This window comes from Nisaea sp., assembly GCF_017640745.1.
Taxonomy (GTDB): Bacteria; Pseudomonadota; Alphaproteobacteria; order Thalassobaculales; family Thalassobaculaceae; genus Nisaea.
In genome coordinates, this window is sequence record NZ_JAEPQA010000032.1 from 1 (window position 1) to 41,026 (window position 41,026).

Annotated in this window: 35 protein-coding genes and 1 tRNA gene; 16 read left to right on the forward strand and 20 right to left on the reverse strand. The window is 62.9% G+C overall.

The genetic code is table 11. The features are described from left to right. The 7 genes from JJ959_RS18425 to JJ959_RS18455 form a co-directional block, all read right to left on the reverse strand. Nucleotides 1-869, reverse strand: an 869-nt coding sequence (locus JJ959_RS18425; protein ID WP_292887007.1) for an MFS transporter, incomplete at its 3' end; no start/stop codon positions are given. 80 nt (nucleotides 870-949) lie between these two features. After that, nucleotides 950-1,768 (reverse strand): ABC transporter permease, encoded by an 819-nt coding sequence (locus tag JJ959_RS18430; RefSeq protein WP_292887009.1) that lies wholly within the window; start codon nucleotides 1,766-1,768, stop codon nucleotides 950-952. Continuing rightward, nucleotides 1,765-2,676: an ABC transporter permease gene (locus tag JJ959_RS18435; RefSeq protein ID WP_292887012.1), complete on the reverse strand. Its 912-nt coding sequence runs from the start codon at nucleotides 2,674-2,676 to the stop codon at nucleotides 1,765-1,767. The genes JJ959_RS18430 and JJ959_RS18435 overlap by 4 nt, the downstream gene beginning before the upstream one ends. Continuing rightward, on the reverse strand, nucleotides 2,673-3,752 hold the full coding sequence (locus tag JJ959_RS18440) for an ABC transporter ATP-binding protein (RefSeq protein ID WP_292887015.1): 1,080 nt from the start codon (nucleotides 3,750-3,752) through the stop codon (nucleotides 2,673-2,675). The genes JJ959_RS18435 and JJ959_RS18440 overlap by 4 nt, the downstream gene beginning before the upstream one ends. A gap of 111 nt (nucleotides 3,753-3,863) precedes the next feature. Next, nucleotides 3,864-4,934, reverse strand: coding sequence for an ABC transporter substrate-binding protein (locus tag JJ959_RS18445; RefSeq protein ID WP_292887018.1), 1,071 nt, complete (start codon nucleotides 4,932-4,934; stop codon nucleotides 3,864-3,866). 189 nt (nucleotides 4,935-5,123) lie between these two features. After that, nucleotides 5,124-6,422, reverse strand: coding sequence for an FAD-binding oxidoreductase (locus tag JJ959_RS18450; RefSeq protein WP_292887020.1), 1,299 nt, complete (start codon nucleotides 6,420-6,422; stop codon nucleotides 5,124-5,126). Nucleotides 6,423-6,438: 16 nt separating this feature from the next. Beyond that, the gene (locus JJ959_RS18455; RefSeq protein WP_292887023.1) at nucleotides 6,439-7,539 is read right to left on the reverse strand and encodes a mandelate racemase/muconate lactonizing enzyme family protein; all 1,101 of its coding nucleotides are present in this window, start codon (nucleotides 7,537-7,539) and stop codon (nucleotides 6,439-6,441) included. Between the two features lie 169 nt (nucleotides 7,540-7,708). On the opposite strand from JJ959_RS18455, the gene JJ959_RS18460 reads away from it, so the two are divergent. The 4 genes from JJ959_RS18460 to JJ959_RS18475 all read left to right on the forward strand — a co-directional run bounded on the left by JJ959_RS18460 (nucleotide 7,709) and on the right by JJ959_RS18475 (nucleotide 13,290). Next, a complete protein-coding gene (locus JJ959_RS18460) occupies nucleotides 7,709-9,226 on the forward strand; it encodes a PLP-dependent aminotransferase family protein (RefSeq protein WP_292887025.1) in 1,518 nt (505 codons plus the stop codon). After that, nucleotides 9,223-10,839 carry a GMC family oxidoreductase N-terminal domain-containing protein gene (locus JJ959_RS18465; RefSeq protein ID WP_292887028.1) on the forward strand — a complete coding sequence of 539 codons (1,617 nt, stop codon included), beginning with the start codon at nucleotides 9,223-9,225 and terminating at the stop codon, nucleotides 10,837-10,839. Before JJ959_RS18460 ends, JJ959_RS18465 begins: the two co-directional genes overlap by 4 nt. A 146-nt stretch (nucleotides 10,840-10,985) precedes the next feature. Continuing rightward, a tRNA-Ser gene (locus JJ959_RS18470) sits at nucleotides 10,986-11,078 on the forward strand. Between the two features lie 343 nt (nucleotides 11,079-11,421). Beyond that, nucleotides 11,422-13,290 carry a dihydroxy-acid dehydratase gene (locus tag JJ959_RS18475; protein ID WP_292887030.1) on the forward strand — a complete coding sequence of 623 codons (1,869 nt, stop codon included), beginning with the start codon at nucleotides 11,422-11,424 and terminating at the stop codon, nucleotides 13,288-13,290. 68 nt (nucleotides 13,291-13,358) lie between these two features. Here JJ959_RS18475 and JJ959_RS18480 read toward each other — a convergent pair whose 3' ends face one another. After that, entirely contained in the window at nucleotides 13,359-14,168 is an 810-nt protein-coding gene (locus tag JJ959_RS18480; protein ID WP_292887032.1) for a transporter substrate-binding domain-containing protein, read from the reverse strand. Nucleotides 14,169-14,426: 258 nt separating this feature from the next. On the opposite strand from JJ959_RS18480, the gene JJ959_RS18485 reads away from it, so the two are divergent. Further along, complete coding sequence (locus JJ959_RS18485) at nucleotides 14,427-15,842, forward strand: HAMP domain-containing sensor histidine kinase (protein WP_292887035.1); 1,416 nt, start codon at nucleotides 14,427-14,429, stop codon at nucleotides 15,840-15,842. Nucleotides 15,843-15,995: 153 nt separating this feature from the next. On the opposite strand, the gene JJ959_RS18490 is transcribed toward JJ959_RS18485, so the two are convergent. The 4 genes from JJ959_RS18490 to JJ959_RS18505 form a co-directional block, all read right to left on the reverse strand. Beyond that, nucleotides 15,996-17,681 carry a methyl-accepting chemotaxis protein gene (locus JJ959_RS18490; RefSeq protein ID WP_292887038.1) on the reverse strand — a complete coding sequence of 562 codons (1,686 nt, stop codon included), beginning with the start codon at nucleotides 17,679-17,681 and terminating at the stop codon, nucleotides 15,996-15,998. Between the two features lie 35 nt (nucleotides 17,682-17,716). Further along, on the reverse strand, nucleotides 17,717-18,325 hold the full coding sequence (locus tag JJ959_RS18495; protein ID WP_292887040.1) for a hypothetical protein: 609 nt from the start codon (nucleotides 18,323-18,325) through the stop codon (nucleotides 17,717-17,719). Between the two features lie 290 nt (nucleotides 18,326-18,615). Beyond that, nucleotides 18,616-19,257: a PAS domain-containing protein gene (locus JJ959_RS18500; RefSeq protein WP_292887042.1), complete on the reverse strand. Its 642-nt coding sequence runs from the start codon at nucleotides 19,255-19,257 to the stop codon at nucleotides 18,616-18,618. Nucleotides 19,258-19,387: 130 nt separating this feature from the next. Then, a complete protein-coding gene (locus JJ959_RS18505) occupies nucleotides 19,388-20,065 on the reverse strand; it encodes a GntR family transcriptional regulator (protein WP_292887044.1) in 678 nt (225 codons plus the stop codon). A gap of 161 nt (nucleotides 20,066-20,226) precedes the next feature. Here JJ959_RS18505 and JJ959_RS18510 point away from each other — a divergent pair, with 161 nt between their 5' ends. From JJ959_RS18510 to JJ959_RS18520, 3 genes are all read left to right on the forward strand, one after another. Beyond that, nucleotides 20,227-20,517 (forward strand): UxaA family hydrolase, encoded by a 291-nt coding sequence (locus tag JJ959_RS18510; protein ID WP_292887047.1) that lies wholly within the window; start codon nucleotides 20,227-20,229, stop codon nucleotides 20,515-20,517. A gap of 2 nt (nucleotides 20,518-20,519) precedes the next feature. Further along, nucleotides 20,520-21,698: a UxaA family hydrolase gene (locus JJ959_RS18515; RefSeq protein ID WP_292887050.1), complete on the forward strand. Its 1,179-nt coding sequence runs from the start codon at nucleotides 20,520-20,522 to the stop codon at nucleotides 21,696-21,698. Between the two features lie 150 nt (nucleotides 21,699-21,848). Then, complete coding sequence (locus tag JJ959_RS18520; protein ID WP_292887052.1) at nucleotides 21,849-23,489, forward strand: NAD(P)/FAD-dependent oxidoreductase; 1,641 nt, start codon at nucleotides 21,849-21,851, stop codon at nucleotides 23,487-23,489. Between the two features lie 6 nt (nucleotides 23,490-23,495). On the opposite strand, the gene JJ959_RS18525 is transcribed toward JJ959_RS18520, so the two are convergent. Beyond that, nucleotides 23,496-24,266, reverse strand: a complete 771-nt coding sequence (locus JJ959_RS18525; protein ID WP_292887056.1) for an SDR family oxidoreductase — start codon at nucleotides 24,264-24,266, stop codon at nucleotides 23,496-23,498. Between the two features lie 127 nt (nucleotides 24,267-24,393). Here JJ959_RS18525 and xylF point away from each other — a divergent pair, with 127 nt between their 5' ends. The 5 genes from xylF to JJ959_RS18550 all read left to right on the forward strand — a co-directional run bounded on the left by xylF (nucleotide 24,394) and on the right by JJ959_RS18550 (nucleotide 29,732). Continuing rightward, nucleotides 24,394-25,443 (forward strand): D-xylose ABC transporter substrate-binding protein, encoded by a 1,050-nt coding sequence (xylF, locus tag JJ959_RS18530; RefSeq protein WP_292887059.1) that lies wholly within the window; start codon nucleotides 24,394-24,396, stop codon nucleotides 25,441-25,443. Between the two features lie 73 nt (nucleotides 25,444-25,516). After that, nucleotides 25,517-26,839 carry a sugar ABC transporter permease gene (locus JJ959_RS18535; RefSeq protein WP_292887062.1) on the forward strand — a complete coding sequence of 441 codons (1,323 nt, stop codon included), beginning with the start codon at nucleotides 25,517-25,519 and terminating at the stop codon, nucleotides 26,837-26,839. Between the two features lie 5 nt (nucleotides 26,840-26,844). After that, a complete protein-coding gene (locus tag JJ959_RS18540) occupies nucleotides 26,845-27,624 on the forward strand; it encodes an ATP-binding cassette domain-containing protein (protein ID WP_292887065.1) in 780 nt (259 codons plus the stop codon). Next, nucleotides 27,617-28,513 carry an SMP-30/gluconolactonase/LRE family protein gene (locus JJ959_RS18545; protein ID WP_292887068.1) on the forward strand — a complete coding sequence of 299 codons (897 nt, stop codon included), beginning with the start codon at nucleotides 27,617-27,619 and terminating at the stop codon, nucleotides 28,511-28,513. Before JJ959_RS18540 ends, JJ959_RS18545 begins: the two co-directional genes overlap by 8 nt. Nucleotides 28,514-28,517: 4 nt before the next feature. Next, nucleotides 28,518-29,732 (forward strand): ROK family transcriptional regulator, encoded by a 1,215-nt coding sequence (locus JJ959_RS18550; protein WP_292887071.1) that lies wholly within the window; start codon nucleotides 28,518-28,520, stop codon nucleotides 29,730-29,732. 1 nt (nucleotide 29,733) lies between these two features. Here the strand turns inward: JJ959_RS18550 and JJ959_RS18555 are convergent, their stop codons facing one another. Further along, nucleotides 29,734-30,609 (reverse strand): lysophospholipid acyltransferase family protein, encoded by an 876-nt coding sequence (locus JJ959_RS18555; RefSeq protein ID WP_292887074.1) that lies wholly within the window; start codon nucleotides 30,607-30,609, stop codon nucleotides 29,734-29,736. A 237-nt stretch (nucleotides 30,610-30,846) separates the two neighbouring features. On the opposite strand from JJ959_RS18555, the gene JJ959_RS18560 reads away from it, so the two are divergent. Further along, the gene (locus tag JJ959_RS18560) at nucleotides 30,847-32,910 is read left to right on the forward strand and encodes a BTAD domain-containing putative transcriptional regulator (protein ID WP_292887075.1); all 2,064 of its coding nucleotides are present in this window, start codon (nucleotides 30,847-30,849) and stop codon (nucleotides 32,908-32,910) included. 14 nt (nucleotides 32,911-32,924) lie between these two features. On the opposite strand, the gene JJ959_RS18565 is transcribed toward JJ959_RS18560, so the two are convergent. From JJ959_RS18565 to JJ959_RS18580, 4 genes are all read right to left on the reverse strand, one after another. Beyond that, nucleotides 32,925-33,590, reverse strand: a complete 666-nt coding sequence (locus tag JJ959_RS18565) for an amino acid ABC transporter permease (RefSeq protein WP_292887077.1) — start codon at nucleotides 33,588-33,590, stop codon at nucleotides 32,925-32,927. Between the two features lies 1 nt (nucleotide 33,591). Then, nucleotides 33,592-34,293, reverse strand: a complete 702-nt coding sequence (locus tag JJ959_RS18570; RefSeq protein WP_292887078.1) for an amino acid ABC transporter permease — start codon at nucleotides 34,291-34,293, stop codon at nucleotides 33,592-33,594. Further along, nucleotides 34,290-35,024 (reverse strand): amino acid ABC transporter ATP-binding protein, encoded by a 735-nt coding sequence (locus JJ959_RS18575; RefSeq protein ID WP_292887081.1) that lies wholly within the window; start codon nucleotides 35,022-35,024, stop codon nucleotides 34,290-34,292. The genes JJ959_RS18570 and JJ959_RS18575 overlap by 4 nt, the downstream gene beginning before the upstream one ends. An 82-nt stretch (nucleotides 35,025-35,106) precedes the next feature. Next, entirely contained in the window at nucleotides 35,107-35,943 is an 837-nt protein-coding gene (locus JJ959_RS18580; protein WP_292887084.1) for a transporter substrate-binding domain-containing protein, read from the reverse strand. A gap of 436 nt (nucleotides 35,944-36,379) precedes the next feature. On the opposite strand from JJ959_RS18580, the gene JJ959_RS18585 reads away from it, so the two are divergent. Both JJ959_RS18585 and JJ959_RS18590 read left to right on the forward strand, forming a co-directional pair. Further along, nucleotides 36,380-37,831 carry an aldehyde dehydrogenase family protein gene (locus tag JJ959_RS18585; RefSeq protein ID WP_292887087.1) on the forward strand — a complete coding sequence of 484 codons (1,452 nt, stop codon included), beginning with the start codon at nucleotides 36,380-36,382 and terminating at the stop codon, nucleotides 37,829-37,831. Nucleotides 37,832-37,963: 132 nt separating this feature from the next. Further along, nucleotides 37,964-39,997, forward strand: a complete 2,034-nt coding sequence (locus JJ959_RS18590; RefSeq protein WP_292887090.1) for an adenylate/guanylate cyclase domain-containing protein — start codon at nucleotides 37,964-37,966, stop codon at nucleotides 39,995-39,997. Between the two features lie 12 nt (nucleotides 39,998-40,009). On the opposite strand, the gene JJ959_RS18595 is transcribed toward JJ959_RS18590, so the two are convergent. Further along, nucleotides 40,010-40,693: an alpha/beta hydrolase gene (locus JJ959_RS18595; RefSeq protein ID WP_292887092.1), complete on the reverse strand. Its 684-nt coding sequence runs from the start codon at nucleotides 40,691-40,693 to the stop codon at nucleotides 40,010-40,012. A 56-nt stretch (nucleotides 40,694-40,749) separates the two neighbouring features. Then, nucleotides 40,750-41,026, reverse strand: a 277-nt coding sequence (locus tag JJ959_RS18600) for an FCD domain-containing protein (protein WP_292887095.1), incomplete at its 5' end; no start/stop codon positions are given.

Sequence of the window (41,026 nt, forward strand, 5' to 3'; positions counted from 1 at the left end):
ACGATGCGATGGCCAAACCTGTCGGCCGCCATGCCGGTCAGGGTCATGCCGAAGAACGAGAGCATCCCGGCCGTCCCGAAGGCGAAGGCCGCCTGCCGCTCGCTCATCCCCTCGCTGACGAGATAGGCGACCGACTGCAGGCTGACGCCGTAGATCGACATGGCGGTGACGAAGAAGATGATGAAGAACATCCAGAAAGCCGGAGTCTTCAGCGCCGCGAGCAGGGTCGGCCCGGACTTTCCGAGCGATCTGTTGTAGCGCCGCGGATTGCCGTCGGCTCCCTCGGCGATCCGCCGCCATGGGAGAAACAGAACGAAAATGCACAAGGCCGCGAAAACGATCGCATACCATTCGTAGGCCATTCGCCAGCCCTGCCGCGCGATCAGATATTCCGCGAGCGGCGCCATGATCAGCGTGCCGAGACCGAGACCGCCATAGGTCATCGCGAGCGCCGTCGCCAACCCCTTGTCGAACCAGCGGCTGACCACGGCCTGCGCCGGTGCAAGCCCGATCAATGCCGCACCGAAGCCGCAGAAAACACCGATTGCGAGCTGGAACTGCCAGAGTTCGGAAAGCGATCCGGCGGCGAAATACCCCGCGGCCAGGGCCGCGAGCCCGACCGCATAGACCAGTCGCCCGCCGAACCGGTCGAACAGAAGCCCAGCCAGAGGTGCGAAGAAGCCTGTCGCCGCCATGAAGATGGAATAGACGGAGGTCGCCGAGGAGCGGTCCCAGCCAAGATCGCCGGAGAGCGGCAGCAGAAATACGGCGTAGCTCTCGCCGGCCCCGCGCCCGAGTGCCGTCATCCCGAGACAGAGGGCAAGGACGCCGAGCGACGCGGCCATCGCCCTTCCGCTGATGAGTGCCATGAAGACCACTCCGGCAGGATAATTCAACGCACTCAGCCTAGTGGCTGGTCACTTGCGCCGATAGCCTCCGGAGCGGCACTTCAGTCGCGCGACTTCCCGAAAAGCTGGCTGAGTATCAGCAGCGTCGAGGAGATCACGATCATTATGGTGGAGATCGAGGCGATGGTCGGGTCGATCTGGTCGCGCAGCGCGTTGAACATGTTCCGCGTCAGGGTCGAATTGTCCCCGCCGGAGACGAACATGGCGACGATCACCTCATCGAAGGACGTGAGGAACGAGAGCAAGGCGGCGGTCAGGACGGAAAACCGGATCTGCGGCAGGGTAATGCCGATAAAGGCGGTAAACCGCGAGGCTCCGAGGCTGCGGGCCGCCATCTCCTGGTTCATGTCGTAGCTCTTGAGCGCGGCGCTGACGACGATCAGCACAAGCGGCAGCGCGAGGATCGAGTGCGCGATCACCAGCCCGAACAGACTGTTCACCAGACGGATCTGCACGAACACGTAGAAGGCCGCGATGGCGATCAGGATGACCGGCACCATGATCGGCGTGATCAGCACAATGTAGAAAAACTGGCCGAGCGGATGACGCGAGACATGCAGGCCGTAGGCCGCCGCAACGCCGAGCGGCGTGGCCACGCACATGGTGAGGAACCCGGCCTTCAGAGACGTCCATGTCGCATCGATCCAGGCGGGCGAGCTGAGGTAATGCTCGTACCAGCGTAGCGACCATTCCCGGGGCGGAAATTCGAGATACTGCGAGGCCGAGAAGGACATCGGCATGACGATGATCGTCGGCGCGACGAGCAGAATCATGATCACGGTCGCGACGAAATAGAGCCAGAGCCGCTGACCGTGGGTGATCTGGGTCTCCGAGGCGGGACGCTTCAGCCAGTTCGTCAATGCCCTGCCCCCAGTATCCGGTTCAGATTCAGCAGGCGCGTGGCGGCGAAGAGAATGCCGAGCGTAATCGCCAGCAGCACCACGCCGAGCGCGCTCGCCGCGCCCCAGTTGAAGAACAACTCGATATTGTTGGTGATCTGGTTCGAGACCATGATCACCTTGCCGCCTCCGAGCACAGCCGGCGTCACGAAGAAACCGAGGCAGAGCACGAAGACGATGAGTGCCCCCGCAAAGAGTCCCGGCAGCGAGAGCGGGAAGAAGATGTTCCAGAAGGTCTGCACCGGCCCTGCGCCGAGATTGGACGATGCCTTCAGGTAGTCCTCGCTGATCGCCTTCATCGAGCCGTAGAGCGGTAGGACAAGGAACGGCAGCATGATATGGACCATGCCGATCAGCGTTCCCGTGAGGTTATGGACCAGGGCGAGCTGCTCCTCCCAGAGCCCGAGGGAGATCCCCCACTCGTTGATCAGCCCCTTGCTCTGCAGCAGCACCAGCCAGGCGTATGTCCGGACTAGCAGAGAGGTCCAGAAAGGCAGCAGCACGGTCAGCATGCAGAGGGCCGCCGCGCGTTTTGGAAGTTGGGAGAGGAAATAGGCGAGCGGATAGCCGAGCAGGATGCAGATGCCGGTGGTCAGGAAGCTGACCTTGAAAGTGGTCCAGAAGATCCGCGCATAGGCCTTGCTCTCCAGCATCCGGTCGTAATGCTCAAGCGAGAAATTGCCGTCGTCGGAAAGGAAGGAGAGATAGAACAGCCAGCCGACCGGGATCACCATGACGATCAAGACGGTGAGGACCGCCGGGGAGGCGAGCCCGAGCAACGCCCAGCGCTCCTGCCAGTCCTGCCGGTTCAGAAGAGCCTCGTTCGCGCGCGCGCCGGCGCCGGAAGCGGTGCCCGCCACGGCGCTCACCTCTCCTCGTCCGGAATCAGCACCACATCGGCTGATTTCAGCCCCAAGGCCACGCGCTCGCCGACCTTGACCTTCTCGATTGCAGCCTCGCTGCGCATGCCGGCACGCACGGCGATGTCAGTGCCGTCCGCCAGCGTCACATAGGCGAGCGTGGTATCGCCCTGGTAAACCAGATCCTTCACCGTGCCGGGGAAGATGTTGGTCTTGCCGGCGTCGGTGCCGTCGAGGATGGTCAGCCGCTCGGGGCGCACCACGAGAGACAGATTGCGCCCCTCCGGCACCTCGTCCACTTCGAGCTCGACACCGGCGAAATTCAGCCGCCCGCCCTTGCGTTCCAGCTTGAGGAAAGTCGACTCGCCGATGAACTCGGCAATGAAACGGTTCGCCGGACGCTCGTAGATCCGCCGCGGCGCGTCGAGCTGCATCAGGCGGCCGTGATTTATGACGGCGATCCGGTCCGACATGGTCAGCGCCTCGCGCTGGTCATGGGTCACGTAGACCGTGGTCATGCCGAGCTTCTCATGCAGGTGCCGCAGTTCGATCTGCATCTGCTCGCGGAGATTCTTGTCAAGCGCGGAGAGCGGCTCGTCCATCAGCAGGATGCGCGGACTGAACACGATGGCGCGCGCGAGTGCGACGCGCTGCTTCTGTCCGCCGGAAAGCTGGCCGATCCGCCGTTCGCCGTAACCGCCGAGCTGCACCGTCTCCAGAGCCCGTTCGACGAGGCCGGCGGCTTCAGCTTTCGGTACCTTCCGCAGTTTCAGCGGATAGGCGACGTTGGCCGCTACACTCATATGCGGAAAGAGAGCGTAGTTCTGGAACACCATGCCGACACCGCGCTTGTGCGGCGGCATGGTCACGATCTCCTCGTCGCCGAAGCGGATGCTGCCGTGGTCCGGGCGCGTAAAACCAGCAAGCGCCATCAGCAGCGTGGTCTTGCCGGATCCGGACGGGCCGAGGAGCGTCAGAAACTCGCCGCTCTTCACCTCGAGATCGACGTGATCGAGCGCAAACAGGCTGCCATAGCTCTTCGTCAGGCCGGAAATCGATATCGGAAGCGCGTCCTGCTTCGACATTCCAAACTCTCAGAAATTCGTGTCATGGAAAATGTGGCCGCATTCGCGGCGGATGGAAACGGGGACAGCGACCAAGCGCCGTCCCCTCCCCAATCGACCAAGAGCCGGTTTCTACTCGGTCAACATTTCCTGATACATGGCAGCCGCCTTCTGTTCCCACTTGGCGTACCAGGCGAGGCTGATCGGGAGCTGGAGCTTGGCATTCTCCGGATGCGACGGCATGGCGCGCGCCATCGCTTCGTCGATCTTGCCGATCTCGTAGGCCTTCTTGTTGGTCGGGCCGTAGGTGATGTGCTCCGGCAGGTTCGCCTGGATCTCCGGCTTGCTCATCTCGGCCAGGAACTTCATGGCCAGATCCTTGTTCGGCGCGCCCTTCGGAATGGCGAAGCAGTCATAGTCGAGCAGTGCCTGGTTGAAGGTGTAAGCGACCTTGGCGCCGTCCTTCTTGGCAACGTCAAAACGGCCGTTCCAGCCGGTGGTCATGTCGACTTCGCCGTCCTTCATCAGCTGTGCATGCTGCGCCCCGGACGACCACCAGACCGCGACGCTCGGCTTCAGTTCGCGGATCTTGTCGATGGCGCGCTTGATGCCTTCTTCGCTGTCGAGAACCTTGTAGACGTCTTCCGGCGCGACGCCGTCGGCCATCAGGGCCGGCTCCAGAGCGCCCGCCACCTTGTCGCGATAGGCCCGCTTGCCAGGAAACTTCTTGGTGTCCCAGAAATCGGCCCAGCTGTTCGGCCCCTTGTCACCAAAGGTTGCGGTGTTGAACGCCATGACGGTGGAGAACACGTCGCTGCCGATGCAGTAATCCGTATAAAGGCCTGGATAGAAGGTCGAGACGTCGACGATCCCGAAATCGATCTTCTCGAGCAGGCCTTCCTCCGCCGCACGGGCCGCACTGCCGGAGCCGCTGGAGACGATGTCCCACGCGACCGCGCCGGCCTTCACCTTCAGGCGGACGTCGGACATGCCGCCATAGGTTTCTTCCTTGACGGTGATGCCCATGGCCTTCGCCGCGGGCTGGAAGAGCGCGAGGCTCTGGGCGTTCTGGTAGGAGCCGCCCCAGGAGGCGACGGTCACGCTGCCGTCCGCAAGCGCGGGAAGCGCAACCGCGGACAGGGCCATCGCGCCAACCGCCACGGTGAGAAGGCCGCGGCGGGAAAAATTCTTCTTGTTCGTCATGTGAGGTTTCTCCGCTGTTCGTTTGCTGGGTCTTTTCGGAGAAAGGCGTCCCTGCCCGTCCCCTGGACTGCTGCCAATCCGGCCCGTTACAGAAAAGTGAAAGGCCAAATTGGCCCTCGGAACAGGTCCATTCTCGATTAAACAACAGACCAATTTCCGAGGGACCGAACATCCGCGCCGAGGAAACCGTTACCGGTTCCAGCCGTCGCGCCAGCGGAAATAGGCAACCGACGCGGAAAGGAACCAGGGACGGCCCGTGTAGAGCGGCCGCGTAGGAAAGCCGATCCCGTCGAAGGCCGTGCGGCCTTCCTTCTTGCCCAGGATCTGCTGTGCGACGCGCATTCCAAGATACCCCGACATGGACACACCCGAGCCGCAATATCCCATCGCATAGTGGACGTTTTCATGACAGCCGACATGGGCAAGCGTATCGAAGGTATAGGCGACGAAGCCCATCCAGGAGTGACTGACCCGGACATCGGCCAGTTCCGGGAAGATTGCGGCAAGATCACGGCGGAGCAACGGTGCACTCTTGCGCGGGTCGGTCTCCCCGGCAGAAACGCGGCCGCCGAACAGGACCCGTGTCCGGTCCGGGGACGGCCGGTAGTAATAGACCACCTTGCGACTGTCCCCGAGCATACGGTCGGTTGGCATCAGCCGGTCCATCTGTTCCTTCGGCAGCGCCTCCGTGGCGATGATGTAGCTGCCGATCGGAATCACCCGCCGGCGCTGCCAACCGGAAACGCCGCCGGTATAGCCGTTACTGGCGACCAGAACGTTGCGCGCACTCACCACACCTCTGCCCGTTCTGACCCGGAATCCGGGAGCACTTTCCTCGATAGAGGTGACCGGGCAGCGCGTGGCGATGACAATGCCCCCCTCCTCGGCGCGGCGGAGCAGGCCCGCATGGAATTTCGCGGGATCGAGCGAGGCTGTGCTCTCGTTCACGATCCCGCCGTAATAGGCGTCCGTGCCAATTTCCGCATGCTGTTCGGCACGCGTGACGACGCGGAGCGGTTCGACCAGCCCTGCCGGCTGGCTTTCCGCTGCCCGGGCCATCTTCTCGAACTGGACCGGGTTATGCGCACCGGTAAACTTGCCCGGCACGGCGAAATCGCAGTCGATCTGCTCGGCGGCGACGAAATCGGCGATCCAGTCGAGCGCGTTCGAGCCCTCGCGGATGATGCCGAAGGCCGTATCGGTGCCGTAGCGCCGCGTCAGCTCCTCGTAGCCCGGTTTGATCGAACGGCTGATTTGCCCGCCATTCCGCGTGCTGCAGCCCCAGCCCGCTTCCTCGGAATCGCAAACCAGCACGGACCGACCCGCCCGGGCCAGCTCCAGCGCCGCCGACAAGCCCGTATAACCGGAGCCGACCACCAGCACATCGACCTGCTGCGGCATGTCGGGCCAGACGATTTCGGGGCGCGGCGTTTCTCCCCACCAATAGGGATCGGTGGTGAAGTCCTCGGTGAAAATATCGCTCTGCATGATGGCTCCGGTCGGCTCAATCGAGTTCAGAGCATTGATACTGCGCCCGCTCGAGCCAGTCTTGCCGGATCTCGACACCCCAGCCCGGACCCGACGGAATCTGCACTTTACCGTCCCGCGCCACGGGGAACGGGTCGTAGAGATCTTTCTGCCAGGGGTAATAGTCGAAATCCTCGATCGCGAATTCGACATAGGGTCCGGCCGACCCGATCGCGCCCATCAGGTGCAGGGTGAAGATCGTCACCAGGCCGAGATTGGCCGAATGCGGCGTGCAGGCCATGCCGTATTTCTCCGCCAGGTCGGCGACATGCAGCGTGCGGTGAATGCCGCCGATATAGAGGATGTCCGGCTGCAGCACGTCGACGGCGCGCATCGCCGCCATCCGCCGCCAATGCGCCAGATCGCAATCCTGCTCGCCGCCGGTGACGTCGATGTCGAGCGCGTCGGCCACCTCCTTGGTCCATTCGAGTTCCCAGTAGGGACACGGCTCCTCGAAATGGCAGAAACCGTGATCCTCCATCATCCGGCCGACCTCGATCGCCCGCTTCGGCGTGAAGCAGCTGTTGGCGTCCGCCAGGAGGTCGCAGCTGTCGCCGAAGGCCTTGCTCATCGCGCCGATGATCTCTTCCGTCCGGCCCGGCCATTCGTCGACGTCATGGCCGTATTCGCTGCCGACGCGGATCTTGAAGGCGTCGTAGCCGCATTCGTCCCGATGCCGCTTCAGCCGTTCGACCTCGTCGGCCGGCGTGATGTCGCGCCGCATGCTGGAGCCGTAGACCCGGAACGGGCGCGGCACGCCGCCGAGCAGCTCGCAGACGCTCTTGCCCTCGCGCTTGCCGTAGAGGTCGTAGAGCGCGGTATCGAGCCCGGCCATGCCGCGGCGCAGATAGGCGCCCGGGAACTTGTGCTCCCTCTCCGGGATGATCCGCATCAACCCTGCCAGATCAAAGGCGTCCCAGCCGAGCGCATAGGGCGCGACCTGGCGGTGCAGCACCAGCGAGGAGATGTCCGAATTGTAGGTCGAGACCTGGCCCCAGCCCTGGCTCCCGTCCTCGACCGTCACGCGCACGAAGCCGACGAACTGGGTGCTGAAAGTCTCGATCTTTGTGATTTTCATGGAAGAGATTCCGCATTTCGGGTTCCGGCCCGGCGCTCCCGCTCAGTCCGTCGATCTTCGGTTTACGTCATCTTGACGAGCAATTTGGACTTAATTTAAGGTCCATTTTCGAGAAAAGACCAAACCAATTTTCCTTTCATACTCTTATCGGCCCGGAGCCAGCCGCATCATGGTCAAACGCGCCGCCGGCGCCCTGCTCAGCGCCATCCGGATCGATCATGACTCGCCGCGCCTTCTGGCGACGCAGATTACGTCCTCAATCCGTGAGATCATTCTTGCGGGCGGACTGCGCGGCGGCGACCGCCTGCCGGCGACACGCATCCTTGCACGCGATCTCGGCGTCTCCCGTACCACCATTGTCGAAGTCTACGAGCGCCTGATCTCGGAAGGACTGCTCGAGGCACGCACGGGAGCCGGAACCTTTGTCAGTGAAACCGTCCATATCGGCGACAACGGCGCCGTAACGGGGTCCCCCGAGGCACCGAAGACTGAGAAAGCCGTTGCCCGCCCACCCGTGGCGATAGGCGCCGGTTTTGCAATTCGTCTGCCGCATACCATCCGGGCCTTCACAACCGCCCTGCCCGCCGTCGACATGTTCCCGGTCGCGCAATGGACGCGGCAGTCGAACAAGCACTGGCGCGAACAACGCGACCTTGTGCTCGGCTATGGCAGTCCCGCCGGGTTCCCGCCGCTGCGCCGGGCGATCGTTGCGCACTTGAAGGCCAATCAGGGGATCAATTGCGACGAAGACCAGATCTTCGTCACCAACGGCGCACAGCACGCGTTTCATATCATCGCCAGCATGCTGTTGAAGCAGGGCGACAAGGTCTGGTTCGAGAACCCCGGCGCCATCGGGGCACAGAACGCGCTCAGGGCCGCCGGCGGCGAACTTGTCCCCCTGCCGATCGATTCAGACGGTCTCGACGTGGCCGCCGGCCTCGCCGACGCGCCGGATTTCCGCCTCGCCTTCGTGACGCCGCTGCATCAACAGCCGCTTGGCGTCACGATGAGCCTCGAGCGCCGGTTCGCGCTGCTCAATGCGGCGGAGAATGCCGACGCCTGGATCATCGAGGACGATTACGACGGCGAGTTCTATTACGGTACGCACCCGATCCCGACCCTGAAGAGCATCGACCATGCCGATCGGGTGTTCTATGTCGGCACCTTCTCGAAGACCCTCTTTCCGGCCCTCCGCCTTGGCTACATCCTCGCGCCGCCGTCCTTCATCGGCATCCTGAACCATCTTTTCAACACCTGGCTGCCGAGCGCGCCGCTGAACAGCCAGGCGATCGTCGCAGGCTTCATGGACGAAGGCCATTTCGCCACCCATCTGCGCCGGATGCGCCGGATCTATACCGAGCGCTATCAGGTCCTGATGAGGTGCGCGTCCGAGCTCCTGGACGGCCTTCTGACCCTGAAACCGACGGATACCGGCCTGCACACAACGGGCCGGCTGGCATCCGGTCTCGCCGAAAACACCATTGCCGAAGCGGCGAACGACGCCGGCATCACCGTGACGCCTTTCGGGCGCTACGCAATGACGCCTCTGGACAAGACCGGCCTTGTCCTCGGCTTTAGCGGTGTGCCTCCGGAGGACATCGAACAGGGCGTCCGGGGTCTTGCGCGGATCCTCGGCGCCGAACTGGCACAGCAGCAAAAGACTTCCCGATTGGATATCTCATCGTGACAGACACATTCGACTATATCGTCGTCGGCGCCGGTTCCGCTGGATGCGCGCTCGCCGCCCGGCTGAGCGAGAGCGGCCGGCACCGGGTCCTGCTGCTGGAAGCCGGCGGCGACGACCGTCAGTTCTGGATCCAGGTGCCGATCGGCTACGGCAAGTCGTTCTACGATCCGTCGGTGAACTGGATGTACATGTCCGAACCGGTCCCGACGGCCGGCAACCGCCAGACCTACTGGCCGCGCGGCAAGGTGCTCGGCGGCTCCAGCTCGATCAATGCCATGGTCTATATCCGCGGACAGGCGGAGGATTACGGAGACTGGGAAGCGGCCGGCAATCCCGGCTGGGGCTGGGACGACGTGCTCCCGGTCTACAAGCGCATGGAGTGCCATCAGTGGGGCGAGAGTGCCTGGCACGGCGGGTCAGGGCCGCTGAAGGTGACCGCGCCGGAAGCCGAACTCCATCCGCTCTGCGCCGATTTCCTGACGGCGGGCACCGAAGCGGGCGTTCCGGTAAATCCGGACTTCAACGGCGCCAGCCAGGAGGGTGTCGGCCCCTACCACATCACGACCGGAAACGGCTTCCGGATGTCGGCCGCGCGGGCCTATCTCTGGCCCGCCCGCAACCGGGCGAACCTGAAGATCGAAACCCATGCCGATGCCGAGCGGCTGCTGTTCGACGGCTCCCGTGTGACCGGCGTCTCCTACCGCTGCCACGGCGTTCAACGAACAGCGACGGCGGAGGCTGAGGTCATCGTCGCCGCGGGCGCCGTCGGAAGCCCCGCCCTTCTTCTACGCTCGGGCGTCGGACCCGCGAGCGAACTCGCGGAGCTCGGGATCCGGGTCCAGACGGACCGTCCCGCCGTCGGCCGCAACCTGATGGACCATTACATCGTCGACCAGATGTACCGGTCCCGGCGACCCAGCCTCAACAACACGCTCGCGCCCTGGTGGGGCCGTGCGCTCGCCGGGATGCAGTACCTGCTCGCCCGCCGCGGGCCGGTCAGTCTCAGCCTGAACCAGGCGGGCGGCTTCATCCGTACGCGGCCGGAACTCACGCGGCCGAACATGCAGCTCTATTTCTCGCCACTCAGCTACACCAAGGCACCTCCGGGCAAGCGCCCGCTGATGCACCCGGACCCCTACGCCGCGTTCCTCACCAGCATCTCGCAGTGCCGGCCGACCAGCCGCGGCTGGCTGAAGCTGCGCTCGGCGGATCCGCATGAGGCACCGGAAATCCAGCCGAATTATCTCTCGACCGAGTTCGACCTGCAGGAGAACCTCGAAGGCTTCAAGTTCATCCGAAAGCTGGCCGAGACGCCGACCATGCGAGAGGTGATCGAGGAGGAAGTCTCGCCGGGCCCGGACGTACGCAGCGACGACGAGATGCTGGACTATTTCCGCAATACAGGCGGCTCCGTCTTCCACCCTTCCGGCACCTGCCGCATGGGGCCCGATCCGGCGATGGACGTGGTGCGCCCGGATCTCCGGGTCTATGGCCTCGAGAATCTGCGCGTCGCGGATGCCTCGATCTTCCCAACGATCCCCTCCGGCAACACCAACGCCCCCTCGATCATGGTCGGGGAAAAGGCGAGCGACATCATCCTCGGCAATCGTTAAGCCTCGAAATACCGGAGCCTAGTCGCCGGAAGGAAAAAAATCTGTCGTCCGGCGGGCACCATGCGTTGACAGCGCTGAGGTGCCCGCATAGAAGGAGCGCAGCATACGCCGTGTTGTGGGGCTCGCCCTGCGTTGAGCCCTTGTGCGGAGGGGTGGCCGAGAGGCTGAAGGCGGCGGTTTGCTAAACCGTTATAGGGTTAATAACCCTATCGTGGGTTCGAATCCCATCCCCTCCGCCATTTCCTTTCTTGCGACTTTCCTTCGTAATATTCGATGTGACTTTCGACGCTCTTGCGGGCCGTCTAGGCAGTTTCGCTTTCATCCCGCGTGCACGGCCTAAATCCGAAACCGCACGGCCATCGTCGATATCCGGTCCCGCATCCAGGTTTCAGATAACCGCCAGGAACAGGGCCTCCTGTTCGGCGCCCCCCCGAACCGAACGTCAGCTTTGACAATTTGGCGCGTTGACCGGGCCGCTTGGCGGACCGAGAGTGCTTGCCCTAGTATCCCTGCCGGATTATCGGGTAAGAACCGTCAAAAGCTGGTGTCCGAGAGACTTGCGCCTAACCGAGGAAACGCTCCGTGAAGAATTCTAAAACCCTACTCATCGACCGCCACCCGGGCCGCTCGGCCCAGACCATCGGGCTTGCGCGCGAGCTCGGCACAGATCCGGAGCTGATTCACGAGCCGTCCGTCGGCGTCGTCGGCACCAAGGGCGACAGCCAGTGTTATCTCGGCGTCCAGGCTAAGGTGGAAGCGATCCATGACCGTCTGCGCGAGCGGATCGGCCAGGAGGAAGGCAAGCTGAAGCTGCGCCTGGTACAGCCGGAATACACCATCGCCACCTCGGACGGTGTCCGCAACGGCACGCCGGAGATGCGCTACTCGCTGATCGGCCGCGAAGTGACCAACGACGCGCTCTGCGAGCATCTTGAAGCGACCGGCCTCGCCGGAACCATCGCCGTCGTCGCCTGCGACAAGCCGCCGGTCGGCACGCTATCGGCCCTGCTCGAACACAACCAACCGGCCATCATCATGTCCGACGGGCCAATCCATCCGGGCAAGGACCCGAAGACCGGCGAAGCGCTCGACATCGTCAGCGCCTACCAGGTCGCCGGCAATCCGGATCCCGAGTTCCGCCACCACATTTCCTGCCATGCCTGTCCCGGCTTCGGCAGCTGCGGCGGCATGTTCACCTACAACACGATGCAGACCTTCATCGGCGTCGTCGGCATGCAGCCGCTGCACATGGTCGCTCCGGCGTCCGACGATCCGCGCCGCCTGAACGACTTCCCGACGGAACTGGTCGACCGCTTGGCCGCCCTGATCGATGCCGATCTGAAGCCGCGCGACATCGTGGTCCGGGACTCTCTGCGCAACGCGATGATCGTCTCGATGGCGATCGGCGGCTCCACCAACGTCGTTCTGCATGCGCCGGAAATCGCCCGCGCCGCTGGCTTCAGCGACTTCTGGAAAGAGGTCATCACGCCGGAAGAGTTCAACCATCTCTCCCAGCATGTCGTCCCGGTGCTCACGGATGCCCGCCCGTACGGCAAATATTCGATGGTCGATATCGACGCCGTCGGCGGGGTCCAGGTCATCGTCCGCGAGCTGCTGGAAGCCGGCCTGCTGAACGGCGACGTGCTCACCTGCACCGGTGAAACTCTGGCTGAACAGGTCGCCCGTCTCGGCACCAGGAAGGTCGACGGCAAAGTCATCTACCCGGTCGAAAAGCCGTACAAGCCGACCGGCGGCCTGCGCATGCTCGGCGGCAATCTCTCGCCGGACTTCTCCGCCATCCTGAAGCTGGCGGGCGTCGAGGGCGGCCTCGAAAACAACCGCTTCGTCGGCAAGGCACGGGTCTTCGAAGGGGAAGCCGGGTTGCTGAAGGCGCTCGACGAGGCGCCGGACCAGTTCGAGAACAACGATATCGTCATCGTCCGATACGCGGGTCCGAGCGGCGCGCCCGGCATGCCGGAAATGCTCGATCCGACCTCGCGCATCACCACGCTCTGCCGCGAACGCGGGATCACAGTCGCGCTGATGACCGATGCCCGCTTCTCGGGCGGCTCCGTCGGACTGGTGATCGGCCATGTCGGCCCGGAAGCCGCGCTCGGCGGGCCGATCGCTCTGATCGAGGATGGCGACGAGATCGTCGCCGACCTGGAAACGAACGAACTGAACTGCACCGCGCTTCAGGATCCGGCCACGGTCAAGGCCCGCAAGGCCGCCTGGGAGAAGGTCGTGGCCGACAATGGCGGCGTCCATCCGAATTGCGGCGCCGCAGATACCCGGCTTCTGCACCGGGCTCGCCATACCGCGGTTCCCGCGATCCGGGGCGGCGGCCTGCACCCGAACCGCGAGGTCTGGGTGAGAGAGGCTCGTACGGCCGAAAAATCCGGCTTCGTGCCGGAGAACAAGCACCGGCCAGGTTCGGCAAAAGCATTCTGACGCGGATGAAATGAGTTAAAGCGGGCCGAGAGTGTCAGATTGGCGCCCCGGCCCGTTCTCTTTTCAACTCATTCCCTCACCGAAAGCGGCTGCCAGTGCGGCGGTGACTCCTGTGATGCCGCGCCATGCTCCAGCCACTCGTCCCAGGAGATCTCAATCGCGGCATAGGTCCCGTTCGCCCGGATTTCCTTCAATCCGCGATCGAGCTCGCGGGCCAGCGCCTTGGATTGGGCAAACTGCGCACGGCTGAAGGAAATGAAGAGATCGAACTCGGTCAGACTGTGGACCGGCACCGGAGCCGGATCGATCCGGAGCTTGTTCCGCACAATCTGAAACTGCGCAACTTTCTCGTAAACCACTGCGAAATCGGCCCGCTTCCGTGCCACCAGAGCCAATGTCTGAAGGTCGGATTCTACCGCGATTTTCCCGATCGCAGCGTTCAGATCGAAACTGTCCGTATAGGTGTAGCCGCGCACAACCGAGAAGACACCGGTCAGGAAATCGTCTTCGGTAAAAGCCTGATGTCTTTCCGGATGGGCGTAGATCAGGATCTTCCCGCGGAACAGCGGTTCTTCGTGAAAGACGAATTTTTGCTGATTGACGTCGGAGTTCGTCGTGTTGAAACAGCCGAGCAGACGGCCTCTCTCGACATCGCGCAGGCATCGCGCATAGGGCATGGCCTTGAAGCGGACCTTGCACCCGGCAGCATCGAAGGCCGCTGCGACAACATCCAGAGAGAACCCGCGGAGTTCGCCCTCGAAAATCCCGGTATAGGGAAAGAACCCGTCTTCCGCGCCGATCTCATGGACCGTCCGGGCATCGCAGATCAGACGCGTCTCCGCCGTCACCGGAATCACTGACAGAAACGGAGCGGCCACGAGAACCGCCAGAGCAATAATCAGGTGCGATCGCACATTCCGTCTCGCCAAATAGATGACGATTCCCTTGAATTGATGTCGCCGCAAAGCGTTTGCGGCCGCCTGCAGGCCAGAGAACGGAGCTCGGGCAAAACCGGGAAGAACAAACCTTATTCGAGACACATAGTACCGCAAGAGTTCCAAAGACGCCCTAGAGTTCTGGCCCGGGGTGGAACGGTCCTATATCTTTGGGAAGCCTTATCTGTGACGAGAGATTGCGTGAACCGTCTGCAGGTCCCCTTCTGGCGCCGCCTGTCGGTTCGCCAGGCGCAAATCGCCGTTATCATCGGAATGATGCTCGGCATTCTGTTTGCCGCAGTGCAGGTGCTGCTCGACGCGCGCGATCAAAGGCAGAACCTCAGTGCGCACGCCGACACCATCCTCGCCTTCGCCAGCTTGCCGGCCGCCCGCGCGGCGTACCGTCTGGATGCTGTCGGCGCCCAGGAGCTGGCCGTCAGTCTGTTGAACGATCCCGCGGTCGCCAGCGCGCGGATCGTCGACGAGCTCGAATTGCCGCTTGCAAACGCCATCCGTGATGCGCAGCCAGCCGCCGGAGCGCTCGAGCGCCTGCTTCTCGGTTCGGACACAAAGCAATTCGAGCGTCAGCTGCATTTCGAGAATGCAGCGCTGGACGTTGGAAAGCTTCAGATCGAACTCGATCCGGTACTGGCCTCTCCCGGATTTGCACAGCGAACCTGGAATATCCTGCTTTCCGGACTGTCGGAGAGCACCATTCTCGCCGTGGCCTTGATGCTGATCTACCAGTGGATCATCACGAAACGGGTCACCCGGCTCGCCGAAAGCTTCTCCTCACCCGCCGGCATCAGGGTCCGTTCCAAGTCACATGGCGACGAACTCGACCTGCTCGAAGACCAAGTCGTCCGAACGACCCGGGCCCTCGCCGGTGCGGTCAGCGAAGCTCAGGAAGCCAACAAGGCGAAGTCCGTCTTTCTGGCAAGCATGAGCCATGAGATGCGGACGCCGTTGAATGCCGTGATCGGCTACGCCGAGGCGTTGGAGATGGGCATAGGCGTCGACAATGCCGAGCGCCGAAACGAGTATCTTAAGAATATCGCGCGCGCCGGACGACAACTGAACCGCCTTCTCGGGGACATTCTCGATTTCTCAAAAATCGAAGCGGGCTCGATCGATATAGAACTTGGGGACGTGAGTCTCGCCGAGGTCATCCGTCAGGACCTGCCGCAATTCGAGGAAATCGTCGCCGGCAGGCATCTCAACCTGAGCAGTGAAATCTTGACCGAAGCGGAGGTCCGCGGAGATCGGGCCCGGATCCGCCAAATCCTGCTGAACTTCGTGACCAACGCCGCGAAATACAATGTTGACGGGGGAAAGGTCGGCATCGGCTGCCGGAACATGCCCGACGGATGGGTGCGCCTCTATGTCCGGGACGACGGAACCGGTATCCCGAAGAGCCGCACGGATTCGATTTTCGAGCCTTTCGTCCGGGGCAACAACAACATGCCAGACATTCCCGGCGCCGGCCTCGGGCTTGCGATCTGCAAGATGCTCGCGGAAGGGATGCACGGCCGCATCGGATGCGACAGCGCAGAGGGTGAAGGCGCCACGTTCTGGATCGATCTGCCGCGCGCGGGAACGCTTCCGACGGCTCATTGACCCGGAAGCTGCGCGATCAGGAGAAGCCCGGATTGAAAGCTGAACGGTCTAAGGAAGAGAGCCGCCAGCTTCAGAGCCACGAGCCAGCTGAGAAAACAAAACAGGCCGGATCGCGGATCCGGCCTGCCTCAAGGTTCTTAAAATTACTTGCGATCAGAGCGAGCGCACATTCTCCAGGAACCGGTCGATCTCGCTCTTGAGCTTCCGGTTGCGATCGCTGAGTTCGGCGACCACGTTCTGCTGCCCGTCGGCCAGCTGACCGGTGTCATCCGCCGCACGGGAAACAGTCTCGACCACCTCGGCGACCGTCTGCGTACCGGACGCGGCCTGTTCGATGTTCTGGGCGATCTCGTTGGTTGCCGCCCCCTGCTCCTCGACCGCGCTCGCGACGACGGCAGTCAGTTCGTCGATCTTGTTGATCGTATTACCAATTTCGAGCACCGCGCTGGCTGCGGCACCGGTCTCGCTCTGAATTTCGGCAATCTTCTGACTGATCTCTTCGGTCGCCTTGCTGGTTTGCGTCGCGAGGCTTTTCACCTCACTGGCCACGACTGCGAACCCCTTGCCGGCCTCGCCCGCGCGCGCCGCCTCGATTGTTGCGTTAAGGGCCAGAAGATTGGTCTGCTCGGCAATCTCGTCGATGATCTGAATGACTTGGCCGATGCTTTCCGCCGCGTCGTTGAGAGCCCCGACACGCGCGTTGGTCGTCTCCACCTCTCCGACCGCCGCACGAGATACCGCGGAAGCCTGCGCCATCTGCGATGAAATCTCGTTGATGGAGGAAGAGAGCTGCGTCGTCGCGGACGCCACGGTCTGGATATTGGCGTTCGCCTCCTCGATCGCGGCGGCGGCATCGCGGGACAGGTTGTTCGTGGTCTGCGCATTGGTCGCCATCGTCGACGAAGAGTCGCGCACACTGTTGACCGCTTCCTCGACCATCTTCAGCACGGTGGCCATTTCACTGTCGAACGCACGGGTATACTCACCCATCTTCTTATGGCGCTCGTTCTCGCGCGCCTGCTGCTCGGCCTCACGGGCCTGCTGCTCGCGCTGCTCGAGACCGTTGCGTTTGAAGACCTCGACCGCGGCCGCCATGCTGCCGATCTCGTCCTTGCGCTCGGTCCCGCGCACCTCGACGTCGAGATTGCCTCCCGCCATTACACCCATCAGATCGGTCATCTCTCCGATCGGGGTCGCGATGGAACGGCTGAGCGCGATACCGGAGACAATCGCGATGACGATGACCAGGCCGATCGAGATGTACATCGTCAGGGTAAAGCCCTGCATCGCCGCCATACGCGTCTCTGACGCGGCAGACGAGATCGCCTGGAGTTCCGCCCGCAATTTCTCTGCCGACTGCGAGAAGTTATCGATCGCAGCCTGGGGTTCCCCGGTGACCTCGATCGCCCGAGCCTGATTGACCGTCAGATAGTTGCTCATGAGGCGGACCTGCTCGGCTGCATATACGTCCGCCCATTTCTGATAGTTCGCAACCAGCGATTCGACCAGCGCAGCAACGGCTGTATTGTCCTTGCTGTTCTCTCGCAGCTGTGCCATCGCCTCCGAAACCCGCGGAGTCATGGCCTCGAACTGCTTCAAGCCCTCGCGTTCGCCGGTGAGGAGATAATAGAGCAGGCCTTGGCGCTTGAGAGCAAAGGCACGTTCATAGTCGAGAAAGATCTGGCCGAGTTCTCCGGCTTTCTCGCTCTCCGCGTCCGCAGCCTTGATCTTCTCGATGGACGCGAAAGAGAGAACCGCCATAAGAACGGTCATCGCGATCAACAGAGAAAAGCAGAGTGCGAGTTTTCGCGAGATCTTCAGATTCTGAAGAAAATCCATTTTCATATTCTCCTTCGGCCCTGAGCTTTGGAAACTCACATCATGCCGCGACGGCGTGCCAGTTCGCTCAGGTTGTACTCGACAGTGACAGCGCCGATGGCCTCACCGTCTTTCGCAATCGTCAGGTTCACTTGCGCGCGCCAGGTCTTGCTGGCTTCGTGAAACTCCGGTTCGTCGACAAATACGGCAGTCGGGCCGACATCGAAGGTTTTCTGGAATTTCGCCTCGTCGCCCTGCCAGAAATCGGACGTAATCGAGCTCTGACCGACATTGAGCCCATATGCGTCCATCACGAAAATCTCGGTGAAAATCCCGCCGGACATGGCCTGGATCTGCGTCAGGTAAGTGGAAAGCGGGCTGCTGAGAGTGGCGGCGATCAGCGGTTGGTCCTCGCTCTCGCGCTCGGCGCGCCACGCCTTGTCGAGAGCATCGATCTGCTCCTGACCAACACCCTTGTAACGTTTGTTGTGCGCCAGGATCGACATTTCGACGACCGGGTTGTTAAGCCAGTCCCGGATAAGTTCGATCGCTGCCTCATCGAGAATCTCGACGGACGGCGGCTCGGATTGCGCGAAAGCATTGTGCGCCCAGAGTGCGACAAGCAACGTAAAAGCGGAGGCAACGGCCCGGAAAGTCTTTTTCATCGAATCCTCGCATCTCCAAACTTGCGGAATGCAACCAAATCAGGTGATTGAGGTCCGTTAGTACCCCCCTGCAATTAAGAAACATTTAAGTTAATTAGATTTTTTCTCCGCTTTTTCTGCGGATTTTCTTAGCTGACAAATTGCCCCCGTTCTTGCGATGCCCGGCACGGTGGCGTTGCAATCGGCCTCGCCGGGACGCAGAGATTACTTGTGATTTCGATTAGCCAGCGGTGGAACCAACCCAGCGTCAGGCGCTCTGCGATCTCGGGAAACCAATGGACGTGCCGTTTTCACCAGACGACAGCGGCCTCCCCCACGGTCGCCGGCGCGCGGTCGTCAAACACGACAAACGGGCAATCCGGAAGCAATTGAGCAAGGTCGCGATCCACATCGATACGCAAATGGGCCGACAGGACCTGATCCAGACCCGTTCCGTTCGAAAGCGGCAGATCCAGGCCGATCACCTTGATATGCGACCTGCCGTATTCCGACAGGCTGCCTCCGGCAAACCCGAAAAAGGGCCTTCGCGCCATCTCCGCGAAATACCGGCGCTCGACCGACCAGGCATCGGGATCGCTCGATTGGGTTCCCAGCGTCTGGCCGGTATAGTCCACACGCCACCACTCGCAGAGCGTGCTTCCCCAGAGCGTAAATCTCAAGTCGAAGGGGTCATGCTCGATCTTGGCGATGAATATCCGCCCCATCCATTCGGAGAATTCTTCCGCCTTGAAATCGCGGCGACGGGGCAAGCCGCCATCTTCCCGCCGCCGGCTCTGCCACAGTGCAACCAAGCCGGCGAAAGGGCCGAAACGATCAGCCGCCGTATCGATCGGACACATCCAGTACCCCCAGTCGAACGCGACAGCGGGCGCCGCATTCACCGGAGGACGCAGCGGGGCGGCACTTGATCGGAATGTTCTCGAGTCGGCCATCAAGGCTTTCACGGCAATAGACATACAACATAAATAAATTATCAGTTTAGCCCGCCACGATGCGAATTATCTTTTCGCACCACATTGCACAGCCGGACCGAACGCAGCGAAACAGCCGCATGGTCTGCACTCAAGTCAATGCTACGGCGTAGCAATGCTCCTCTGTCATGAAGTGACTTGTGCGCAGTTCGACTGTGCGGTTCGAGAGATCCGTGGCCGTTCGGTCCACCCGGAGCAACGGCAGTCCGGCGGCGACTCGCAAGCGTGCGCAAACCTCCGGTTTTCCGGATACAGCCCTGATCTGCTCATTCGCCTGAACGATGGCGATGGAATAGGCATGCTGATAGAGCACGTAGAGCGTGTTCGGCAGCGGCGAGCGTTCGGACAGGCCGGGAAAAAGGGCTGCCGGTACAACCGAGACCTCGTGGACCAGGCGCCGACCGTCGACCGAACGGACACGCTCGATTTCGAACACATGGTCCGGTTTGCCGAATAGCGCCTCTCTCTCTTCCTTCAGAGAACGCCGGCGCCGCACGTTCTCCTCTTCAAGAGCCGGAGCTGCATGAGAACCGTCAGGATTACGCAGGCGGAAAAAGTGAAAGAGCGCGCTTTCCGGCGTCCGAGCCGTTACGAAGGTCCCGACGCCCTGGCGCCGGCGCACGATGCCCCTGCGCTCCAGATCCATCAGGGCCTTCCGTGCCGTGCCCTGGCTTACGCCGAGTTCGGCGCCGAGATCTCCCTCGCTCGGCAGCATCGCACCGGGCGCGAGATCGCCCGACGCGATCCGGTCGATCAGGGTCTCGATCACATATTTGTACAAAGGCGCAGACAGAATTGTCTCCTTAGATGCCGCTTGCTGCGTTCATTCTTGCCTTGTTAGCAAGAGTTTCAGGCTAAGTCTTGTATAAGAGTTCCGCTACAGGTATGCACGCTCATAACAAGCTTCACAAAACCGGGAGGAAAAGGGTAATGCGCAACATTCCCCAGCTGCTGGTCCATCACCCGGACGACAATGTCGGCGTCGTCGTGGTCGAGGGCCTGAAGGCGGGCACGGAGATGCTCTGTGTCATCACGCATGACAATTCGGATTTTCGGCTGACCGCCAAGGCGGACATTCCGATCGGTCACAAGGTCGCGCTCAAGGACCTCAAGGCCGGGGATACGGTCGTCAAATATGGCGAGGACATCGGCAAGATGGTCGGCAATGCCGGCACCGGCGAACACGTCCACACCCACAACCTGAAAACCAAGAGGTGGTAGAGATGGCCGATCTAGCAAACACGTCCGTGAATGCCTGGCGCCGCGAGAACGGCCGCGTGGGCGTCCGCAACCATGTACTGATCCTCCCTGTCGACGATATTTCCAACGCCGCCTGCGAAGCGGTCGCGAACAACGTCAAGGGCACCATGGCGATCCCGCATGCCTATGGCCGCCTGCAGTTCGGCGAGGACCTGGAGCTGCATTTCCGTACCATCATCGGCACCGGCGCGAACCCGAACGTCGCCGCCGTAGTGGTGATCGGCATCGAGCCGGAATGGACCAAAGTCATCGTCGACGGCATCGCCAAGACCGGCAAGCCTGTGGAAGGCTTCTCGATCGAGCAGAAGGGCGATTTCGAGACCATCCGGCAGGCCTCCTGGAAGGCGAAGGAATTCGTCCACTGGGCAACCGAGCTGCAGAAGGAACCCGTTCCCCTCACCGACCTCTGGGTCTCCACCAAGTGCGGCGAAAGCGACACCACGACCGGTCTCTCCTCCTGCCCGACCGTCGGCAACATGTACGACAAGCTGCTACCGCACGGCCTCTATGGCTGCTTCGGCGAGACCTCGGAGATCACCGGGGCGGAACATATCTGCGCCAAGCGCGCGGCGACGCCGGAAGCCGGCGAGAAGTTCATGAAGCTGTTCCAGGCTTATCAGGACGAGGTGATCGAGCCCTTCAAGACGACCGACCTTTCCGACAGCCAGCCGACCAAAGGCAACATCCTCGGCGGTCTCAGCACGATCGAGGAGAAGGCCATGGGCAACCTCGAGAAGATCGGCCGCACCTCGACCTATATCGATGCCATCGGCCCCGCCGAGACACCGGAAAAGGGTCCGGGACTCTATTTCATGGACAGCTCCTCGGCGGCGGCGGAATGCGTCACCCTGATGGCGGCGGGCGGCTTCGTGATCCACACCTTCCCGACCGGCCAGGGCAACGTCATCGGCAACCCGATCGTTCCGGTGATCAAGATCTCCGGCAACCCGCGGACGCTGCGCACCATGTCGGAGCATATCGACGTGGACGTGACGGGGGTACTCACCCGCGAGATGACCATCGACGAGGCCGGCGATGCGCTGATCGACATGATCATCCGCACCGCGAACGGCCGGCACACGGCGGCGGAAGCGCTCGGCCACCGAGAGTTCTCGATGACCAAGCTCTACCGCTCCGCCTGATCTGCCACATTTTGACAGCGCAAGCCGGCTCCCTCGGGGGCCGGCTTTTTCGTTCGCTCCCCGGCGGCACCGCTGTCTTTGCGGTGGGAAGATTGATCCCAACCACAGGCAAGGTCATGCTTTCGGCAAAAGAAAGACAGGGAGCGAGACATGGCGGAAAGCATCGCCGCAGAAGACCAGAACGCGAGCGGTGAGGTCGAGCAGGTCGACGCGCTGATCATAGGTGCTGGCTTCACCGGGCTCTACCAGCTGCACAGCCTGCGCGACCGGCTCGGCATGAAGGCGCTGGTCCTTGAAGCAGCGGACGGCGTCGGCGGCACCTGGTACTGGAACCGTTATCCGGGCGCGCGCTGCGACAGCGAAAGCCATTCCTACTGCTATTACTTCTCGAAGGAACTGCTTGAGGAATGGCAATGGTCCGAGCGCTATCCGGGCCAGGAGGAAATCCGCCACTATCTGAACCACGTCGCCGACCGTTTCGACCTGCGCAAGGACATCCGGCTTTCGGACCGCGTCGTCTCCGCCCGCTTCGACGATGCCGCCACGCTCTGGCATGTCGAAACCGAGCACGGAAAGCGCTATGCCGCGCCGTTCCTGATCACCGGAGTCGGCTGCCTCTCCTCCGCCAACCTGCCGGATATTCCGGGCCTCAAGGACTTCAAGGGGGACTGGTACCACACCGGCGAGTGGCCGCATGAGGGCGTCGATTTCCGCGGCAAGCGGGTCGGGCAGATCGGCACCGGCTCTACCGGCATCCAGGCTGCCCCGGTGATCGCCGAAACGGCGAAGCATCTCACCGTCTTCCAGCGGACGGCGAATTACAGCATTCCCGCCCGCAACGCACCACTGACAGACGAGTTCAAGCGCTACCTCAAGACGCACCGGGACGAAATTCACGAGGTCATGGTCTCGACCCCGAACGGCCATCCCTTCCGCATCGAGGACCGTCTTGCGGCCAGCGTCTCGGAAGAGGAACGGCAGGCAATCTACGAGGAGGCCTGGCAGAAGGGCGGCCTGCGCTTCCGCGCGGTCTTCAAGGACATGATGGTCGACAAGGCGGCGAACGACACCGCCTCGGATTTCATCAAGGCGAAGATCCGGGAAATCGTGAAGGATCCGAAGACGGCAGAGTTGCTGAGCAACCTCGACCATCCCTTCGGCACCAAGCGCCCGCCGGTCGACACCGACTATTTCGAGACCTTCAACCGCGACAACGTCACCCTGGTCGACATCAAGTCAGACCCGATCGAGCGGATCACCGCCACCGGAATCAAGACAGGCAAGGCGCACTACGATCTGGACATTCTCGTCTTCGCGACCGGGTTCGACGCCATCACCGGCCCCCTGCTCCGCCTGAACATCACAGGCAAGGACGGTCTCGCCCTGAGAGACGCCTGGGCGGCAGGACCCAAGACCTATCTCGGCCTGCAGATCGCCGGTTTCCCGAACCTCTTCACGGTCACCGGCCCCGGCAGTCCCTCGGTGCTGACAAACATGCCTGTCTCGATCGAGCAGCATGTCGACTGGATCACTGACTGCATCGCCCGCATGCGCGATGAAGGGAAAACCCGGATCGAGGCAACAGAGAAGGCCGCCGAGGACTGGGTGATCGAGACCAACCGCGCCGCGGAGGCGACCCTGCTCCCGCTTGCAAACAGCTCCTGGTATCTCGGCGCGAACGTTCCCGGAAAGCCCAGGGTCTTCATGCCCTATGCCGGCGGGCTGCAGCATTACCGTGCGCGTTGCAACGCTGTTGCCGAAGCCGGTTACGAGGGTTTTGTTCTGAGCTGACCACGCTCAGATATTGCCGCCGTCGACCCTGAATTCCTGCGCGGTACAGCCCCGCGAGGCATTGGAGGCAAGGAACAGCACCATCTCGGCGACGTCGTCTTCCTGCATCGCCCGCTTCAGGCACTGGCGCTCGATGACGCCCTTCTTCGTCTCCGGGTCGATCCAATCGCGGAGCTGGCGCGGCGTCAGGATCGCGCCGGGCACGATGGAGTTGACCCGAATTCCGGCCTCGCCGAAATCGCGGGCGAGCGATCTGGTGAGACCGAAAGCACCGGCCTTGCAGGCGTTGTAGACAGAGAGATTTCGGACCCCCTGCCCCGGCGCGATGGAGCCGAAATTGATGATCGATCCGGTGCCGTTCGGCGCCATCAGCCGGTAAGCGGTCTGCGCCGCGAAGAACTGGTGCTTCAGATTGATCGCGACCAGATCGTCCCAGTCCTTCTCGGTCACCTTCTCCGCCGGAACGCGGAGATCACGCGCCGCGTTGTTCACCAGCGCATAGAGCGAGCCCGTGACCTCGGACGCCCGTACGATCGCGTCCTCGAGAGCAGCCGTATCCGTCACGTCGCAACGATGAAAAAACGGCGATGTGCCGGTTTTCTCGCCGACGCTGGCGGTCAGCGCCTCAGCAGACTCCTCATCTATGTCTACGAAATAGGTATGTGCCCCCTGCCAGCAGAGAGCCTCGACAATCGCCGCGCCAATGCCCGTCGCACCGCCGCTGACGAACACCGCCTGTCCTTTCAGATCGGGGTAGCGCGTCGCATAAGCCGCCATCTTTTCTGCTCCTCCCGCTGTCATCTCTGAAAACATTGACGGCCAGACCGGCTTGCGGCAACATATTTTTTAATCATAAAAATAAATCAATTGGCGAAGAACGCCACATTCCTTGAGGGAGGAAAACATGAGGGTAGATCTCACGAAATTGCTTGCCGTCGGAGTCCTCGCGCTCGGCGGACTGGCCGGAGTGCCGCAAGCCGCGACGGCTGCGGATACAATCGTCGGCGTCAGCTGGTCGAACTTCCAGGAAGAGCGCTGGAAGACGGACGAAGCCGCGATCAAGGCTGCACTGGAAAAGGCAGGCGTCGAATATATCAGCGCCGATGCACAGAGCTCGACGGCGAAGCAGCTGTCCGACGTGGAGAGCCTGATCGCCCGCGGCGCAAAGGCCCTCATCATCCTGGCCCAGGACGCCTCAGCCATCACGCCGGCCGTGAACAAGGCCGCAGCCGAAGGCATTCCCGTTGTCGGCTACGACCGGCTCATCGAGCACCCGGACGCCTTCTATATCACCTTCGACAATGTCGAGGTCGGCCGCATGCAGGCGCGTGCGGTCTATGCCGCTCAGCCGAAAGGCAATTACGTCTTCATCAAGGGCAGCCCGCAGGACCCGAACGCGGATTTCCTGCATGACGGCCAGCTCGAGGTCCTGAAGGCGGCGATCGACAAGGGCGACATCAAGGTCGTCGGCGAGCAGTACACCGATGGCTGGCTGCCCGCGAACGCGCAGCGCAACATGGAGCAGATCCTGACCGCGAACGACAACAAGGTCGACGCGGTCGTCGCCTCCAACGACGGCACCGCCGGCGGCGTGGTCGCGGCCCTGACCGCGCAGGGCATGGAAGGTCTCCCGGTTTCCGGCCAGGACGGCGACCATGCAGCGCTCAATCGGGTCGCGCTCGGCACACAGACGGTCTCGGTCTGGAAGGATGCCCGCGATCTCGGCAAACGCGCGGCGGAGATCGCCGTCGAACTGGCGAAAGGCACCGACAACGAGAAAGTCTCCGGTGCCCAGCAGTGGAAAAGCCCGAGCGGGCAGATGCTGAGCTCGGTCTTCCTCGCGCCTGTGCCGATCACGCGAGACAAGCTCGGTGTCGTGATCGACGCCGGATGGGTCTCCAAGGACGTGGTCTGCAAAGGCGTGAAAAGCGGCACGGTCGCAGCCTGCGACTGACGCCGAAGCTCCGTCCCACTGACCGGCACCTTTCGGTGCCGGTCTTTTCTTCTTCGCCAAGTGGATCACCCGCATGAGCGACCAGGCGCCACCCTCCCCCGCGACAGACGGCAATATCGCCAAAGTCTCGCAATCCGGACTTGCCGGCCTCGTCCGAACGATGGAACTCGACCTGCGTCTGCTCGGCATGGTCGGCGCGCTGCTCTTGATCTGGGTATTGCTGGATCTGATGACCGAGGGGCGATTCATCACCCCGCGCAATCTCTTCAATCTCTCGGTCCAGACGGCCTCGGTCGCCGTCATGGCGACCGGCATGGTCTTCGTCATCGTTACCCGCCATATCGACCTTTCGGTCGGCTCGGTGCTCGGCGTGATCGCCATGGTGATGGGTGTGGTGCAGACGGAGATCCTGCCCGAATATCTCGGTTTCAACCATCCGGCCAACTGGGTGCTGACCATCGCTGTCGGCCTGCTCCTCGGGCTGCTTATCGGTAGCCTGCAGGGCTGGGTCATCGGTTATCTCGGCGTGCCCGCCTTCATCGTCACATTGGGTGGCCTCTTGGTCTGGCGCGGGGCCGCCTGGTGGGTCACGACCGGGCGCACCGTCGCGCCGCTCGACGAAACCTTCGTGATCTTCGGCGGCGGCATCGCCGGCACACTCGGCGAGGTCGGCTCCTGGATCTTCGGGATTCTCATGGCGGCCTTCGTGCTCTACGGCATCCTGAACGGACGCCGGCGGCGTAAGCTCTTCGACTTCCCGCTGAAGCCGCTCTGGGCCGACTGGCTGAATATCGGCGTGCTGACCGTCGCCATCGCCTCCTTCGTCGCAGCGATGAACGCCTACCCCGTTCCGGCCCGTGCCGCAAAACGGCTGGCGGAGGCCCGGGGCATGGAGATTCCGGAAGGCGGCCTCGCGCTTGCGCACGGGATCGCCATCCCGGTCGTCATCGTCGCCGTCGTCGCCATCGTCATGACCATCGTCGCCCGGCGCACGAAATTCGGACGCTATGTCTTCGCCATGGGCGGCAACCTGCAGGCGGCCGAGCTCTCCGGCATCGATGTCCGGCGCATGACGCTCTACATCTTCATGCTGATGGGTGGCCTCTGCGCGCTCTCCGCCGTGATCGCCTCGGCTCGCCTGCAATCGGCCGCCAACGATCTCGGTACCCTCGACGAGCTCCGGGTCATCGCCGCCGCAGTCATCGGGGGCACCTCACTCGCCGGCGGGATCGGAACCATCTACGGCGCCATCCTCGGCGCACTGGTGATGCAGAGCCTGCAGAGCGGCATGGCGCTGATCGGCGTGAATACCTCGCTGCAATCCATCGTCATCGGCCTCGTCCTGGTCCTCGCCGTCTGGGTCGATCAGGTCTATCGCCGCCGGATCGGGGAATAAGCATCATGATGACGACAGAGACACGCACCCCGCTCGTCGAGATGCGCGATATCCACGTTTCCTTCGGCGGCATCAAGGCCGTCGACGGCGTGACCTGCGATCTCTATCCAGGCGAGGTGGTCGGACTGCTCGGCCATAACGGCGCGGGAAAGTCGACTCTCATCAAGGTGCTCTCCGGGGCAAATCCGAAAGACAGCGGAGATATCCTGATCGACGGAGAGAACGCGACGATCAGGAATGCGCGCGACGCCCGCCGGTACAATATCGAGACGATCTACCAGACCCTCGCCCTCGCAGATAATCTCGACGCGGCCGCCAACCTGTTCCTCGGCCGCGAACTTCTCACCCCTTCGGGCATGCTCGACGAGGTGCGCATGGAGGCAGAGACGCGCGAGATCATGGGGCGGCTGAACCCGAACTTCCGCAAGTTCGCGGCACCCGTGAAGGCACTCTCAGGCGGCCAGCGCCAGTCGGTCGCCATCGCCCGCGCGGTCTATTTCGATGCCCGCGTGCTGATCATGGACGAGCCGACGGCGGCGCTCGGCGTGCAGGAGACGCAGATGGTCTCCGAACTGATCAAGCAGCTCAAGGCGGAAGGCATCGGGATCTTCCTGATCAGCCACGACATCCATGACGTCTTCGATCTTTCCGACCGGCTGACGGTGATGAAGAATGGCCGTCTCGTCGGAACCGTCCGGACGGAAGAGGTTTCGAAGGACGATGTGCTTGGCATGATCATTCTCGGAAAGATGCCCGACCACTTGCAGGAGCGCGCCCTTGCCTGACACCGTCCGAGCCCGCCTGCTGCTCGACTGCCGGAACATCCTCGCCGAGGGCATCCAGTGGCATGCGGAGCAGAGGAAACTCTACTGGACAGACATCCACGGCCGGGCGCTCTGGAGCTGCAACGCCGACGGAGGCGCGGCAGAGAAGATCGCTTTCCCGAAACGCATCGGAAGCTTCGCTTTCACCGAACGGGATACTATCCTCCTGGCTCATGAGGACGGCCTGGCGCATTTCGACCCGGCGACGGGAAGACTCACAGAGCTCCTGGAAGTCGAACCGGAGATTCCGAGCACACGGCTCAACGACGGGCGCTGCGACCGGGAGGGAAGGTTCATTTTCGGCGGTCTCGACGAGGAGAGCTTGCGCCCCCTCTCCGCAGTTTATTCCTATGGAGCCGGCAAGAACCCAAGACTTTTGATTGGCGATGTCGGCTGCACCAACAGCCTTTGCTTTTCGCCGGGCGGCGAGGACATGTATTTCGCGGATTCCGCCAACAGGAAGATCTTTCGCTATGCTTATGAACGGAAGAGCGGAACGCCGTCCGGTCGCACGGTATTTGCCGAACTCAGCGGCACCGACGGGGCTCCCGACGGCTCCTGTGTCGATGCCGAAGGTGCGGTCTGGAACGCACAGTTCGAGGGCGGCTGCGTGCAGCGTTTCCTCGCCGACGGCACGCGCGACATCAGGGTCGAGCTGCCCGTCAGCCAGGTCACCCTGGCCTGTTTTGGCGGCGACAACCTGGATAGGCTCTATATCGCGACCGCACGGGAAGGCTTCACTGCGGAGCGCGAACGTATGCAACCGACAGCCGGCGGCATTTACGTCGCCGATTTAGACGGTATCAGGGGCCTTCCGGAAGAGCGCTTCCGGGGCACCCTGCCGATCTGACCAGATGGAGCAGCGCAACAGGCGGCTCGGCCGGCACATCCCCGACCCGGTGCGGGCCAAAAACCGCAAGGCAATCGTCGATTGTCTTCGCCGGCGCGGCGCGGCGGCACGGATCGAACTCTCCGAACAGATCGGCATCAGCCCCGCGACCGTCACCATCATCACCTCCGAACTGCTCGAGGATGGCGTTATCCGGGAAAAGCAGGCCGAAACGGGCCGCGACGAGTCCGCCCGCGGCCGCCCGCGGACCCGACTTGAGCTGAACCCGGAGGCGGGTTTCGCCGTCGGCATCAAGATCTCGATGCATCAGGCTTCGGTGTCGCTGACCGATCTCTCCGGAGATATTCTCGGAGCCGAAACAATTCCGGTCCGGGCCAACCGCGACGCGCCGGAATGGATCGCCGATATCTGCATGAAGCAGGTGCAGAAGATCGTCTCCGTCTCGGGGATCGATCCGGATCTGGTGCTCGGACTCGGCATCGGCGTCCCCGGCTATGTCGAATACCCCTCCGGCCTTGTCCGCTGGGCGCCGGTCTTCTCGGAGCGCGACGTTCCCTTCCGCGAAATCGTTGAAGAACGGACCGGTTTCCGGACCTTCATCGACAACGACGCGAACATGACCGCGCTGGCGGAGAAATGGTTCGGGGTCGGCCGCACCTTTCCCACCTTTCTCGTTGTGACCGTCGAGCACGGCGTTGGCATGGGGCTTGTGATCAACGAGAGACTCTATCGCGGCTCCCGAGGCTTCGGCGCAGAGTTCGGTCATACCAAGATCGTTGTCGGCGGCGCGCTCTGCCGTTGCGGCCAGCGCGGCTGCATTGAGGCCTATGCCTCCGACTATGCGATCGCGCGCGAGGCCAACATTCTCGGCCCCTCGGTCGCGACGGACGATCCGATCGCTCTCGAAGCACGGATGCGGGACCTCATCGCACAGGCGGATTCAGGGGACCCGGCGGTCGTCTCTGTCTTCGAACGCGCGGGCAGCATGCTCGGTACCGGAATCGCCAATCTGGTCGACATTCTCGATCCGCCCGTCGTGGTTCTCTCAGGTGCCCGCGCCCATTCCGCGAAGGCTTTCTACGGTGCGCTGCGCCAAGCGATGGAAGCGAACACCCTTCCCGGCACGGACACCTCGGTCGATCTGCGGATCGATCTTGGCGGAGACCAGGTCTGGGCCCGCGGCGCGGCGGCGCTCGTGCTGGAGGAAACCCTGATCTGACTCAGGCCGGAGAAACCGCGACCCGCGCGGGGTCGAGCGCATAGACCAGCTGACGCAGGTCGTCGAGCAATGCCTGCCGGTCCGTCCCTCCACCAAGTTCCTCCGCTCCGATCGGGGCACCGATATGCGCCCGTACCTCGTCGCCGATCCGGCGCACCACCTCACTCATCAGCAAAGCCTCGCGCAGCGCTTCGCTGAAACGGCTGACAAAGTGGAACAGAAAGCGGTTCTGTCCCTCGAAGAAGATCGGCACGACCGTCGCCCCGGAATGGGCGATCAGCTTGCCGGCGAAGAGCTTCCACGGCGCATCGGTCGCCCGTCCGAAAACATTCTCAGCGGTCGAAACCCGCCCGGCCGGAAAGATCACCAGCGCCCCGCCATCCTTCAGATGGGCAAGCGCATTTCGCTTCGATTCGACATTGCTCCTGACCGCGCTGGAAGCGCCGTCGAACTCAATCGGGATCAGGAACGGCCGGAGCGGTTCGGCGCGCCCGAGAGCCGCGTGGGCCATCAGCTTGAAGTCCGGACGGACCTGCGAGGTAATATGGCCGACCGCGATGCCATCCAGGACACCGAACGGATGGTTGGCGACGATGATCAGGGGCCCCTCGGCCGGAATCGCCTTCAGGCGGGATTCCTCGAAGCGGACCGAGAGCCTCAGATACTCGACGGCAGACTGCCAGAAATCGCCGCTGCCGAGATACGTGCTGCAGTAATCGTCGTACATTCGCTGCAGCCGCGGTTGACCGGTCAGCAGTTCGATACACCGGATCAGAATCTGGCGTCCGAATGCATCGTCCGGATTGCAGTACGAAACGATCGGCCTTCTCGATTCGAACTCCCGCCGGAGCCGGTTCCATCCGAGATTCACGTTCATTTCCCCACTGCTCTCCGCGCGCCAAATGACGAACGCTAGCGACGGCGCGTGACAGCGTGATGACCGAATGATTGCAGAAAGCCGACAGCATGCCCCCGGCCAATCGCCTTGAAAGCGGGTTGATCCGGCGCTCCGTTTCGTAAGACCATTGGCACTGTCATTCAGCGGCGGCGACGGACTCCTGTCGCGCGCCAAACCAGCAAAGAGAGGCGCTTGCCGAAAGGCAGAGACTTTAGAATGGTGGACGCTCAGCTCGACGGAAACCGGAATACTCTGACCGTTTCGCCGCCGGCGCGCAGCTCGAAGCAACACGACATCCTGAAGGTCAGCCTCCTCGGCGGTTTCGCGATCGAGGCCCCCGGCTGCGAGGCAAACCTGCCCAGCCGGAAGGCACAGGCCATTCTCGCGTATCTCATGCTGGTTCCAGCTCACAGCGAGACCCGGGAGAGGATCGCCGGCCTGCTCTGGAGCAGCGCGCCGGAGGAACAGGCCCGGGCATCGCTCAGGCAGGCGCTGAGACGCCTCAATCAGTACTTCGAAAAGGTCGGACACAGCGCGATAGAGGTGACGCGGAACGAGATCCGCTTGCGCACCGACGCATTTATCACCGATCTCTGGACCATCCTCGACCAGGATGCGAAGGCGCCGGTCCACCCGATCCTTCTGCAGCGCAGCGATATCTCCTCCTCGCTTCTGCTCGGTTTCGAGGATCTCGATCCCGCGTTCGGGTCCTGGATCACAGTGCAGAGGCAAATCCTGCACGACCGTCTGGTCCTCAGCCTCGAGGCCCGCATCAGCGATCACACTCGGCCCGACGAACCGCATGCGGAACGGATTTCGAAAAATGCGGCCCTCGCGCTCTCGAACCTGGACCCGACGCACGAGGGCGCCTGCCGCGAACTCATGCTGCAGCATGTCCGCACCGGAGACATTGCATCCGCCCTGAAACGCTACAATAGGCTCTGGTCCCTGCTCGAAGCGGATTACGACATGGAGCCGTCAGATGAGACCAAGGCTCTCGTCGCGCTGATAAAATCCGGCACGTCACCGGAAGCGCCAACACAGAACGGCACGGATGCCATGACGAGGGCCATGCGGAACGCGGTCGGCGCACCGCGTCTTGTCGTCGGCACGTTCTCCGACGCCGGTCTTCCCGAACCTCTCAGGTTCATGGCCCGCGCCTTTCGTCATCAGTTCATGTCCAGCCTGCTGAAATTCAGGGAATGGCTGGTGATCGACGGAGAGCGCGCCGAAACCGTCAAGAGTCTCGGTGCTCTGGATCCGAGCTACCGCGTCGAAGCGGACGCCTTTGTGAAGGAAGCGGTCCTGCATGTCCTGGTCTCGGTGCGCGAAACCGCCTCCGATACGATTCTCTGGAGCGAGGAAAGCCCCGCCAGTCTGGAAACCTGGCCGCGTTCGCTGAAGCAACTCGTGCAAAAACTGGCTGTTGCCGTGAACGTGCACCTGTCGCTCGGCCGATCAGGACTTTCCGCAACCGATGCTCCGGTCTCGCCGTCGATTCATGACCGCTGGCTCTTGGGACGGGGCCTCATGCGCCGCTGGACGCCGGCTTCCTGGTCCCAGGCGACCGATACCTTCAATGCGATTATTGCCGACGCTCCGGACTTCGCGCCGGGTCTGTCCAGCCGCTCCCTGTCTTCAAGCATGAAGGGACTCGTCTGCCCGGGCTATCGGACGGATGCGGCGACGGAGCAAGAAGCGCTGGAATTTGCGCAACGGTCGATAGAGGCAGGGCCGCGCGATACCAAGAGCTACCATGCCTCCGGATGGGCAAATCTCCAGGTCGGCGCTTTCGAACGCGCGATCCTCTGTTTCGGGATCGCGGAGAGCCTCAACCAGAACGACGTCGGCACCGCAATTTCTTCGGCTCTCGGGCTCGCCTTCTGCGGGGAGACGGCAGAGGCCCTGCGCCGCATCGAGGCTCCGCGGGAAACGGATTCCTCATACCGGCCGCTGAACTGGTGCTTCGAAACCGCTTGCCGCTATCTCTGCCGCGACTATCCGGGAACCATCTGGGCGGCCGCGAAGGCCGGGGAAAACACCGTTCTCTACCCGCCGGCCTGGGCGGCGGCCGCATTCGCCCACCTCGGCAACGGCAAGGCTGCCGAACGGGAAGCGGAACGCTTCCTCGCAACCGCTCGGGAGAACTGGATCGGCGCGATGCCCCCGCTGCCCGGCGACATCGCGCTCTGGTTCCTCTCGGCGTTCCGGTTCCGCAACCCGGAGGATTATTTTCATCTGAAGCACGGACTTGAGCGCGCCGGCCTCGCGGCGCGATAGACTCCGGACCGCGCTCAGTGCCCCACCCGGTGCTCCAACCGGCTGAGCAGCCGGACGACCGGCCAGAGCATGATCAGATACGCCGCGGCGGCCATGACGATCGGCGAGGCATTGTAAGTCACCGACCGGGCCATGTCGGCGGAATAGAGCAGCTCCTGAAACGAGACCACGCTGGCGATCGAGGTCAGTTTCACGATCTCGATGATGTTGCTGAGCAGATCCGGCAGCACGTTCCGGGTTGCCTGCGGCAGGATCACGTAGCGCATGGTCTGTATTCCGGAGAGACCGGTCGAGCGCGCGGCCTCGAACTGCCCCGCGCCGATACTGTCGATCCCGGCCCGGTAAATTTCCGCGAAATAGGCCGAATTGTTCAGCAGAAAGGCGACGCAGACCGCTGTGAAGGGCGAGATCTCGACGCCGGCGAAGGGCAGCCCCGCATAGACGAAGATGAGCAGGACCAGCGGCGGCACCGCGCGAAACAAGTCGATCAGCGCGATCACGGCATAGCGCAGCATCCGGTATTTCGTGCGCGTCGCGAGCGCGACCAGCAGGCCGCCCAGCAGTCCGAGCGGAATGACCGCGAGACACAGCAACAGAGTCATCCCGGCGCCCCGCAGCATCAGCGGGAAGACTTCCTTCATGATGTCGATGTTGAAGAAATTGTAGATCAGCTCATCCATCTCAGGCGCGCCTCCACTGGAAGCGGGTCTCGATCCAGCGGCCGAGGGCGACGACCGGAATGAAGAGCAGGATGTAGGCGATGGCGCCCATCATGAGCGGTGTCGCGCTCCCGGAGAAGGATTGCGCGGTCGAGGCCTGGTTCAGGATCTCGCCTACTCCGATCACGGTGCCGAGCGCCGTGTTCTTGGTGATCGCGATGGTCCGGTTGGTCAGCGGTGCGACGGTCATCCGCACCGCCTGCGGTATGACGACGTAGATCAGGGTCTGGTTGAAGCCGAGCCCGGTCGAGCGGGCCGCCTCCCACTGCCCCTTGCGGACCGAGAGGATCCCGGCCCAGAAAATCTCCTCGGAAAAGGCCCCGAGCACGAGGGTCAGGACGAGCCAGAGCACGAAGAAGCCGGAAAGCGTCAGCCCCAGGGTCGGCAGGCCGAAATAGATCAGCAGGATGAGCACCAGCGGCGGCAGAGAACGCATCAGGTCGACGAAGATGACGATCAGCGCCGAGAGCGCCTTGATCCGGTAGCTGCGGAGAACGGCGAGCGCCATCCCGAGCGCGATGCCGCAGAGCACGACGAGCACCGCGATCTCGCAGGTGACGAGCACACCCTTGCCGATGGCGCCCGCGTATTCCTCGATCAGGTCCGGGCGGAAGAAGGTTTCGACGAACCGCTCCCACATGGTGGCGGGCACGGCCTCGCTCATTGCCCGATCTCCGCCATGAATTCGCGGGTCCGCGGATGTTTCGGCGCCTCGAAGATTTCCTCGGGCGTCCCCTGCTCGAGGATCTGTCCGTCGGCCATGAAGATCACCCGGTCCGCCGCCGCGCGTGCGAAGCGCATCTCGTGGCTGACGACGACCATGGTCATGCCGGCATCGCGCAGCTGCTGCATCACCTGCAGCACGCTGCCGACCAGTTCGGGATCGAGCGCGCTCGTCGGCTCGTCGAACAGCATGACGGCGGGTTCGAGCGCCAGCGCGCGGGCGATCGCCACGCGCTGCTGCTGGCCGCCGGACAGCGCCCCCGGATGGGACTCCGCCTTGTCGGCGAGACCGACGCGCTCCAGCATCTTCTCCGCGATCCCGTTCGCCTCCGCCTTGCTCTTTCCCAGCACCTTGCGCAGCGCCAGCGTGATGTTGTCGCGTGCGGTCAGGTGCGGATAGAGATTGAACTGCTGGAACACCATGCCGATGCGCCGGCGCATCAGGTTGATGTCGACGCTCCGGTCCATCAGGTCCACGCCCTCGAAGATCACGACGCCGTCGCTCGGCTCCTCGAGGCGGTTGAAGCAACGCAGGAGCGTGCTTTTCCCGGATCCGGACGGGCCGATGATGAAGACGAGTTCGCCCGTCTCCAGGGTGAAATCGACTCCTTTCAGCGCCTGGAAATCGCCGAATTTCTTCCAAAGACCATGGGCCTCGAGGATGGGTGCCATGAACCGGTACTCTGATGGTGTGAATGCGAATAGGCCGCCGGACACGGGGTTCCCGTGTCCGGCGCTTTCAAGCCGACGGCGATCAGCCGCAGTTCGGCGTATGCTCCGTCGGGTCATAGCCCTCGAAGCCCGGCTCGCCATAGCCCGGCTGCACGGTGATCAGCGCGGAGCCCGGCGCGGGCGTCACCCCGAACCATTTCTCGCTCATCTTGGTCATGGTGCCGTCGAGTTTCATGCACTCGATCGCTTCCTCGACCTTGTTCCGGAGCTCGGCACTGTCCTTGCGGAACGGCATCGAGAAGACCCTGCCGGTGGAATGGATGTAGGAGAGTTCGATCTGCGGGTTCTTCTTCACCGCCCAGGCCGACGCGGTGTTACCGGCGACATTGGCAAAGGCACGGCCGGAGACGACCGCCTGGATCGCGTCCGTGTTGGTCCCGTAGGACTCGACCGTCCAGCCGATCTGGCTTTCGAGGTCGCGCGCCCACTTGTCATAGACCGCGCCCTTGTTGACCGCGATCACCTTGCCCTTGAAGTCCTCGAGCTTGGTGATCTTCGGGCCGCCCTTCTTGATCACGAACTGGAAGTCCGTGTTGATGTAGCCCTCGGTGAACAGCATGCTCTTGGTACGCTCTTCGGTCAGCGTGGTCGGCGCGACGATGAAGTCGTAAGTGCCCGCCTGCATGCCCGGCAGGAGGCCGGACCACTGGGCCGCCGTGATGTCCATCTCGGCGCCAAGGCGCTTGCCGATCTCGTTCGCGAGATCGACGTTGAATCCTTCGACCCCGCCGGACAGCTTCGGCATGGCGTGAGGGGCAAAGGTACCGTCGAGCCCGACCTTGTAGGTCTTGGCTTCGGCGACACCGGCGACGGCAATGGCAAGCGCTGCACCGAGGAGCGGGTATTTCAGGAAATTCATGATCAGCCTCCATGTTCGATTGAAACAGGTCCGCCGTTTTCTTTTCGATCGCTCCGCCTTGCAGCGAAGCCCCTCGTCGGCTGAACCTCTCGCCGGGGCCCGCAGAATAAGGGCCCATTCGTCATTCAGCGTGAGAGCGGGGAACTGCCCTCATCGGTAGGTTTCGAAGTTTATGCAGCTATTGTGCAACGCAACAATAAAGATTTTTTCGCTTCCTTTTCCTGAACTTATACCACAGGAAAAATAGGTGATTTCTTCGCCCTCTTGTTGTCGAAGTGGATTTCGTGGAGTAATGCGGGCACGTGCCCTCCTCGAGGGCCTCCTAGTACCGGCCCGATCCGATCCCCATATGCGGACCACCCGCCCGAGACCGGGACGGGCCAGACATCACCGGCAAGCACGCGGCATGCCCCCCTGGGCTCCGCGGGAGGAACAGATGGAACGGAAGACCGATTTCTTCATCGACGGAAAATGGGTGGCGCCGATCAAGGCGAACGATTTCCCCGTCATCAACCCGGCGAACGAGACCGAATACGCGACCATCTCTCTCGGCAGCGAAGCCGACGTGAACGCCGCGGTCGCCGCCGCCAAGCGCGCCTTCCCGAGCTGGAGCAACACGCCCCATGCCGAGCGCGTCGCAAAGGTCGAGAAGCTCGCCGAAATCTATCAGGAGCGGATCGAGGAGATGGCCGAGGCGATCTCCAAGGAAATGGGCGCCCCGAAGAACATCGCCTCGAGCCAGCAGGCTGCCGCCGGCCTCGGCCATATCAAGGCCTTCATCCGGGCGCTCAAGGAATTCACCTTCGAGCATCCGCTGAACGAGAAGTTCCAGACCGAATACATCATCCATGAGCCGATCGGCGTCTGCGGCCTGATCACGCCGTGGAACTGGCCGATGAACCAGGTCACCCTGAAGGTCGTCCCGGCCGTTGGCGTCGGCTGCACCGTCGTCCTGAAGCCGTCCGAAATTGCCCCGATGTCCTCCCTGCTCTTCGCAGAGTTCATGGAGCAGGCCGGATTCCCGGTAGGCGTTTTCAACCTGGTGAACGGTGACGGCCCGACCGTCGGCGAGGCGATGAGCCGCCATCCGGACATCGACATGATGAGCTTCACCGGCTCCACCCGCGCCGGCGTCGCCGTTACCAAGGCCGCGGCCGATACGGTCAAGCGCGTGGCTCTGGAACTCGGCGGCAAGGGCCCGAACCTCGTCTTCGCCGATACCGATGTCGCCAAGGCAGTGAAGCGCGGCGTCCTGCACATGTTCAACAACAGCGGTCAGAGCTGCAACGCGCCGAGCCGGATGATGGTCGAGAAGTCGGCCTATGCCGAAGCGGTTGCGACCGCGAAATCCGTCGCCGAAGCACAGGAAGTCGGCGACCCGAGCCAGGAAGGCCGCCAGATCGGCCCGGTGGTCTCCGAGGCTCAGTTCAACAAGATCCAGGGCCTGATCGAGGCCGGCATCAAGGAGGGCGCGACCCTGCTCGCCGGTGGCCTCGGCCGTCCGGACGGTCTGAACCGCGGCTATTACGTGAAGCCGACCGTGTTCGCGGACGTGACCAACGACATGACGATCGCCAAGGAAGAGATCTTCGGCCCGGTCCTGTCGATCATGTCCTTCGACAGCGAAGAGGAAGCGGTCAAGATCGCGAACGACACACCGTACGGCCTCACCTCCTACGTGCAGACCGGCGATCCGGAACGTGCCAAGCGCCTCGCCCGACAGCTGCGCGCCGGCATGATCCAGCTGAACGGTGCGGGCCGCGCGCCGGGCAGCCCGTTTGGCGGCTACAAGCAGTCCGGCAACGGCCGCGAAGGCGGTATCTACGGCCTGATGGAATTCCTCGAAGTGAAGGCGGTGGCCGGCTGGCCCGCCGAAGCTGCAGAATAAGCTTTCGGGTTCATATTTCAGGAGACGGCCGCATCGATACGATGCGGCCGTTTTCATGTGCTATAAGTCATTGGTCGGGCGGCATAAGTATCCCATAGTCCGGGGACAACCTTTCGGTCCAGGGAGCGGCGCGTGACCAAGAAAGCCTGGATCAGACTGCGAACGGCGCTGCAGGGCTTGCTGATCACCAGCGTCGTTGCCTCCGTCGCCGCCGTCGGCGTGATGCTGACGGACGAGACGGCCGAAGTTCTTGAGGGCCTGGCGGAAGCGCATTTCACCACAGTCGGACATTCCGTGGTCGACAAGGTCGACCGGCTGCTGAACCGCTACGCCAACGCGCTGACGGTCATCGAACTGATCGATTCCGGCACCTTCTCCGGGCCCGTCGGTCAGCAGGAACTCGAAACGGCCCTGCTCTCGAAGGTTCTTCATCTCGATCCCGGCACCTGGGTCGGCTACGGCAGCCTCACCGGAGCAGGCTATTTTCTGGTCACCCGGAACGAGCACTCAGCGGAAACAGCAACCGATACCATTCCGCATATCCATGCCGCCCACCAGAACAGCGAACCCGCGGCACGTGAAAAGAGCACCACCGGTCACGTCTATGCCGCCTCCTACAAGGATGCGGCCTGGTTCAAGGACGGTCTTAAAAGCCCCTCGCCGACCTGGACCAAACCCTACCGGTTTCATGACGGCAATCTCGGCATGTCCGTGCTGAGGGCGCATGGCGACCCGCCGGCGGGCGTATTGCACATCGATATCCCACTGGAGGATCTCAAGGCTTGGATGACCAGGATAAAGGTCGGGACAAACGGTGCGGCGTTCCTGATGCACAGGGACGGCAGCGTAGCCGTCGCTCCGAGCCTGGATGAGGAGAACCGCAAGATCCTCGGCGACGTGTTTGCCGGGAACCGGGAAGAGCTTCAGGGCCTCTTCGGCCGTGCGACGAGTTCCGAATTCGTCTCGAAGACGATCCGGTGGGACGGTCTGCCCTACCATGTCGGTGCGCAAGCGGTTCCTTCGGCACGGAATCTCGAATGGTTCGTCGCCATGATCGTCCCGGAACGGGATTTCCTTTACCTCGCCCGCGAGCGCCTGCTCGGAACCGTCGCCTTCGGCCTCGGAGCGACCATCGCCGTCATCATCGCCGCGGCCTATCTCGCGACCCGGATCTCGGGCCCGATCAGAACGATCAGCGCCGATATCAGCGAGGCCGCCCGGATGCGGCTGTCCGACACCCCTGCCCCGAGCTCCGGGATTGCCGAGCTCAATATTCTCGGCCGTTCCGTCGACCAGATGAAATCCGGTCTCCGATCCCTGCAACGCTACGTGCCGCCGGACCTCGCCGCCGACATGGTCAGCAGCGGGGAAGCCGCCTCTTTCGGCGCGGTCCGCAAGGAGCTCACCATCCTCTTCATAGATATCGAGGGTTTCACTGGGATCGCCGAAGGCATGGCGCCCGACCGGCTGGTTCTCGAGCTGCGCGATTTCTTCGACCTGATGGCCGAGGCCCTGCATCGCACCGGCGGAACCATCGACAAGTTCATGGGCGACGGCCTGCTGGCGTTCTACAACGCACCGCGAGATCTGCCGGACCATGCGGCAGCGGCCTGCTCCGGTGCCCTCGATGCGCTGGAAGCACTCCGGCAAAGGGACGGAAACAGCGGCGACGCGGAGTTCCGCATCCGCATCGGCCTCGGCTTCGGCGACGTCGTCGTCGGCAATATCGGCTCGTCGGACCGCTTCGGGTATTCGATCATCGGCGACGCGGCCAACGTCGCCTCGCGGCTCGAATCCCTTAACAAGATGTACGGCACGCGGATCATCGGACCGAGGGCGCTGAAGAGCGCCGCCGGAGACGGATTCGAATGGCGCCACCTCGACCGGGTCGCCGTCGCCGGGCACAAGACGCCGACCGATATCTACGAACTGCTCGGCAGGTCGGGAAAGGTGGATCCAGACCGTCTCGCGGCACGGGACATCTACGAGCGGGCGCTGCGTGAATATTTCACCGGAGAGTTCACCGAGGCGGCGCAAGGGTTCGCTGCCGCCGGGGAGCGCCTCGGTGCAGATCCGGCGGCCCGGATGCTCCGGGAGCGCTCGGAACAGCTCGCCGCCGCACCGCCCGCCGCATGGGACGGCGTCTTCAGCTACACGACCAAGTAGGGCTGCGCTGGATCAGTCGAGCCAGCCTTCGAGCAGCGAGACCATTTCCTCCGGGGCTTCCAGCGGCAGCATGTGTCCGCAGTTCTCGACGATCTCGAGCCTGGCGCCCGGAATACCGTCCGCCAGCTCACTTGCCTCATCGAGACTGCGCAATTCGTCCTGCCGGCACCAGACGACGAGCGTCGGCGCGGTGATGCGCGACAGTTCCGCGTGCCCGTCCCGGCGCACCACGCCGATCTGATTGACGAATCCCTCCTTGCCGATCCGGTCCGCCATTTCGCGGATCCTGCCGACCATCTCCTCGTCGCCGCGTCTTTCGGGATGCAGGGAGGAGAGCACCGAATGCCGCGAAAGGCCTCGGAAACCGCGCGTCTCGGCCGCCTTCGCCAATCCCGCCTTGCGCTTCGCCTGTTCCTCGCCGTCGCCACGCGCGCTGGTATTGAGCAGTGCGAGGCGCTCCACCCGCTCCGGCGCCCTCAGCGCAATCTCACGTGCAACGAACCCGCCCATCGAGAAGCCGACGAGGGAAAACCGCTCCGGCGCCTCCGAGAGAACCCGCTCCGCCATCGCCTCGAAGCTCCGGTCCCGCGTCAGGTCGCCGAAATGAAGCGTGCCCAGACGCTCGAGCCCCGAAAGGGCGAGGTCCCAGAGATGGGCGTCGCACATGAAGCCGGGCAGGAAAAGAATGTCGGTCATTGAATGCCTTGGAGAAATCTGTGTCCGATAGGGACCGAGACTATACCCCCGAAAGCTCAGGCATCCAGTTCGCGGGGCGGCCGAGGAGCCGAAAAAATGTCGGTATAGACGAGCGTCTGGTTCGCATGCTCGCGCATCATCGACTCAGCCCGTTGCGCGTCCCTCTTCTCGATCGCGTCGAGAATGAGCTTGTGCTGCATGTTTCCGAGCCGCAGGCGCATCAGATCAGTGTCGGCATTCCCGTCGCTGAACACGACGGTGCCGAGTTTGATCATGGGCAGCGATTCCATCCGGCTGAAGGTGAAGGAGACATAGGGATTGCCGCAGTCCCGC

Bases quoted from the DNA above. Each gene is read 5' to 3' on its own strand.
- JJ959_RS18520 (WP_292887052.1), top strand. From the start codon at position 21,849: ATGGCGGAAAGCATCGCCGCAGAAGACCAGAACGCGAGCGGTGAGGTC.
- JJ959_RS18440 (WP_292887015.1), bottom strand. From the start codon at position 3,752: ATGTCGAAGCAGGACGCGCTTCCGATATCGATTTCCGGCCTGACGAAG.
- JJ959_RS18550 (WP_292887071.1), top strand. From the start codon at position 28,518: ATGGAGCAGCGCAACAGGCGGCTCGGCCGGCACATCCCCGACCCGGTG.
- JJ959_RS18535 (WP_292887062.1), top strand. From the start codon at position 25,517: ATGAGCGACCAGGCGCCACCCTCCCCCGCGACAGACGGCAATATCGCC.
- JJ959_RS18595 (WP_292887092.1), bottom strand. From the start codon at position 40,693: ATGACCGACATTCTTTTCCTGCCCGGCTTCATGTGCGACGCCCATCTC.
- JJ959_RS18585 (WP_292887087.1), top strand. From the start codon at position 36,380: ATGGAACGGAAGACCGATTTCTTCATCGACGGAAAATGGGTGGCGCCG.
- JJ959_RS18450 (WP_292887020.1), bottom strand. From the start codon at position 6,422: ATGCAGAGCGATATTTTCACCGAGGACTTCACCACCGATCCCTATTGG.
- JJ959_RS18460 (WP_292887025.1), top strand. From the start codon at position 7,709: ATGGTCAAACGCGCCGCCGGCGCCCTGCTCAGCGCCATCCGGATCGAT.
- JJ959_RS18515 (WP_292887050.1), top strand. From the start codon at position 20,520: ATGGCCGATCTAGCAAACACGTCCGTGAATGCCTGGCGCCGCGAGAAC.
- JJ959_RS18500 (WP_292887042.1), bottom strand. From the start codon at position 19,257: ATGGCCGACTCGAGAACATTCCGATCAAGTGCCGCCCCGCTGCGTCCT.
- JJ959_RS18525 (WP_292887056.1), bottom strand. From the start codon at position 24,266: ATGGCGGCTTATGCGACGCGCTACCCCGATCTGAAAGGACAGGCGGTG.
- JJ959_RS18570 (WP_292887078.1), bottom strand. From the start codon at position 34,293: ATGAGCGAGGCCGTGCCCGCCACCATGTGGGAGCGGTTCGTCGAAACC.
- xylF (WP_292887059.1), top strand. From the start codon at position 24,394: ATGAGGGTAGATCTCACGAAATTGCTTGCCGTCGGAGTCCTCGCGCTC.
- JJ959_RS18575 (WP_292887081.1), bottom strand. From the start codon at position 35,024: ATGGCACCCATCCTCGAGGCCCATGGTCTTTGGAAGAAATTCGGCGAT.
- JJ959_RS18510 (WP_292887047.1), top strand. From the start codon at position 20,227: ATGCGCAACATTCCCCAGCTGCTGGTCCATCACCCGGACGACAATGTC.
- JJ959_RS18580 (WP_292887084.1), bottom strand. From the start codon at position 35,943: ATGAATTTCCTGAAATACCCGCTCCTCGGTGCAGCGCTTGCCATTGCC.
- JJ959_RS18455 (WP_292887023.1), bottom strand. From the start codon at position 7,539: ATGAAAATCACAAAGATCGAGACTTTCAGCACCCAGTTCGTCGGCTTC.
- JJ959_RS18445 (WP_292887018.1), bottom strand. From the start codon at position 4,934: ATGACGAACAAGAAGAATTTTTCCCGCCGCGGCCTTCTCACCGTGGCG.
- JJ959_RS18490 (WP_292887038.1), bottom strand. From the start codon at position 17,681: ATGGATTTTCTTCAGAATCTGAAGATCTCGCGAAAACTCGCACTCTGC.
- JJ959_RS18560 (WP_292887075.1), top strand. From the start codon at position 30,847: ATGGTGGACGCTCAGCTCGACGGAAACCGGAATACTCTGACCGTTTCG.
- JJ959_RS18495 (WP_292887040.1), bottom strand. From the start codon at position 18,325: ATGAAAAAGACTTTCCGGGCCGTTGCCTCCGCTTTTACGTTGCTTGTC.
- JJ959_RS18565 (WP_292887077.1), bottom strand. From the start codon at position 33,590: ATGGATGAGCTGATCTACAATTTCTTCAACATCGACATCATGAAGGAA.
- JJ959_RS18540 (WP_292887065.1), top strand. From the start codon at position 26,845: ATGATGACGACAGAGACACGCACCCCGCTCGTCGAGATGCGCGATATC.
- JJ959_RS18555 (WP_292887074.1), bottom strand. From the start codon at position 30,609: ATGAACGTGAATCTCGGATGGAACCGGCTCCGGCGGGAGTTCGAATCG.